Source organism: Nostoc sp., assembly GCF_036917535.1.
In the GTDB taxonomy this organism is placed as follows: Bacteria; Cyanobacteriota; Cyanobacteriia; order Cyanobacteriales; family Nostocaceae; genus Nostoc.
In genome coordinates this window covers 115,344-173,014 of sequence record NZ_JBALDA010000018.1, presented here as the reverse complement: position 1 = coordinate 173,014, position 57,671 = coordinate 115,344, and the positions used below count along the sequence as shown (strand labels likewise).

The following is a 57,671-nucleotide window of genomic DNA, read 5'->3' as shown; positions in this document are numbered from 1 at the left end:
ATACTACAGCAATTGCTTGGGGCGATCGCTCTACTTGGATCTCAAACATTTGATGAATGCACAGATCCTGATGATGAATTACTTGGGTGTCATTCCATTCCTGTAAAACTTGAGTGCCGATGATGTGAGTTAAGGTATCTAACGGAATATTTTTCTTATATTCTGAAGTTTGGCTATTTATCTGCATTTTTTATGTATAGGCTCCATCAGGAAACCCAATTTTTTAAATTATTATTTATTGTAATATGTGTTTATACAAATCCTATATGAGACTACAAATTAATGCCTTAATACTAGGAGTATGTGAATACAAAAACAAAGCCTCTTTAGCTGTAAGGTTGGAAAAATGCTATTAGCTTAAAGGGTTGTAGCTTTTGCTCCTAGTTTGTCGGCTAGTTATGATATAATATTTATGTATAAAAAAAGGTTTTTAAATATCTAGCTAATCGATTTATTATCCGTACAATAGCCTATTTCTCAATTTTACTTAATCTCTGTCTTAACTATTAACTAAAAATGAAAAATGTAGGCAATTATTATGATTTGCCGACTATATCTTTAACTAAAAAATAATATTTGCATTAGTGTGTATAATTGATAGTAATACAATATCTAAAAATACTCTATCCTTTTTTACGAAAGTTTGCTTAATGGAAAAATCATTATTACCGAATCTTCATTGTGTTTATTGATATGTAAAAATAGTGTAAAGCTACAATCGGATTTGCTAAAAGACTTAAGTAACCTCAACTCGGTGTAAAAAATTGTCATTAGAATCAAGAAGGGGCAAAGAGAAGTTTAATCGTTGACTTCCGGTGTTGGGGCACTCCACCTCTGACAGGTGTAGGTTTTTTACATTTGTGTGAAAATAGAGTATGAAACTAGGGTGCATACAAAACTAAAAATGCTGAAAAATAGGCATTTGAGAGATTGATCATCTATAATGTCAAAGCAAATGAATCACTTGTCGAGAAAAAAGAGGGTTTTAGCCTAATTTATCTTTTTATACTTATTATTCTTCCATCAGTTTAGGTTGAAGGGTTGATTTTTCATTAGCTGAGACGATAAAAAATCATTGATTTTTACCAAGACTGACGAAAGAGCGTTATGTAGATTTAGTGAAACCATTATCAGCACGATTTTATCTTACTATATAAAGTATACATAAAGTGAAAATCTTGCAAATAGAATTAACACTTGAATGAGTGTAATATAAAATACATTAAAAGCACTGCTTTTTCTTAGAGCAAAACTTATTCAAGTTTTTTGGCTATAAATAATGACTCGCAGCAAGTCCAATGTTGATTTTTTGACGGTGATATGAGCATGCCTAAGTCCTCAATTTTTAATAGACAAGAATTTAGAGCGGTCTAAAATCCAAATCTAGGACACAAAAAGGCTATGAAGCTAACCCAAGTTAAATTACATAATATTATTTATTTATGTAAAGTTTTGTAACAATAATCAAATTTTTGATGCATTTCGTTATATGTTTATTGTGTAAGTTTTGTTAATAAGTAATTATGCGTAAAAAAACAAAGAAGCTTTTAATTAAAACTAAAATAGCATAAGCAAACATGCTAAGGTAATTTATAAAGAGTTACGTGTAGCATATATCTGTTAGAGAAAGTACCTCTGCAATGCTATTCCTGTTTTGTAACTTTGGAGAGAAAAGTACATTATTTATCATTATTTATTATGTATATCTCCTAAATCTTAAGCAAAATTATGGTTTATGCAATCGCTATCTATGAGTTGTCTATTTAAATGGCTTTGATGCTAAAGTCCATAAAAGTTAGAGATTATTCTCTGGTAAATTGCCAAAAGAGGATCAAATCTGCTAAAAAAGGCTAATTATTTTGTACACGTACATTAAAAATACTAATATTGTCTACCTGACAAAGTTGATTGTTAATGTCAGGAATGTTATTCAAACATAGTAAGTTAATTTACCAACAAATCCTTTCCTTTAGCATCAAAGCTAAAAATTTACGGGCAAAACAGGATGGGTGCTACCATGTCAATAAAAGTTAAGTACTAAGGTAGTAGTTACACTGAAATAAATCCTGGGATATGCTTTTAATAAGAACTTATTAAGTTACTCTGAAAAAAGTTCAATAGTAGACTATAAAAAGCAAGTTTATTTGAAAAAGCAAGTTTATTTGAAATAAAAACGTGAGTTAAGATGTCCCGATGATATATATTATGTTTTCATAACCTTTTTAAGGATACCAGGCATTACTAAACTATGAGTAATCAAAGCATTGCAACAAATAAATTGAGTGAAGTATCTTCAGATTTACGTGCATCTGCATTTGTCAGGGTACGCAAGGGTTCGTGGTGGTTAAGATTAACAACATTGTTTTTAGTAGATTGTACTTTGTTGTCCTTAGCTTGGATTTTTGCTGGATATCAATCTTCTTATGAGCATCTTTCTTGGTATGTAACGAGTCAATATTTACCGATTTTAACAACTATTGGAATTCAAATCGGATCGCTAGCTATCCAAGGTCTTTATCGAGAAGGTCAAAAACGCTATGACTATTGGAATATTATCAAATCGTTAACTTTTGCTCATGGATTAATACTGCTTGTTTGTTCTTTATATAAGCCAGTTGTTGATATCACAAGCCCAAGATTGATATTATTATCTTGGTTGCTAAGTATATTATTTATTTGTACTGGTAGATATGCTGTAAATGTTACTCTTGAATATTTGCGTAAGCAGAAAAAAATCGTTCGTTCTTCTGTATTCATTATTTGCGATCCTCAAGATCGCGAGCAGATTGCTAGCTTTATAAAAAAAGAAAAGCATTATATTGTCTCTGGAACAGCAAATGCTAACTCATTAGACAGATATAAACGCCAACAAACACTAAGTCAACTCAATGAATTAGGTGTAACAGAAGTTTTTATATCTTGGGATGCTCTAAAAAATAGAATGTTTTTGTGCTGGTTATTTCAAGCATCTGGGATTCAAGTACATATCCTACCGATGGAATTAAAACCGATTTATAAAAACATAGAATTTAATAAGATAGGGGGAATGCCTTGTCTTAGTTTGGATTGTCCGATAATTACAGGTAAAGATTTTTGGATAAAACGTATTTGTGATTTTTGTTTGGCGACTTTATTTGTAATGTTATTATTACCGATTTATATAGCTATAGCTATAGCTATAAAACTTGACTCTTCTGGGACAGTATTTTACAAGCAAACTCGTATAGGTTTACATGGACAACAGTTTAAAGTATGGAAATTCAGAACTATGAGGTCTGATGCAGAAACACTACAGAAGGAATTAGAAGCTTTAAATGAAACAAAAGATGGAATTATCTTTAAAATAAAAGACGATCCTCGTATTACCCGTGTTGGAAAATTTCTCCGTCGTTACAGCTTAGATGAATTGCCCCAACTTTTTAATGTTGTCCTTGGAGAAATGAGTATAGTAGGTCCTCGCCCTCTACCTACTAGAGACGTTGATAAGTTTTCTGAACATCATTTTATTCGACATGAAGTTTTGCCTGGTATTACAGGTCTTTGGCAAGTGTCAGGTCGATCTGATATTTTAGATTTTGAACAAGTGATTCATCTGGATATGAGTTACATCGAAAATTGGTCACTTGCTTTAGACTTTGAGATTCTCCTTAAAACAGTTATGGTGGTTTTGAAAAAAGATGGTGCTTACTAAAAATCATAACCGTACAGGTTCATGATTATATAATTTAGGTTAAGTATCGATAAAAGTATTGCAGTTTACAGTTTAGTTGATAGTGGATTAAATTTGGATTTTTCTATCTTGCTGATTAGTTACCTGTTTTAAGAGGATCAAAAGAATCTTTTATTTATAATGATCTATCTGAAAAAATTATGGTGACTCAAAATGAACGAATTAAGCTGAATCAAGAATTATAAGAATGGTAGAAAAGTACAAATTAATAAGTAATTCCCTTTCAATGCTACTCAATCGGTTAGCACAAAGCATTACAGCATTTGTATTAACCGCTTATATTGCTCGTATTTTAGGAGCTGAGGCTTTAGGGCAGTATTTACTAGGATATAGCTACTATTTTATCTTTGTGGGCATTGCTTCACAAGGGCTGAAGACATTGTTTACTAGAGAACTAGCTCGTGAGCCACAAAAAACACCAGTCTATCTAATGAGTGGTACGTGGCTACAGTTAATATTTAGTTTTTTTAGTTATGCAGCATTGGTAATTTTAGTGTTCTTGCTTCCCTATAGTTCCAAGACCTCGACTGTTTGTTACATAATGGGCTTAACAATCGTTCCTTTTGCGCTTTCTAATATAACAGAGGCGATTTTTCAAGCTAAAGAAAAGATGCATCTGATAGCGATCGCTACAGTGCCGATCTATATCCTACGCCTAATAATAATGATTTGGGCGATGCAACAAAAATATGGAATTGAATATTTGGGGGCGATCCTATTTTTTTCAGAAACGCTAATTCTGATAATTGAATGGATTTTTATCATCCCTTTAGTAAAAATACAATGGCAAATTGATCGAAGTTTTGTCTTTAAGACAATTAAAGAAGCACGGACATTTTTTGCTATTGAAGCAATGGCTGTAGTTAGTGGCAGAATTCAAATATTAATTCTTTCATTATTAGGAAGTGAATTTTTAGTAGGTCTATTTGGCGGAATAACACAATTACTACAACCCTTTTTGATTGTTGCTAATAGTATAACTTTAGCAATATTTCCAAGATTTTCAAAGGCAGTAGAGCAAGGACGGGACAAGCAAAGACAGATAGCTGAAAATATTATTGAAATTTTATTAATTATTGCATTGCCGTTATACATTGGAATTTTATTTTTTGGTAAAGATTTATTAGTTTTTCTCTATAATACTAGCTTTGCTCAAGCAAATATAGCGCTTAATTTAGCCGCTGCATCACTCCTTTTCTTGCCGTTTACACGCTCACTGAGTTATTTACTTGTAGCCAATGGTTTCGAGATAGTGAACCTACGTGAAGTAGTTATTACCACTACATTAGGGAGCTTAGTAGGTGTGGTATTAGTTTCGCACTATCATTTACTAGGTGCAGCTTTAATAGCACTATTAATGACTATTTTTGGTTTTATCCAGTATATTTATTTCACTTATACTCGCTTATTTTCATTAAAATTATGGCGAATATTCCGGCGTCCATTAATAATTACTATTCTAATGCTACCTATATTAATCTTATTACAAAAAATTAACTTAGACTTTATATTTACTTTACTCATTGCAACTTGTGCCTATTCTTTATTTGTGATTTATTTAGGTATTCGTGTGTTTGGGGGGTTTCGTTTCTTATGGCTAAAATTTTTAAAATAGTAGTAATTGTTCAAGATAAATTTTTACCATTAACTCATCAAAATTGAGCAAGAGTATAATAATAAATTATGATTAAAGTTGCCTTATTACATTTTTGCTTTGAAGACTACACTATTGAATTAGCAAACAGTTTGGTTAAATATGTTGATTTAACGCTTATTCACCCGGAAAAGGTCTCAAATGTATGCAGCAATGTTATTGATCCTAGTATCCGCGTGATTACCTTTAAAAAACCACGGATTCGCGACCCGCGCAACCTACTGTCTATGTATGCGATGATACGTATTATCAAAGATATAAAGCCAGATATTTTGCATGTGCAGGAAACTAACGATCCTTGGTATGATTGGACACTGTTACTCAACAAAATGCCACCACTGGTGACAACTATCCATGATCTATTCCGTCACCCAGGGGATAGTATGTCTGTATTCGGTTCAGAGTATACCAGGCGTATTGCCTTCTTCCGTTCTCAACAATTGATTGTTCATACTCATCAACTAAAAAAGATTCTAATTGAACAATTCCGTATATCTGAAGAACGAGTCAATGTTTTACCACATGGGGAACTTGGTAGTTTGTATAAGCGTCGGGGTAATCATAATAGTCAGACTCGCGAGCCAAATACATTATTATTTTTTGGACGCATCTGGCCTTATAAAGGATTGAAATATTTGCTTCAGGCTATGCCTTTAATTGTTGAACGTATACCTGAAGTCAAGTTGATTATCGCTGGACGGGGAGAAAACATAAAACAATATTTCCCTAATGGTTATGATGAGAAACGCTACGAAATTATCAATGACTTTATTCCCCTTGAAGAAGTAAGTAAGCTATTTCAACGCAGTACGATAACAGTTTTACCATACATAGAAGCTTCTCAAAGTGGTGTAGCAGCCTTATCTTACGGAATGGGAACACTGGTTGTAGCCTCTGAAGTAGGAGGATTAAGTGAGATAATTCAGCATAAAAAAGATGGGTTGTTAGTTCCACCTTGTGATGCCCAATCTTTAGCTGATGCCATTATTTATTTGTTAAGCGATCGCAACTTGCGACAACGCATGCAAACTGCGGCACTAGCTCGTTGTCAGGAAGATTTAAATTGGTCAAATATTGCTGCTCAAACAGCTCAAATTTATTATAAAAAAATGAATATGCAAAATAAATATTAGTTAATTTATGAGAAAAATACTAATTTTTGCTGAACAGGGATTCACAATTGTAAGCTTACTGATGTTTTCAGGAGCAATCTTCACTCTCCTTCTGTCAGGAGGAGCTGGACAGAATGATTTAGTAGAATATGATAGCTCTGTAGTTAGGATTATTTTTTTTGTAATATATGCAATTACATTCTCACTACTAGTTTTGCGTTGGAAGAAAACTGTTTATTTCTTGGTCATAAGTAAAGACATTTGGCTTTATTGTTTACTCCTATTGGCAGCTATTTCTATTATTTGGTCTTTTGCACCATCAACAACATTAAAAAATAGTTTTACCCTAATTAATTCCAGTTTATTTGGGCTGTATTTTGCTTCGCGATATAGCTTAAAACAGCAGTTACATTTACTGGCTTGGAATTTTGGAATTATTATAGTATTGAGTATCATTTTTGCTGTAGCTTTGCCTCAATACGGCATACAGCACGACCTTGGTAGCCCAAAGTTGCGTGGAGTATTCACGCATAAAAACGGTCTGGGAGGCAGGATGGTAATTAGTAGTATGGTTTTTTTTATCCTTGGTTATCAAGCTAAAAGACATCGTTGGTTTTTCTGGGTGGGTTTTAGCTTGTCAATATTACTCTTACTGCTTGCTTTTTCCACTTCAGCTCTATTTAATCTATTAATTATAATGTTGGCATTTTTTGCTTTTCTAATTTGGCGTTGGCCATACCATGTCATGGTACCAACCCTAATAATGATGGCAACAATCAGCCAAAGTTTCTATTTTTGGTTCTCTGAGAACGCTAATGTCTTATTCAGTTCAGTTGGTAAAGATACAACACTAACGGGTCGAACAGACATTTGGCCATTAGTGTTTGATATGATTTGGAAACATCCTTGGCTTGGTTATGGTTATGGCGGATTTTGGCAAGGATGGGATGGCGAATCTGCTTATATTTGGCGCATAGTTGGATGGATGCCAAACCATCCCCACAATGGTTATCTGGCTCTTTGGTTGGATTTGGGTGTTTTAGGGTTAGGATTGTTCTTTTTAGGATTTTGGCGCAGTTATCTTCAAGGATTCGCTTGGGTGCGTAGTAGTAAAACAGCATTCGATATTTGGCCACTTATACATATGACATATATAGCCTTAGCTAGCCTTACTGAATCTGCCTTGCTGGAATCTAATAGTTTGAATTGGATGCTTTATGTGGCGGTATCTTTTTCAGTGAGAGGTTGTTTGAAAAGTAGATCGTCGCTATAAGTGTTTTCTGAGGCGTACATTATTTGAAAAAAGTCTTTTCAGCTGAGAAGATTGGAAAGTAATCACATTTTGAGAATATTTTCAGATAGTATGCGATGATTAAATTTATGGGAAAAATATTAAAATGAGTAACTCTAATTCTATTGTTGATACATCAACCAAGGATAGACAAATTACTGAAAAAGTGCAACCTATATTGTATCAAGGTAAAAGTCTCAAAATTGTCCTGTTAGGACCTAGCTTACTCCAACAAGGTGGCATTTCCAATTACGAAAAGCTTTTTTTGGAGTATGCTCCTTCTGATGTCCACATATGTCATATAATTACTCACGAAGAAGGAGCTATAGCAATAAAAATTATAGTATTTTTGAAAGCTATATGGAAATTTGTGTGGATGTTACTGATGGAAGAAGTTGATATTGTTCAACTTGAAATTTCACAGCGTGGCAGTGTTTTACGACAAGGGATTATGACATTTTTAGCTTGGGTATTTCACAAGCCGATAATTATACATGCTCATGGTAGTCAATTTCATGTTTTCTACACTGAACTGGCAAAATGGATACAGCAATTGCTAAGTTGGGTATTTTGCAAATGTCAACGCTTAATTGTGTTATCAGAAAGTTGGAGAAGCTTCTACATAGAAAACCTTGGTCTGAAACCCGAACAAGTTGTAGTTTTTTATAATCCAGTAAAACTTCCTGATGAAGTTCCACAGCGTTCAGTCACTCAAAAAGTGAAATTACTTTTTTTAGGACGAATTGGTCAACGTAAAGGAGCATTTGATTTGATCGAAGCCTTTTCTCTTTTGCCTATTGAACATCAAACTAGATCAAGTCTGATTATGGCGGGAGACGGAGACATAGAACAAGCAGGCAATTTAATTAAAACTCTCAATCTAGAGAATTACATAAAATTGCCTGGCTGGATAGGATCAGATGAACGTGATATTCTTTTAACTCAAGCAGATGTTTTTGTGTTGCCCTCTTACAATGAAGGTCTTCCACTAGCAATGCTGGAAGCAATGGCTTGGGAGTTACCAGTCATAGTTACACCAGTGGGAGGCATACCTGAGATAGTTACTCAATATGAAAATGGATTAATCGTTAATCCAGGTAATATTGAACAGTTATCAGATGCTATTAAGTCTTTGATTGAAAATGAGGCTCTGAGGCTTTCTATAGGAGCGAAGGCGAGAACAAGTGTTTTTCCTCTAGATATAAAAAAACATTGGGTTTATTTTATGGATTTATATAGCTCAGTATTAAATTTAAAATACTAGATGAAGATTGCCTCATGGGCTTGATTATTTTGTACTTCATGAAAGAATAACAATTGGACTGCATAAAAAATATGAAAATTAGCATTTTTGGTTTGGGATATGTCGGTGCCGTAACAGCAGCTTGTCTGGCACGAGATGGACACGAAGTAATTGGGGTAGATGTAAATCCTGAAAAAGTGGATTTGATCGCCAAGGGAGAGTCGCCCATTATAGAGCCACAGCTGAGTCAGTTGTTAGTTGACGGAGTAGCAGCTAACTTAATCAAAGCTACTACAGATGCTGAAGCAGCTGTGTTAGCATCAGATGTTTCACTCATTAGCGTCGGCACACCTCCAAGAGAGAGGGGAGAACCGGATCTTACCTACGTTTGGAATGTCTGCAAGCAGATTGGAAAAGCTGCCATCCATAAGACTGAAAGCCATGTGGTTGTGTTGCGTAGCACTGTTCCTCCAGGAACATTGGAAAAGTGTCAAAACCTGCTAGATAGTCTTATAGGTGATAAGTCTATTCATCTAGCATTCAACCCAGAGTTTTTACGCGAAGGTTCGGCTATCAAAGATTACGATCAACCACCTTACACCATTATCGGTACTGAATCTCCTGTGGCAGAAGCTGCAGTACGGCAGATGTATGCCACAGTAGATGCACCGTTTACCGTAGTCCAACCTTCTGTGGCGGAAATGGTTAAATATGTGGCCAATTGCTGGCACGCTGCCAAGGTGGGGTTTGCTAATGAAATCGGACGAGTGGCCAAAGCCTTTGGCGTAGATGGACGGGAAGTAATGAATATCATTGTGCAGGACACAAAGTTAAATATTTCCCCTGTTTACATGCGTCCTGGATTTGCCTATGGTGGTTCCTGTCTGCCCAAAGATTTAAGTGCTTTGCTTTACCACGCAAAGAATATGGATGTACCAGTCCCCCTACTAAATGCCCTCCCAACTACTAATAGCCTTCAAGTTGATTTGGCTGCCCAACAGGTGTTACGCCTTGGAGTCAGACAGATTGCTTTCTTGGGATTGGCATTCAAACCAGGTACAGATGATTTAAGAGAAAGTCCAGCGGTACTGCTAGTCAAGCGGTTGATTGGAGAAGGCTGTCAGGTGAAAATTTACGACCCCGCCGTATATGAGGCCCGACTAATGGGAACCAACCTTGACTATATCCAGAGTAACCTGCCTCATTTTGAGGCATTGCTAGTACCAAATTCCCAGCAAGCTTTGGAGGGAGTAGATCTGGCAGTGGTTACTCATGCTACACCAGAGTTTCGCCAAGTACTACTCGAGACCCCCAAAGAAATACAAATTTTGGATCTAGCCGGGGTCTTGAATCAAACAACTAAGGAGTTAGGTTATCATGGCATTGCGTGGTAGGGTACTGATTATTGTCGAAAACCTCCCGCTTCCCTTTGATCGGCGCGTATGGATGGAAGCCACTACTCTAACAAAAGCTGGGTATGAAGTTTCGGTGATTTGCCCCAAAGGTAAAGGCTTTGAACAAGAATATGAGGTAATCGATCAAGTTCATATTTATCGCCACCAAATGCCACCTGATATCAGTTCGGTCTCAGGATATTTAAGGGAGTATGGTACAGCTATTTTTTGGGAGTTTCGCCTTGCTCATCGGGTGTGGCGAGAGCGAGGGTTTGATATCGTTCACATTTGCAATCCTCCAGATTTACTGTTTTTGGTGGCAGGATGGTTCAAGTTGTTCAAGGGTGTAAGAGTCATATTTGACCACCATGATATCAATCTGGAGATGTACGAAGCTAAGTATGGACGACGAGACATTTTTTATTATGGACTCTCGTTGGTAGAGCGATTGACCTTTGCGACAGCAGACGTAGTTATCTCAACTAATGAATCTTACCTCTCGGTAGCACTTACCCGTGGAGGCAAGAGTCCAAAGGATGTCTTCGTTGTTCGCAGTGGACCTGACCTTTCCCGTTTTCAACCCGTACCGCCCAACCCAGTCTACCGTAAAGGTCGAAAATATTTGGTGGGGTATGTTGGTGTTATGGGAGAACCGGAGGGAATCGATTACCTGCTGCAATCGGTGCGCTACATTGTCTATGAAAAAAAACGCCAGGACATTCAGTTTATGCTCATTGGTAGTGGACCGATGTTTGAGAAGCTTCAGGCACTATCTGAAGAGTTAGAAGTTAAGGAGTTTGTAGAATTTACTGGGCGTATTCCTGATAATGAACTTTTGGCACGACTTTCTAGCTGTGATATATGTGCTAATCCCGATAAAAAAATGCCCTACAATGATCGTTCTACTATGAACAAGATCATGGAGTACATGGCAATGCGAAAACCCATTGTTCAGTTTGACCTTTTGGAAGGAAGGCGATCGGCAGAGGGAGCATCTGTTTATGCCAAAGGCAACGATGTGGTGGATTTTGCCGAGAACATTCTTGAACTTTTAGAGGACACTGAGCGGCGACAAAAGATGGGAGAGCTAGGTAGAAAAAGAATGGAGGAGAAACTAGAGTGGCGACATCAAGTACCTAAGCTGTTAGAGGCTTATGAGAAAGCTTGGCAACGTAAGTAGCAACACGGCAGATGGAAATGCCGTGAGAATATATTTGTAATTTGATCAGGTTAAGCAATCAGAAGTTAAGCAATCAGAAGGAAATTTTGATCTTCAAAAACCTCAAATTGACTAACCCTCTTTTATGGCTTTGGGCAAAAAATAATCAAGGCTAAATGATGAAAGCCCTCAACGGATGAGGCTGTGTCCGATATAGATGAATAAACCAAAGTAAAGCTATGAAAAAAGTCCAAAGCTCTCAGACTCGTCCAGTTGTTAATCGTGCAACCAATGCTTTGCGTATGGTCGCGTAAATCGCAGGAAAGAACCATTTGCATTGGGCACATTTACGTTCTCGAATTGGCACTCCTAAAGCCATTACTGCTACTGCTTATAAGATAGCGTGGATTTTCTACCAAATTTAGACAATAGGAAGAAATTACACCGATCTTGGTATGGATTATTATGAGCAGTGTTATCAAGAGCGAACGGTTAATAACCTCCACAAAAAACATTAGGGTTTTGGTTTTAAACTTATTCCTTAACCTGAAGCAAATACAGTTTTTTAAAAGAGGGTTAATTGAACCATAAATCAGCATGTTCTGGTGTCGCATATACTTTTAATAATGCTCCTCGACCTCCTAAGTATTGGCTCTTAGATTGCTGAAACCAAAGCCTGTAAATGATTTTAGTTTTTTAACTTAAATAGTCTATACTATATATCATATTGTAAAATAGTATCACTCTTAGTTAATAGGTATGCTTTGTAGCTACTTAGAGTAGATCAATATTGAGTTTCTTTCTTAAGACCTGTACTTTAGAAGATTTATGTCAGAAAAATCTATGGAATCTAGAGAATCTATTGATTTAGACCTTAAGCGTTACTTATTGATATTGAAACGATGGTGGCTACCTGCTACTGCGGTATTTACAGTTACAGTTATGCTCAGTGGTATAGCTGTACTATTAATGAGACCAGAATATGAAGCAGAAGGAGAACTGTTATTCAGGGTTCCCAGTTTTAAAGTAGCAGGCAATAATCTTTACCCTGATACCTCTGAAGGAGGAGATCCAGGAGATTTGAAACCATTGGTAGCAACTCAAAATCCCATCAGTAGTCAGATAGAAGTTATTTCTTCCCCAACTTTATTACAACGGACAATAGACAAATTACAACTTAAAGACAACGATGGTGATCCTCTAGAGGTAAAAGAACTACTAAAACTCCTGAACCTAAAAATCGTTGGTGGGGCGGATGTATTGCGTATTACTTATAAAAGTCACGATCCTGAAGAAGCAGCGGCAGTAGTCAACACAATTATGAGGTTTTATTTAGAAAATGATATTCTGACAAATCGCTCTGAGGCAGGAGCAACTCGTCAGTTTATGGCCAAGCAACTTCCTACAACTCAAGCTGCTGTTAATAATGCAGAAGTAGCGCTACGTATATTTAAACAAAAGCATCAGATTGCAGATTTATCAGAGGAGACAAAGTCAGCTGTTGCGACTATTGGAAATCTAGACAATGAGATAGATACTGTCAAGGCTCAACTGAATGAAGTAAATGCCCAAACCAATGAACTGCGGCAGAAAGTAGAGCTAAATTCTCAGGAAGCGATCGCTGTGAGTGCCCTTAGTCAGTCACCAGCAGTACAGGGAATTCTTACACAACTCCAAGATACTGATCGGCAGTTAGCGGTTGAGCGCAGCCGTTTTCTAGATGACAATCCTATAATTATTAACCTAGAAGCAAGAAAAGCTAATTTAAAATCTCTCCTGCAACAGCAAGTTGGTCAGACTATTGGCAATCAAACACAAGTTCCTCAGAACTTATTGCAGATTGGAGAACTTAGACAAAGCTTGATACAAAACTTTTTGCAATCAGAAATACAACGTTTTGGCTTAACTCAAAGACTCTCTTCTCTATATAATTCTCGTGCCAGCTACGAACAGCGGGTGAAAGTCATACCCCAGTTGGCACAAAACCAACGAGAGTTAGAACGGAAAGTTGAAGTTGCAGAATCAACTTATCAAAGTCTATTGAAAAAGGTTCAAGAGCTACAGTTAGTTGAAAACACAAATACACCTAATTCCCGGATTATTGCTCAGGCTTTAGTGCCCGAAGATCCTACATTAATCAAACCAATAATTGTTTTGGTTCTAGGAGTGATGTTCGGTTTGTTTTTTGCTAGCACAACTGTACTTTTTCTCGCAATGAGAGATAGATCTCTAAAAACACTTAAAGAAATCAGAGATGTATTTGGATATACTTTGCTAGGAATTGTACCTTTGTCTGTTAAAAAGCTTCGTTCTCGTTATTCAAATGCAGAATCAATATCTCAAACAATTGCCGTCAGGGATACTCCCCACTCTTTAACGAGTGAAATGTACCGGATGATTCAAGCAAATCTGAAATTCTTAAGTTCAGATAATTTGCTCAAAACCATTGTGATTACTAGCGCAGTTCCTAAAGAAGGCAAGTCTACAGTTTCAGCTAATTTGGCAACAGCGATCGCTCAATTAGGACGTCAAGTTTTACTAATTGATGCAGATATGCGAGTTCCTTCTCAGCATCATCTCTGGCAACTAACCAATGAAGTTGGTTTAAGTGAGATTCTTGTTGGTCAGGCTGAATTTGACATTGCAGTATCTAAAGTAATGGACAACCTTGATGTTTTAACTGCTGGAGTTAGACCTCCCAATCCACTTGCTTTGCTTGACTCAAAACGGATGGCATCACTCATTGAGAATTTCTCATCTCAGTATAAATATGACTTTGTAATTATTGATGCCCCTCCACTACTTTTGGCAGCCGATGCTTTGACATTAAGCCAAATGACTGATGGTATTTTGTTAGTAGCCCGACCCGGAGTGATTGATTCCAACAGTGCTAATGCTGCTCAAGAGACATTAGAGAGATCCAATTACAACGTTTTAGGTTTAGTAGTCAATGGAGTCATTGATAAAAATGAATCTAGTAGTTATCGATATCGTTCTCACGAATATTTTAAACCGAGAGAATTGACAAAAGAGTTTAAGGGACTGGCAAAGAAATAAAGTTTCCAAAAAATTATTTTAGGAGTTACATCAAGTTCGGATAAATATTTATTAATAAAGACTGATGCCAAGACGCAAGAAGTTTTAAATAATAAGTAATTAACCAGACTTAGAATTATATAGCGCTCCTATATCTGATAAGGTATATCTTCATCAGTATAGGAAACGCTATATTAAGAACTATAAATAATTTTTAGGATGGTAGTCCGATTTCTTTAGGTATTGCAACTTCAGTTTAATTGGGTTTATTAGGGTTTGACACTAGCCTCGAAAGTAATATGTGTAACTCAGTTCGGTCCGTGCACAAAACCTTATTCATCCAAATATCTCCTATAGCCGCACATAATTTCAGCATCTCTATTCTTCTTGTTTGTACAGTTGTTCTATTGGGTCTTGTTTTGCCTTGTGGCTCTTCCTAGTCCTTTTCCAATTGGGTTGTAGACAAAAGCTTTGTATAAATAAAAACTTTATCTTACAACCCAATGCTATATTTTTAACTACTACCTATTTTCTTTCAATTGCTCCTCTATCGGTTGCATAACCGGACACACGAGGATTGCCTAGAAAATCGGTTGTCAAACTACCCCACTTTAAACCACTATTAATTGCTGGACTTGTTGATTTTAACCTAAAGTCACGAGCCGAAGCATTAACAAACTGTGGATTTGCAATCATATCGTGGGATCCTGTAATCTTGATCGTCGAATTATTATCGGAATAAACATTGTAGTCATAAGTGACGTTGACATTCTTCATGTTGCTATTCACAGCATTACCTGGAGAAGCATACATAATGTTATTGAAAATTCTGACATCAGAGGAATAACCCGCATAAATTTCGCCCTTTGCTATTTTTTGAATTTCTGGACTTTGCTGATTCAAATATGCCGTGTTGTTGATAATATCGATATGCTGACTATCATGGGCATGAATACCTGAACCGCCATTCTTGTAGGTGATATTGTTGGCAATTAAAATCCGTCCTCTATATCCTTTTGAAAGATCAACAATAATGCCATTACCATCTGTAATCTTTCCGGCTTCAATCCAAGGAACGTACATTCGATTGTTGTAGCTCTTGTTATTGGTAATAAATATTTTGTATCCCTGCTTGTTGTCAGAACTCCAATTATTAAGCATGGAAATGCCACTACAACCATTAACTGTGTACCAAGAGTTATTGAAAACAGTGTTATTATCCACTTTCACATAATCAGCTTGGATTGCTGAGATACCTGCTCCTCCACAATCATGCACTTTGTTGTTCAGAATATTTATGTGATGAGAATGGCCTTCGTTTTTTCCTCCAATGCTTATGCAATTTCCGTTAGTAAACTGATTTTTTTTGTTATACTTCTGACTCATCGCATATTTAAGCTTGATTTTAGCATTGTTCCCTACGACCTCCAGCCCGTTAATCTCGATATATGAAGCTCCATTTGAAATCGAGATACCATTCCATGTATTGTGCTGAATTTTTGGAAAATGCCCAGGATATGCTTTATATGTAATCCATGCATTTGCTGTTCCAGAACGTTTAATATTTAGTACAGCCCCATCTTGAGGTCTATTATTGTATTCCCCGTTCATAATAAGTACCGTGTCGCCAGGATTAGTAAGGTCTGCTGCCCTTTTAAGCGTCCTAAAAGCGGATGAGGTAGAAAGCCCGCTATTTCTGTCGTTTCCGTTACCACTAACATAGTATGTTGTTGCAGTCGAAATACGACTGATCAGCTTGCGGTTAGGTAGTGGTATTTCCTGAACAGTGGATGACTGCGGAACATCTTTAAATAAAGACTCTGTTATTCTCTGTCCTTGAACCAGACCTGTTAATGCCCAGGGAAGTACAAGAGATGCGCTCAAACTGAGAAAACCGAAACCATGAATCATCATAGGGAAAAATAGGGTATGTTGCAAAAACTCAATTGTTAACGGTCAGTAACTCTAGCCTTAGTTAATAACCCAGTATTGGATACGGTCGTATCACTGCCACTTGTAAGTTTATACACGGTTTTATAAGTTTAAACCTGGGCATTTTCGCGTAAATGTGGCTGAACCACCTTTTGAGCTTGTGTTCCAAAAAATCGCAAACATCTGATAAAATCACTGAATAAAAATATCAGTATCCAGAGTTACCCTATTCATGAACACCAAGCAACCGTACAAATGGCGTCATTTCCAATTCGACATCATTCTACTGTGTATACGCGGTGTCTGTAGTTAAAATAGTATATCTGTCATCAATTAGTTAATTTACTTAAATAATTCTTATGATAATAAGAATCACTAAATGACCAAAATAAGTTATGGAATAGTACTTAACGAATCTGCTTTCTAAAATATTCTCATTATCATAAGAAATTCGAGTACCTACAATAAAGATTGCAAAAGCCTATTAATGCACATTAAGAATTTACAGTATTTCTCTATGAGTAATATTACTTGAAATTATTATAATGACAAATATGTAGAAGTGGTGAGATAGCTTAAAACATTGGCAAATCAGAAGAGAGCATCTGTCAGATATTTATCGCAGACTTGTCCTAACCAGGATGACAGCCCCTATAAAACGCAATTTGGAAGAAGCGATGCCTTTTGGAGCGTTTGTTATGTGCATCGGTGAGAGGTTAGAATGATTGCACATTTGTCAAGAGGGCACGGGAAAAGGGGATAAATCCAGCTTGGAGACTGCTTTTCGCAGGGCTTTGACAACTCCTAAATCTTGATTCTCTTTTGCAGCAAAGTACTTAATGGGGTCATCGGCGTTACCTTTATCGTAGGCAACGCTGAAATGGTACAAACCTCGAAAAATCATTTCCAAAGAAATGCGGTCAAATGGCAAAGATAATTCATCAGCTACCGCATCTCCCAAGTCAACTAATACGGCATAAAAGAACTTGCCGCCATAACAGTGTATAACAGTGTTAAAACTACTGCTACCATTAACGATAAATTTAGAATTCTATCTCGTAATCCTAACTGCTTATAATATTTTTGTTGAGCAAAAACTGATGGGGTTAGTAAAGCTTCTAAATGATTAGCGATCGCTTCATTATCTATCGTGGGAGTATTATGTCGGTGCGGGTGGTCAGAGTTTTGTTTTGGTCGCTTGGGCATGGTGGTAAACCAAACTTTTCATTACCTCATTTAATAATTGAATTTACCTAACAATGTTGCCCGCTTCTTGCTTTAGTTTTTTGTCGTTACAATACTTTTTCTTACTTTATTTAAGTTGTCAACTCCCTTTAAGATAATGATAATCAAATAGAGGGGGAGGAGGCAAGCAACCCTTGCCTCCTCCCCCTCTCACCATATACGATTATCATTCTTACTAAAACTATTTTGAGTATTTTAGCTGATTGACAAAAAGTGCTTTATTTTAACCTCTCACGGATGGTTATGTGTAACTTGCTTTTGATTAAGGATAGTGCAATTTTAGGGACGAAGAGGGTTAGCCAACGCCCCCAATTTGCATCTATCTCTTAAATTAGAGTCCGAATAAGTTCAGAAGATTAAGGAGAATACCTAGAGGTCCAGTTACAGTGTTGACGGTATCGCCAGTCTTAGCTGCACCAGATCGGTTTACTACTACAACGTCATTATTGCGAAGTATAGGATTAGTTTGCTCATTAATCCCAGCGGAGAAATCCACTTTTACTATACGTTTAGTGACAGAACCATTAGGGTTAAGGCGAATCAAATCAACAGCTTTACTACTAGCTCTAGCATCATTAAATCCGCCAGCAGCGAGTATAGCTTGATTTAAAGAGCTATTTGGCTGAACATCTGTTAGACCTGGTTTTTTAACTTCGCCGACCACACCAACCTGAATTCGTGTAGGAGACAAAGTAGTGGTAGCTAATTGAGTAGCTTCTGCGGGGTTAATTTCAGTTGCCGTCGGAATAACAATCGTATCTCCGTCTTGCACAATGATGTCTTGATTGGCATCACCACTCTGTAATAGTTGCCAAAGATTAATATTTATAGATTGTTCTGAGCCAGTTCTTGTAGGTCGGCGTAGCTTGAGATTACGAACATCAGCTTGTGCTGTAATTCCGCCAGCTAATTGAATTACCCGTGTCACATTTGGTAAACCAGTGGGACTAGCAGTGCCACTGTTAGGGGTTGCGCCCACTTGGCTATCTGTATTACCTGGGGTGACAAGATACGAACCAGGACGGTTAACTTCACCAATAATTGTTACTGTGCGGGGTGTGGTTTGGCTAGCAGCAAAGTTAGATGCAAATATATTGCGTGATTCTGCGACGTTGAAGTTAGTTGCAGTTGGCACAACTATAGTGTCTCCATCCCGCAAGGTAATATCCTGCGATAAGTTGCCTGTTTGAATGAGTTCCTTCAAATTGAGAGTGACAGTTTGCTCTGAAGAACGTCCTATCTTACGCCGTAATTGAACTTGACTCACATCCGCAGCTAAAGTCACCCCCTGCGCTGTTGTTAATGCAGCTAATACAGTTGGGTATTGTACGCCTGGATTGTTCCCAGCGCCACCGCTTAAGTTTAGAGTGTAAGCTCCAGGACGTGTCACCTCTCCGGCAACGAAAATATTGATAGGACGAGGCGATAACAGATTGACTGAGATCAAGGGACGTTTGAGGAAGCGAGCATATCTTCTAGCTATTTCGTCAGAAGCTTGTTCAGTTGTTAGCCCTAGTACTGACACACTGCCAATTAAAGGCAGATTGATTGCTCCACCTGGGGGAATTTGATATTCACCTGTATATTCAGGTACTTCAAATACATTTACACGGATGAGATCGCCGCCTCCTAATGAGTAATCAGTATCTAATTGTGTTTGTATAATTGGTGGTTGTGTAGTTGGTGGTAATGGTTGTCCCTGAGCTAGACTGGCAGATGACACAGCGGCATTGACAGCAGTTAACAAAGCCATACCGACAGCTGGCTGAATTAAAAATTTAGACAAACTTTTGTTAAGCATATTTACCTGAGACTCTGAAACTACAATCAATAAAGTACTGTCTAAACATTTTTATTTTGACTATACCTAAATATTCAAGTTCCCCGACACTCTTATTTTCCTAGAAAAGTGTGAATTTCCGGAGTAAATTTGTTTATTGAACTTAAATTTTTAGTGAAGTTAGCTTAAGTTTATTAAACTTAAATTTTTAGTGAAGTTAGCTGAAAGTTAATATTGCTTGAATAGAACAATATCAAAAAATATAGGATTTACGCAACTAAACCCAGTTTATACAAAAAATTGTCTGTTAGCTAACAATCAAGTAGTCACGAATAAAGTTTTCTTGTCAAAGTTAATTTGATGACGTTTAAAATCTGAGATGAGTAGTAAAGGACTACTAAAATTAGGAACAAGTTCATTAAATAAATACAAATAACCTTGAAAAGATATCGAAATTTTATTTTTATGGGTGGCGTTGGCAAAGATAACTTAAAAAGGCAGAAGTTGGGTTTTGTTCTTTAAACCAGTCGACAATTTACTATTTGGTAACAAGATTAATTCAATGAGTTGTTTTTTTTTGGATCTGTTGAATAAAAAATTCTTCTAGGGAGTGACGTGACAAGTTAATAGCGATAATTTTACCTCCCATCAGACGAAGACTGGCAAGAAAATCATAGTAATCATCTTGTAGTGTACCGTGCCAGGAACCATCAGGCTCAAATATGAGAGTGGGTATCCATTTTTTGAGAATTTCCCAGTCCCCACCTTCACCTTTGACGTAATATGTGTTTTTTCCGCCTAAGAGTTCATTAAGGGAACCAGAGCAAATTAGTTCACCTTGAGCGAGGATGGCAATGCGATCGCAAATCTGTTCTACTTCACTCAGAATGTGGCTGTTGAAAAAAATCGTCTTACCAGCGGCTTTGAGCGCTAAAATAATTTCCCGCATTTGGTAGCGTCCCACAGGATCAAGACCAGACATAGGTTCATCTAAAAAAACTAAATCTGGCTCATTTATTAATGCCTGTGCCATACCAACACGCTGTAGCATTCCTTTGGAATAACGACGCAGCAGCTTTTTACGAGCATCAGCTTGCGATAAACCCACTAATTCTAGCAGTTGGGGAATGCGTTGGCGTTGGACACTTTGGGGAATTTGGAATAGCCCAGCAGCTAGCTGCAAAAATTCCCAACCAGTGAGATAGTCATACAAATAAGGATTTTCTGGTAGATAACCGATATGTTGCTTAACACTGCGATCGCCTATTGGTTTACCCAACAACGATCCCCGTCCAGAGGTGGGATGAATAATTCCCAGCAACAATTTTAAAAGGGTGGTTTTCCCAGCACCATTAGGCCCTAGCAAACCAAAGGTTTCGCCTTTGTAAACCATTAAAGAACAGTTTTTGAGAGATACAACTTTTTGATTTAGCCAAAAACCAGTGCGATAGACTTTTCGCAACTCAGAAGTTAGGACTACTGGCGGAATGTCTGTCGTATTAAGTTGAAAATTAGGGTCATTTGCAACAGACTTCATCTCGGTTAAATCACTATTTATCAGCTTGGTATTAATTAAAAATTACCCGGTAGGCTGATAATAACCATCACCAAGCTGTGTGTCAATTATCGTGAACTGGGGATTGGGGACTGGGAAGACAAGGGTAGAGTTTTCCCGATGCCCAATGCCCAATGCCCAATATCCAATTTGACTCCTTTCATAGAACTCCCTTAGAACTGGGAATTACGCCAGCACGTCGGGGGTCAATTTCTACCGCCAGCCGTGTTGCTCTTGCAAAAGCTTTAAATGTCGCTTCAATGATGTGATGGGAATTAATGCCATCCAGTTGCCGAATGTGCAGTGTCATCTGGCTATGGTTCACCAGTGCTACAAAAAATTCTCGCACCAGTTGGGTGTCATAGGTTCCTACCCTCTGAGTAGGAATTTGCAAGCCATAGCTGAGGTGAGGCCGTCCAGAAAAGTCTAGCACTACCTGAACTAAGGCTTCATCCAGTGGTGCAAGAAAACTACCAAAGCGGACAATGCCTTTTCTGTTGCTTAATGCTTGGTTCAAAGCTTGCCCCAAGGTAATACCTACATCTTCGTTGGTGTGATGGTCATCAATTTCCCAGTCTCCCTTGGCTTGGACATCTATATCAATCAGCCCGTGGGAGGCAATTTGATGCAACATGTGATCCAAAAACGGAATGCCTGTTGCTGCTGTGCAAGTTCCTCTACCATCCAGGTTGATGGTAACTTGCACATTAGTTTCACTAGTGGTGCGGTGAACAGTGGCAATCCGAGGGGTTTGAGTTAAGCGATCATAGTTTGAATTAACTTGGTGATTAGTTATTTGCATGGGAAATAGGGCATGGGAAACAGGGCATAGGGCATAGGGAATGAAAAATGGACAAGAATTTTACTAATACTCAATTCTCAATGCCCCATGCCCAAATTATCTTACATTCCCATAATTTCATATCCTGCATCTACATATAGAATTTGTCCGGTAATCCCACTGGACAAATCACTACATAAGAAAGCCGCAGCGTTACCCACTTCTAACTGAGTGACGGTGCGTCGTAGGGGAGCTACTTCTTCTACGTGATGAATCATATCCAAAATCCCACCCACTGCTGAAGATGCCAAAGTACGGATAGGACCTGCTGAGATGGCATTCACACGAATATTTTGCGGCCCTAGTTCAGCAGCCAGATAACGCACACTCATTTCTAACCCCGCCTTGGCAATTCCCATAACGTTGTAGTTGGGGATTGCCCTAACACCACCTAAATATGTCAGGGTGACGATGCTACCTCCCTCTGTCATCAAAGGTTTAGCTGCACCACTTAACTGCACCAGCGAGTAGGTACTAATTTCTAAGGCGGTGTTGAACCCAGAGCGAGAGGTTTGGCTAAAATCTCCACTTAAATCATCTTTGCTGGCAAAAGCCAGACAATGGATCAGGATATCTAGCTTTCCCCACTGTTCGCGGATTGTCTCAAAAGTAGATTTAATTTGTTCGTCATCTTGGACATTACAGGGAAGAAATAAGCTGGGTTTAAGAGATTCTACCAATTCTGCAACTTTTTTTTCCATCTTGCCGCGTTCATCCTGCAGGTAGGTAATACCCAAGTTTGCTCCGGCTTTATGCAGTTGTTGGGCGATGCCCCAAGCGATCGAGCGGTTATTGGCAATACCTGTAACAAGGGCATTTTTTCCAGTCAAATTTAGCATATAAATTGTTAATGCGATCGATCATTAGGAGCATACTAGAATCTGAGGCTAGTTTGTCTTTGTTTTATACAGTATTGACAAAAATGAATATTGCTAAGGCTGTTTGCTGTGAGAAAAATCTTGATTTTTTATAAAGATATTCTCAAGATATCTTTATTTATTCTTCAAAAAACCTTTTGAATATAGCTATTGGAACTACTTATCAACAATTAGTAGCTGAAAGGATCAACAATTATGTATCATTATAAACAAAGAGTTATGAAGAGATTAGTTTGAGTATAGGAAAGTACAGAAAGGTTGACGGTGCTTTATTCATTTTTCGGGTGTATTCTTAGGTAATCAGTTTTTGTTTTTCCGGCATTGGGTAGGGGAAGGGAGATGATCGTGACACAAGATAAAGCCCTAGCAAATGTTTTTCGTCAGATGGCGACCGGGGCGTTTCCGCCAGTTGTGGAAACGTTTGAACGCAATAAAACGATCTTTTTTCCTGGCGATCCTGCCGAACGAGTTTATTTTCTTTTGAAAGGTGCTGTTAAACTTTCCAGGGTGTATGAGGCAGGAGAGGAAATAACGGTAGCGTTGCTGCGGGAAAATAGTGTTTTTGGTGTATTGTCATTGCTGACAGGAAATAAGTCGGATCGGTTTTACCATGCGGTTGCATTTACTCCAGTGGAATTACTGTCAGCACCAATTGAACAGGTGGAGCTAGCACTCAAGGAAAATCCAGAATTATCAATGTTAATGCTGCGAGGTCTGTCTTCGCGAATTCTACAAACGGAGATGATGATTGAAACTCTTGCCCACCGCGATATGGGTTCTAGGTTAGTGAGTTTTTTGTTAATTCTTTGTCGGGATTTTGGCGTTCCTTGTGCAGATGGGATCACTATTGATTTGAAGTTATCTCATCAAGCGATCGCAGAGGCAATTGGTTCAACTCGTGTTACCGTTACTAGGCTACTGGGAGATTTGCGTGAGAAAAAGATGATTTCTATCCACAAAAAGAAGATTACTGTGCATAAACCTGTTACCTTAAGTAGGCAGTTCACATAAAAACAATTGGAGAAAGGGGAATCGGCGCGTGTTGTATTTTGAAAAATGACACTAATAGCTAGAAGTAAATCTAAAATTGAATAATTTCAGCTATTGCCAATTTCCGCTTCTCCACAGACAATGCTTAAAAGTAGTAGGCTGTATCTGAAAGGATTTCGGTAGCTAAAGATGACCACCGGATACATCCTCATCGCAGCAATTTTGATTCTGGGAGGCGTAATTGCCACTGTCGGCGATCGCATCGGCACACGAGTTGGCAAAGCCCGCCTCTCACTTTTTAAGCTTCGTCCGAAAAATACTGCTGTACTAGTAACAATTTTTACTGGTGGTTTGATTTCAGCATCAACTTTAGGGATTTTATTCGCTGCCGACGAAGGCTTGCGAAAAGGAGTTTTTGAGTTAGAGGATATTCAAACAGACCTCAGACAGAAGCGGGAACAGCTAAAAACCGCAGAAACTCAGAAAAGTCAGGTAGAGGGGGAGCTAAACCAAGCAAAAATTGCTCAAGCGAAGGCACAACAAGACTTGCAGGCAATTAATCAATCCTTGCAGGCGGCAAATGCCAAACAGAGGGAAACGCAAGCTCAGCTGAACCGCACCATTAGTCAACAAGCCCAAACTCAAACTCAACTCCAACGCACTCGAGGTCAGCTAGATCAGGTGGTAACTCAATACCAAAAAGCCATAGCTGAATTGCAAAGTGTTTACAACCAGAGAAAAGAACTACAGGCGGCAGTTGAACTACTGAAGACAGAACGTCAACGACTTTATGCAGAAGCGAAAAAAGCCATTGACGAAGCCAAAACAGCAATTGAAAAACGTGATCGCGAACTTGCCAACCGTCAAGAAGCCATAGAACAGCGCGATCAAAAAATTGCCCAACTGGATCAACTAATTCAAAAGCGTAATGTCGAAATTACAGCGCGAGAGCAAGTGATTGCCAAACGAGAATCGCGCCTCAAAGAATTAGAAGCACAACAGGAGGAACTAGAACAGGAAGTTGCCAGACTGGAAAAATATTATCAGTCTTACCGCGACCTGCGTTTGGGTAAGCTGGCCTTAGTTCGTGGTCAAGTTCTGTCCGCTGCTGTAATTCGTGTTACTCAACCTGCTGCTGCTCGTCAGGCAGTGGTACAACTTTTACAAGAAGCCAATCGTAACGCTAACCTTGAGTTAAGCGAGCCTGGTGCAAATTCTGCCAATGTAGAGCTGCTGCGCGTGACCGAAGATAGAGTCGATCAATTAAGCAAGCAGATTGGCGATGGTAAAGAATACGTCGTGCGAATTTTCTCTGCTGGTAATTACGTCAGGGGAGAAAAGCAGATAGAATTTTTCGCGGATACAGCCCAGAATCAACTGGTTTTTTCGGGAGGCGCGGTGCTAGCCACGACTACTGCTGATTCCAAAATCATGACATCTTATCAGTTACAGCAACGGCTAGAAATACTGATTTCTGCTTCCCAATTTCGGGCCCGTAATGCCGGAATTGTCGAAAATGTGCAAGTAGAGGGGACTTTTCTGCGGTTTGTCAGTCAACTAAGACTGTATAATCAACCCTTGGAGATCAAAGCGATCGCAGCAGAGGATACTTATACAGCCGGGCCATTGAGAGTAAAATTGGTGGCAATAGTTAACGGAAAAATTATTTTTAGTACTTAAAAAATTATTTGCACACTGTTATTAGTAAGATTTAAACATATTGAACAGCAGCCAGAATAGTTGCTGTAGCTGCATTTTTATTTAGCAGACACTACGCGTAGCAAGATCCCTGTAAGGGTACATTTCTAATTTTTAATTTTTAATTTATTATGAATTTCCGGCAATTTTCACCAACGCAACCAGTCATTTTGGGGTTTGATCCAGGTCGAGATAAGTGTGGTTTAGCGGTGATGGGGCTGGATCGGCAACTGTATTATCATCAAGTCATGCTAGCAAAAGAGGCGATCACTACCATTGAGACACTGCGTCAAAGGTTTCCGATTTCTTTGATGGTCATGGGCGACCAAACTACAGCCAAACAGTGGAGACAGAAATTATATCAAGAATTGACAGAACCGTTGAGTATTATTTTAGTAGATGAGCGCTACACAACCTTAGAAGCACGCGATCGCTATTGGCAAATGTTTCCGCCCAAAGGGCTAATCAAGCTATTACCACAGGGTCTACGACAGCCTCCAAGACCCATAGATGACATTGTTGCCATCCTTTTAATCGAAAGATACTTAAATCGCCTCACTGAATCAGCAACCAGTCAAGAATAACTCCCTAACTTTTAAAGTTCCGCTCGAATCGTAAAAGCATAGTCTCCTCCAGGCTCTAGCTGGTAATCTTGTTGCTCTAAGAATCGACCAAGAGGTTCTTTGATTAAGGCGCGACCTTGGGAAGGCTTGACGGCAAGTTCCCCCCGGCGAAAATGCCACTGGAAATGCCACTCAAACTCACCCGCACTCACTTCACCCTCAAGGAAGCCGTGTTGCCAGGATTGGCGGGTAATTCTGACATGGGCAATGGTTTCTGGCAGACGTTTTGCACTCACAATGCTTTATGTCAAGTGTGGAATAACAGCCAATGATCTAGGCTACTTATTTTATTTACCAAACATATCTTAATTAGACAAACTGACAAAGTGGGTATTTGTAGTTGACTAGGTTGTGTTTATAAGCAAGACGACTTCAGTATCCTGAAGCCGCGCCACCGATAGCGTAAGTAAGCTGTCTTTTAGAGAAGCGTTAGCGAGTCTTCCTTCGAGGGTCACAGCTAGTCGTAGAGATTAAAAGATAAATCAAACGAGAAATGCTAATTTTTTCGTTGCTTCTAGCGATCGCACTTCCACTAATAGCACATTTGAGTAATCGTTTCCATTTGCAACGTGAAGCAGTCTCTACCGTCAATACCCAAATTAGCAGCGTCCAACACTCATACCATAATTGCGTCACTGAAGGTCTTTGTTGCAAAGTCCACAGTATATCTATGCCGCAAGATAGCTGTTTTTTGAATCTATATGTACTTTAAAAATTGGGTAAAAGTATCTAAAGTATACAATCAATTAAAAACTATAGATAAAAAAGTTTCGTAATTTACGTATAGACGTTTGTACAATTGAGCAGGGCTGTGAGAACAATTATGTTGAACACCAACGCTTAGAAAAGCAGGAGGAACGTCTCATGGAGTCTTCAGAAGAAACAAAAAAAGCGGCTTTTTATAAGTTAGCAGTACTAAGTGTATTTTCATAAATTACTTTATATACTTTGGCATTTTATTTTGTTTTACTGCTTAAGCAATTTGTCAATAATGATTTAGGTATAACTATTATTTGTTACTATTTCTGTCATGCCTAATTCCCTAACTCCAGTAAGATGTCGCTCATTCTTAAAATCGATATTATATTGATTAAATGTAAATTCCAGTTGGCGTAATGAGGTAAGTAATGGCAATTAAATTGAAAGTTCCGGATATTAAAGGTGAAGAATGCGCCAAGAAAATAACTAAATCTATTCTGACTATGGAATCTGATGCCAAAGTAGACGTGAACGTAGATACTAAAACTGTAACTGTAGATACTGAGGCTTCTGAAGAGTCAATTAAACAGATGATTCAATCTGCTGGTTTTACTATAGAGGGCTATTAATTACTTCATCTAAATTTCTTAAGAAATTTAAATGAAGTAATTAGCCAACACAATTGTATAATGATATTTACGTCCGTTTAACGGGCGTAAATATTAACAAGTTACTCTAATCAAACGCGAATTTTTTTTCTTTAATAGCACGGCAAACTTAGTTAAATATCAATAAACTTGAATAAAAGTGAAATTTAATAAGACTGCCATCAAAGACGACTTTCAAAAAATTAAGTTTTAACTTTACTTTAATAATTATTAAAACTTTTGCATGAGTCAGAAGTCTTCACCATAAATCCTTCTTCCATGCTTAGAAAAAGACTTTTGAATTAGCTCACTTTTTCCTAATTTTAGGAAAAGGGTTGGGGGATATAGCAAGATTGTGTAGGGTGAGTAAATTTTGTATTTTGAGGTTTATTCTTAAGTAGAGGTTAAAGGGAATCGACGATTATTTATGAAATAATATGATATCCCCACGCCTAGTAGAAAAAAAAATTATATTCAGTTATCGTTAAGTCTAAGTACTAGGGAGGATTTATGAGGAATAGCTAACTGATAGATAATTGTGGCAGAAAGCTATAGCTAGAAAGATGAAAACCAAACAGCTAGGAAAAACTGATATCTTTGTGAGTGCAATCGGTTTGGGTGGTATGCCAATGTCAATTTCTAATCGCCCTCCCGAATCGCAATCAATCCAAGTTATTCATCGGGCTTTGGATCTGGGTATTACATTTATTGACACTGCCGATTCTTACTGCAAAGATGAGTCAGATAAGCACCACAATGAGCGCTTAATTCACAAAGCACTTAGTAGTTATAAAGGCGATGTTAGCCAAGTGATTGTAGCAACTAAGGGCGGGTTGATGCGTCCCAATGGCAACTGGACAAACAACGGCGACCCAGAACATTTGCGCCAAACAATTCGAGTCAGTTTTGAGGCATTGGGTAATGCTAAACCCATTGATGTTTGGCAATACCATTCTCCTGATACTAATTACACGATTGAAGAATCCCTGGCGCCAGTTAAAGAAGCAGTAGAAGCAGGTTTGATTCGGTTTGTGGGAGTTTCTAACTTTTCCGTTGAACAAATTAAGCGGGCGCGGGATGTAGTGGATATTGTCTCGGTGCAAAATCAATACAGCCCTTGGCAACGACAGCCAGAAAATGACGGCGTATTAAAATATTGCGAACAGCAGGAATTGACCTTTTTACCTTGGAGTCCCTTTGGTGGTAGGCGTCGCCATCAGGATTTGCAGGATATTTCTGCGATCGCTAAGTTAGCTAAAGAAAAAGGCGTGTCGGTGTATAATATCGTTCTAGCGTGGTTGCGTTCCAAGTCGCCTGCTATTTTGCCTATTCCGGGTGCTAGCAAGGTTTCCAGCATTGAAGACTCAACACGTGCTATCAACGTGAAATTATCTGACGAAGAAGTGCAAAAAATTGATCGGGCAACTTAATTATTCGGCGTTGCTAGTTAAATGTATGAATCTGGGTGTAAAGACGTTGTAATGTAACGTTTTTATAAAAATTTTGAAATCATGCAAAATCATTTTCATAGCTGAATTTAGCAACGCCAATTATTCCACTGACTAACGTAAATGTGGTAGAAGTTGCCTATAGAAAAAGACATGATGTTAGAAACACACCACTTGCTAATGCGTGATTTTGTAGAGACAGACTGGCAGGCAGTTTTCACCTATCAATCCGATCCTTTGTATTTGCGTTATAGCTACTGGACACAACGTACACAGAAGGATGTTTGCGAGTTTATCCAAATGTTTATCGATCAGCAAAAAGAGCAACCTCGGACTAAGTTTCAGTTAGCTGTTGTCCTCAAAGAAGAAAATCAGCTGATTGGCAATTGTGGTATCCGTGTAAATGACCCAGAAATGCGGGAAGCAAATATCGGCTATGAACTAAATACTCAATATTGGGGACAAGGTTATGCAATAGAAGCAGCACAGGCAATTTTAAAGTTTGGCTTTGAAGAACTGGGAATGCATCGTATCTGGTCTTGGTGTGTTTCAGAGAATGTTGCTTCTGTAAAGGTGTTAGAAAAAATTCGTATGCGTTGTGAAGGTCATTTGCGGGAAAAAGAGTTAATTAAAGGCAGATGGTGCGATAACTTTCTTTACGCGATCCTTGAGCATGAGTGGAAAGCGAACTAATATTGCTTCTATGAGCTACCTCAGAGACAATATCTTAACAATTCAAAATTCAAAATTCAAAATTCAAAATTCAAGACACTAAAAAAATGCGATCGCTACTTTTAACTTTTGCTCAAAATTTAAATTTATCTGAAACTCAGTTGTAAGAAATAATATCACAACCTTTAACTTAAGTTCCTAATTTGCATGGATTGCAACAATAAATAATTAAACAGCTTAGATACCAATTTGCTTAAGAAAACCTTGCCCCCACAGCAGGAGGATTTTTAGCTAAGGAATTATCACATTTTTATAACTAGCTAAAAAATGAGTTAGGAGTAAAGCGGGTTACTGATAGCGAGATTAAACAAAACTAAAGAATAAAAAAGGGTATAACCCTTATTTAAGATAGCTTTCACATCGAAATAACCTGATGAAAGAAACCACTCCCCATAAGGTGCGCGGATGGTTTAAAAATACCATTGTCCTCAAAGTCTTGTATAAATAGAGTGTACAGCCTTTTTTGCTCCTTCTCATTTTGTACATCTACCCATCCGCGCATTTAGCAAGAAAATTAGTCTGATTGGCGATCGCTACGACCACTAAAATAAACGATTGCCAAATCCTTGCACACCTTAATTTACCAGATCAGGGAATACCTCTTGCACAGCAGGATGCACTAAGCGATGATTCTGTACATTCACACCCTTAGCTAATGCTGGGTTAACTTCCAGTGCCATAATTCCAAAATTCGCCAACTGGACAACATAAGGTAATGTACTATTATTAAGTGCCTGAGTTGCTGTCCAAGGTACTGCTCCTGGCATATTAGGAACGCCATAATGCACCACACCCTCTTCAAGGTATACCGGATTTGTGTGAGATGTAGGGTGTAAGGTTTCTATGCAACCGCCTTGGTCAACAGCAACATCAACTATTACCGAACCAGGACGCATTTGTTTGACCAATTCGCGAGATACTAGTATTGGTGCTCTACGTCCTAACACTAAAACTGCACCAATAAGCAAATCGGCTTCAATGACTGCGGCTTCAATATGAGCAGAGTTGCTATAAAGCAATTCCACTCTAGAGCCAAAGAGTGTTTCTAAATAAGATAAGCGCTCGACACTTACATCTAAAATCTGGACGCTAGCACCCATGCCTACGGCAATTTTAGCTGCTTCTGTGCCGACAACGCCGCCACCTAAAATTACTACTTTGCCAGGTTTAACTCCAGGGACACCGCCCAAAAGTACACCTCTACCACCTTGCTGACGTTCTAAGAATCTCGCCCCAAATTGTACTGCTAGCCGACCAGCAATTATGCTCATGGGAGTGAGCAAGGGTAATCTGTTAGCACCAGGTTGTTCTACAGTTTCGTAAGCGATCGCACAAGTGCCACAATCTATTAAATGCTCTGTCAATTTGCGATCGGCTGCTAAATGTAAATAAGTAAATAATATCTGCCCTTTTTGCAAAAATTTATACTCAGAGGTCAGCGGCTCTTTGACTTTAACAACCAACTCCCGATTCCAAGCCATTTCTGATGTAGGGACAATCTCGGCGCCAGCAATTCTGTAATCATCATCAGAAAATCCAGCACCATTACCTGCTTGCGTCTCGACAAAGATGCTATGACCATTTTCTTGCAGCACCCGCACGCTAGAAGGACTTAACCCTACCCGAAACTCTTGATCTTTATTTTCCTTGGGAACGCCAATTTCCATATATTGCCTCAGATAATTTTTTTGTTTTAACTGTAGCCTTCCAATTTCAAGCTTGCTACTTCCGTCTTGCTAGTTCCGTATTAGAGATAGCTGGATTAGAGATACCTAACTTCTGTTCTAACTTTCTCGATTCAATCTGAGTAGCCCAAACTCTTACCCTTGACTATTGCCCCAGTATTTATACAATATATAAAGAATAGTAACAATTTATTAAAAAAACGATTGTATACAGCTCCCTACTAGTATTTTATCAAGCCAACTTTGCGGAATTTGTAGCGAGGGCTTTAGCCCTTACTACGAACTTATTCATCCACCAAAGTTGATGTGATGGATTAGTGGGAGGCTTTTGCTGAATTTATCAAGTCATCTTGGCATTCAAGCACTGCAATCAGCTTTTAAGCTATCCTGACTTTTCACGTCATCTGTAAAAATTCAAAGTCTCTCTCTTTTTGAAAGAGAGATTTAAAGAGAAGTTTTCAAGATACCATGAGAAGTAAGTAGCGATTATACATACATTCTCTGACTTCTACTAGAAGTCTGATATCAAGTCCCGTTTGCCAAAAAAAGGTTTCTTAAAAAATGACACAAACACAACCAACAATTTCACCTAAACTAGAAGAGCCTAAGTTTGGCTTTAACGAATATGCCGAACGCTTGAATGGTCGAGCTGCAATGATTGGCTTTGGTTTGATGCTGCTGATTGAATATGTTACCAATCAAGGAGTACTATCATGGCTGGGTTTGAAGTAGTGCTATCAACAAGCATGATCTTGAAGTTGTAAGCTAGTAATTAAAAGAGTTTCAACCAGCTGGAACAACCAGTTGGTTTTGACTTCAATATCAATATATTGATAGCGGAGAACTTCGCCTTAGATAGATTAATTAGATTTATTTATAAATAACTGCCCTAGAATGTAAGCAAGAGAGAAATCAAAATACCTATTAGCGATCAAAATATCATAGACTTGCAACTAGTATGTACAAGGCGATTAATGAGTAAATTTCCTCCCCCTACTAAAAAAATCATAAATTAGTGTCTGCCTTGAATGAGAAAGGCAAATTATGGGTGAGGTATTCTTGGTAAATATACACAAAAGGTGAACTGGAACCAACCAAGCTGTGATGAATGCTGTATTACCTCGTTTTTTGAAGTCAACCTACCGAAAAGAGCCACTAATCAGTGTATTGATGACGATAGGTGTTATGGATGCTATGATTGGCGGATTGAATGATAGCTGGTCGTTGTTTGCTTTTGGTTTGGGCACGGCAGGGATAGCGCTAGGCTTTAAGTTGTGGCGTTTTCAGCAGCGTCGTCCTTTACCACAGGAACCTGTAGTGCAACATTATTTGCCCTCTCGTTCTTCTACTGCGCCTTTACCAATGTTAAGCGTTTCTAAGAAAAAACCACCTCTTTAAAATGTGCAGAGTTATTACTTAAATAACTCTGCAAAATTTATTGGGTTTAACTGTATCTATAAAAGTGAGGAAAAAGAGTGAGTAGTGAGGGAAGAGGTGGCAGTAAATTTCTGCGGCCGGATATTATCCTGGCATTTATGGCAGCTATAGCCCTTCCAGTGATTACTTGGAAAGGGTTTTATATTCATCAAGCTCATGCTGCCATTGAAGTAACGCCAAACTTCCCAGCTAATACCAACTTTGCTAATGCTCAACTGCTTTACACACTCATCGGACATAACGGAACCATTAAATCTCTTGCTTTCACTCCAGATAGCAGAATTCTTGTGAGTGGAGGTGCAGAAAACGAGGGTATAATTCGCCTGTGGAATTTAGCAAAGGGTAAAAAGTTAGCGACTATTAATAAAGCACACAAAGCAGCCGTAGAATCTTTAGTGATTTCACCAGATGGGCAAACCCTGATTAGTTGTAGCGATGATGATACAATTAACCTCTGGAGCTTGAAAAATTTAAAATTTAGCCGCTCTTTTGTTGGACATACCAGTAACGTATTATCTTTAGCGGTGTCTCCTGATAGTAAAGTTCTTGTCAGTGGAGCTTTAGATGGGATTCGTCTCTGGGATTTGCTACAGCAGCGTCCTTTAGGGACTATAGTACGCTTTGATAATTTGATTTATACTCTAGCTATTAGTCCTGATGGACAGACCTTGGCTAGCGGTGATAATAAGGGTGTAATTAAGCTGTGGAATTTGAGTACTGGTAAATTAATCAGTCAATTAGCAGCTCATTCCGATGTTGTTAGCGCTGTGATCTTTACACCAGATGGACAAACATTAGTTAGTGCTAGCCACGATCGCACTATAAAATTGTGGAATATTAATACTGGAGAATTAGTCCGCACTCTTACAGGACATAATAACTGGGTAAATGCGATCGCTCTTAATCCCGATGGACAAACTCTTGCTAGTGCAGGCAGAGATGGAATTAAATTGTGGGATTTACCTACAGGTGAGTTAATAAATACACTGAATGGACATTCAGACTGGGTAAGCGCGATCGCTTTTAGTCCAAATGGTAAAATTCTTGCCAGTGGTGGATTTGATCGACAAATCAAGATTTGGGGCATTCCAACAAAACGTAATTAACAGCGATCTCAGAAAATAATCGTCAAAGAGTAGACTATATTCCCGACTTCTGAAAATAAATCGGGGATATCATGTTGACGGTCCTTTCAAAGCTGAATGACTCACCATAGCTCAACTTTTCATGTCATGTAGAAAGTCAGGCTATCGCTAACGCCGAAAGATTCCCCCAATCATTTCCTGTATCTGCTAAACTTTGATCTTGCCTTTTTAGAGTTTTTGTAGTAAAAAATCAACCAAAGCTCAGATCAAATTTTGCTATAACTAGTCAAAATCAATGATGGTAGCAACCAATAGCGATGTCTACAACGGGCTACGCCTACCCCAAATTTTGAAGAACTGTGAATACTTGATGAAAATACAGCCGAACTAATATCTTATCCAGAAAATTACTGTAAGTATAAACATAGGTAATTTAAAATCATCTGTGCAGTTACTTGCCCTCTAGCTCGGAACAATTTCTGAACTTAGACAATCTTGAAAATGGTCATCGTCAGTAAATGCGCTCAGTTAAAAGTCACGAACTCGTGTGAAGCCAAGGTTTGTAGCGCTTAACCGCTATTTTGAAGTAGGATAACTTGCTACTTAAATAATGTTTAATTTTTCCGAACTGCTTTTGATCCCCATTTCGATAGAATGACTAGGCAGAACCCTAAAACTAAAAACCGCTTTTGACTGCGACGCTCATGAATCAACTGAACAATGGTTTTACGCTATTTTTAAGTCTGCTAGTCGAGGCGATGCCTTTTTTGCTTCTTGGGGTTTTATTCTCTAGTTTGCTGCTGTTTTTTGTTGATGAGCGCAAACTAGTAGAAAAAATGCCCAAAAATCCGCTGTTAGGTGCTCTAGTTGGTAGTATGATCGGCTTTTTGTTTCCGGTGTGTGAGTGCGGGAATGTACCGGTAGCGCGGCGATTCCTGATTCAAGGAGTACCCACACCAGTCGCGATTGGTTTTTTGCTAGCAGCACCAACAATTAACCCAGTTGTAATTTGGGCCACTTGGACAGCATTTCGAGATCAGCCAGAAATAGTAATCTTACGAGTCGTATTTTCCCTAACGATTGCCACAATTATCGGGTTTGTTTTCAGTTTTCAAAAGGACTTAAATCCCATAGTCCAACCTGCGATCGCTCGCTATGTGAAGTTTAATCCACCCGCTCAGCCTGAAACCAAACGCCGTGGTAAGCGTCACCAAGCACAAGATGAAGCAACAATACCAAATATCTTGCAATCTGGGACTTACATCTTAGGAGGAAAAGCAGGTATACCTCTACGGATAGATGCTAATTTTGTAGTCCCACCTACATCAGTCTCTACTTCCAATAAACCGCTGGCAGCGAAACTGCGTCTAGTTGTAGATAATAGCATTCAAGAATTCCGAGAGCTCGGCGGAGTCATGGTTGTTGGAAGTGCGATCGCTGCTGCTATTCAAGTCTTAGCTCCCCGTGAATTAATTCTTAGTTTGGGTGCTGGGCCGATTACCTCAATTGTGGTCATGCTGATATTAGCGGTAGTCGTGTCTATTTGTTCTACAGTTGATTCTTTCTTTGCCCTATCTTTTGCCTCAACCTTTAGCAGCGGTTCATTGTTGGCATTTCTAGTCTTTGGCCCAATGATTGACATCAAAGGCATTGGTTTGATGTTATCCATTTTTAAACCCAAAACAGTTTTTTACTTATTTGCCTTAGCAGCACAATTAACATTTGTGTTTACCCTTTTCCTGAACTTGCACGTCTTTTAAAAAATTATTTGTCATTTGTCCATTGTTAATAACCAATGACCAATGACTAATGACCGATGACTAATGACTAACAAAAATCCCAAATCTAGAATCCCAAATTTATTACTCCCTTGGCTCGATGCTCTAGCAATTACAGCTTGGGGGACTTTGATGCTGAGATATTGGTTAACTAATAAGCTGAACCTGTTGATTCATCCAAATTACATTTGGTTCGTAGTTGTAACTGGTATTAGCTTGATTGTTATTGGTTTCTTCAAAATGCAGGAACTTTGGCAACGTCGTCGCCGTGATGTGACACCAAGCGCTCCGCATAGTAGTTTATTTCCCCCTGGTTGGGGCAGCGGTTTATTGTTGACTACAGCGATTTTAGGTTTTATCATTACACCGCAAGTTTTTGCCAGTGATAAAGCACTCCAAAGGGGGGTAACGGCTGATTTATTGGGAAGCACACGTGTCAAACCTCAAGCCTTTCGGGCTACTGTTCGTCCAGAGGAGCGATCGCTTGTAGACTGGGTACGCACTGTCAATGTCTATCCAGAGCCAGATACATATACAGGACAAAAAGTCAAGGTGCAGGGATTTGTGATTCACCCGCCGGATATAGGAAAAGAATATTTGTTTTTAGCTCGATTTGTCTTAACTTGCTGTGCAGCAGATGCTTACCCAGTGGGATTGCCAGTTAAACTCCCAAATAATCAAGAGCCTTATTCCGCTGATACCTGGCTAGAAGTAGAAGGACAAATGGTGACAGAAAATTTGGCAGGTAAACGCCAACTTACCATTGCCGCTACCTCTCTCAAAAAGATTCCTCAACCCCAAAATCCTTATAGTTATTAGTTATTTGTTGATCACAAATGACTAATGACAAATGACAAATAACCAATGACTAAATCTAAAGCATTTATCCAACCACTGGATCGTATAGCGATCGCACTAATGCTACTGCTGAGTGTGTTGATTGGGTTAATCATCTTGCAAGGTGATGTGGTAACTGCTCGTGTCCGGGAATTTACTTGGCAAAATCAACAAATTGGGGCAGAAGATAATTCCTTCACCCTCACCTTCAGCCGCCCAATGGAAGCAAAAAGCGTCGAGGATAACTTGAAAATCGATCCACCCCTAGCAGGTAAATTCAGTTGGGCGGGGCGGCGGATGGTTTATACACTGGTGACACCAGCACCCTATGGTACAAATTATAAAGTGCAGTTACAGGGAGCTAAAGATAAATTTGCAGAGCAAGAAGGCAAAAATCGGGTCATACAGCCCTTCACAGGTAGCTTCCGTACACGCGATCGCGTTATCCTTTACATCGGAACCGAGCAAGAAGAACAGGGACGGTTAGTTCTTTACAATTTGACCCAAGAGCAAAAAAGGGTACTTACCCCCAAAGACCTGATAGTAATCGACTTTGAGTCATTTCCTGATGGGGAGAAAATTTTATTTTCTGCTCGTGCCGCAAACAATCAAGACTTACTTTCAGCCCAACTGTATACGGTGACAACAGGCGTTTCTGCTAAATCTGGACAAAAAGCAGAACCAGAAGGCAAAGTTGACCTGACTTTAGATAGTAAAGATTATCAAAACCTGAAATTTGACTTATCACCTGATGGGCAAACTATTGTCATCCAGCGGGGAAATAAAACTAATCCTGGTGATTTTGGACTATGGTTTATGCCAGCAACCAGTGATGGTTCAGCAGAAAAACCCACCCCAAAACGCCTAAAAAGTCAACCAGGGGGAGATTTTATGGTGACACCAGATAGTAAAGCCGTAGCGGTTGCCCAAGGACAGGGAGCAGCGATTTTACCACTGCAAGGTGATGCCAGTAAACCTCTAGATTTTCTGCCGCAGTTTGGTTTGGTACAGGCTTTCTCCAAGGATGGCTCTCAAGCAGCGATGGTAAAGTTTAATACAGATTACACGCGGGATTTGTTTTTGGTGACAAACCAAGGTGTGCAGAAACAACTATTAAAAACAACAGGTTCAATTCTCAGTTGCCAATTTGACATTGCCTCACCTACCCTCTACTGCTTGCTAACACAGCTAGTATCCAAAGAACAATACATAGAACAGCCTTATGTGGTAGCAATTGATTTGAAAACCGGGCAACAGAAACCACTGTTAGTACTGCCTCCCGCTCAACGAAATGTGCAAATGAGTTTATCTGCCGACGGTTTGGGCTTGTTATTTGACCAAGTAGTACCGCAGACAAACACAACAGCATCATTACCCACAAACACTTTGAAAACTGATGATGGAGATGTTATTGCTACCAGTAGCCTGTGGTTAATGCCTCTGTTACCCATCGCTGATGCTGCGACTGTTGAAATTAGACCAGAACAACTCCCCTTAGCCGGGTTTCATCCCCGTTGGCTACCTTAAAAAAGCTTAGATTCCCGACTTCTTAGAGAAGTTGGAAATCTTGTTGATACCAAGCTGACAATTCCTCATTTATTGGATTTGAAACTATGAATTGATAATTTGTCCAAGCTTCCCAAAAAATATAAATTGATAGTATTCCTAAGAAAATACGAAGTACTAAACTCACAGTAGAATCTGGTAGTTTTGGCAATGTACGAGTACTCATTTGAACACCTAAAAGACCGCCACATCCCAAAACTATACCTTGAACAAACAGAATATTTCCCTCTAATGTGTGTCCTGTGCAGGCAGCTAAAGCAGTGATGACAATCACACCTAAACTAGTTTGAATTGCTACTTTAATTTCTTCTTTTAGTAGTAACATTTGTAGTGGCACCATAATTGTACCGCCACCTAAGCCGAATAAACCTGCTAAAATTCCTGCTGCTCCCCCAGTGCCAATTTTAGAAACTAATGGGTTGAATACTGGGGCTATATGTTCTTTTTCCTGTAAGGACAGTTGCTTGCGAAGCTCAATCAGGTAGATATTAGCAAGTAGTATGATGCCAAATGTAAAGAGTATTATATAAGATGGAATTTTATTGGCGAAATATACACCTATTCCAGTAGTTAAAAAAGCTGGAATTCCTAAATAAATTACTCGTTTAAAGTCAAAGTAGCCCATCCACCAATTCTGTAAACTTCCAGAAATTGAAGTAATTACAATAGCAAGGCTACTAGTAGCGATCGCCTGAACGGGAGTATAACCTAGTGTGACTAAAAGAGGAATTGTGATAATACCGCCACCGATTCCTAAAAGTCCAGCTATGATTCCAGATATTAAACCTCCACTCACTAAAATCAACCAACTAAAATCAATCATAAATAATTATTTTTCTAGAGAACTGATAGTACTGCATGGGCATTGGGCATTGGGCATTGGGCATAGATTATTCTTCTTGTACCCCTAATTTCCCTTATTTTCCTCATGCCTGTACTGTTACCGGATGGCTAACAACACCTCCATAGAGCAATCCAGAGTCATTCCACGGAACAGTACTCGGTTGTGTATTACCTAAATTGTCAGTAGCACAAGCCTGGAGAAAATATTCCCCAGGAAGTGGGTTCCATTCAATGTCCCAGCGTACCCACGCAAATGGAAAATTTGGTTCTCTCAGTCGTGCAAATTGCCAAGTTTTACCGCCATCTAGACTGATTTCTACACGGATAATTTTTCCTTTCCCAGACCAAGAACGTCCACGTAGTAAATGGGTTCCAGCCGAAAGCGTAGCGGGCCAAGCCAACTCAAAAGCGCTCTTAACATTTTGATAGGTAATCAGCTTACCTTTATATGGTGCGATCGCTGGGTAATCTGGACCAATCAGCACCATCTGCTCCGTTACCCACTGCGTATATATCGGTGTTTGGGAAACCTCAATTCGCTCAATCCATTTAACGTTGGCGTTTCCTCCCCAACCAGGGAATAACACACGGCACGGCTGGCCATGATCTGGAGGTAATGGTTCTCCGTTCATAGCGTAGACGACGAGCGAGTTATCTGCTAATGCTTTGCTAATTGGAACTACACTGTTGAACTTGGATTTATTTGTCTGTTTTGAGTCCAGCGAATCTACATCTGCACCCTCAACGAGTACGTCTTTTGCAGTGGATTTCAGTCCAGCTCGCTCTAATAACATACTAAGTGGTACACCAGTCCACTCAGCCACACCAATAGCCCCAAGTCTCCACCGTGTTCCAGGGAGTGGTATGTTGTAAGCCTCTTCAAAGAAGCGCCGACCATTAGCAGCACACTCAATGGCACAAGTGACTGAGATGGATGGCATAGCAATGATTTCATCGTAAGTAAACTCGCAAGGTGCAGAAACGCCAGTTCCATGAATTTGTAAACGCCATGTAGACGGGTCAAACAAAGGAGGTGTACTGCGGTTGTGAACATAGAACCAGTCATTTGGTACTAAATAGCCACGCCCATACATCGCTTCCCAGTTCATCTCTAATGTGCCCTTGCTATGAGAGATATACCCTGGTGGCAATGGCTTAAGTATTTTGCTGCCTTTAGTTTTAATAGCTGTCCGACTGTGAGCAGGCGCAGGTTTCGCTAACCCCGCAATGGCTGTGGCACCAACCATAGTAGCTAGGATTTTCAGAAAGCGCTGGCGCGAAATACCCGCATCTGTGCTTTTTTGCCAGATGCATTGATCAACCCGTGCCTGTAAATAATCCTCTTGGTCAAAGAGATTTTCATCGCTCAAGCTATTACCCCTTTTTAATTCGTAATTTTAAGTCACACTGGCGTGGGAACCCCCTCTGAGCGACTGCCTCACCATTCCAAATCAATAGAACGCTTATGCTGTATACCTGTTTGACTTTTGACTTTTGAACGCCAGTTGCTTCAAGTCGGCAGAGCCGCCCAACGCACTGGCTCCTTTTGACTTTCGCCTTGCGGCACTAGCTGTTTATCGCTGTCCAAACACCAGTTATCCGATCTTGTGTGTAGTTGGGCAAATAGTGAGACAATCCGTTTTTAGCTATTTGAGCGATCGCATCTATAAAGCGATCGCAATCTTCTAATGTATTATATACAGCAAAGCTGGCTCGGATAATACTAGGAATATTACGCGTAATTCCTCTGTCTACTTCCTGAGCAATCTCGCAGTCTTGCTCGTCTGAAATATTCTTGAGTTTGCGAATGTATTCATAAGTGCAAAAAGCCCCAGCCCGAACGCCAATGCCATATTCTTGTGCTAAAATCTCTGCTACTAAGCGTCCATCAAATCCATCAATATCAAAGGGAATAACATGGGCTAAATTATCTCCAGGAATATGTATTTTGACACCAGGAATCAGCCCAAGTCGTGTATATGTAAATTTAACTAGAGAGTGTTCGTACTGAGCAATGCGCGAGCGCCCTACTGCTTCGATAATTTCAATCGCTTTGGCAATGGCGATCGCACCCATTGCGTTTGGTGTTCCGGGGTCATGGGCCCGTTCTGTATAAAAACGCTTTATCTCTAGGTTTCTGGTGATATAAGGCAGGTTTCCACCGCCAATTTGATAAGGGTAGGAGCTATCAAAAAATTCCTTTGGCCCTAGCAAAACTCCGGTTCCATAAGGGGCATACATCTTGTGTCCAGAGAAAGCCACAAAATCTAAATGACATGGATCATCATCAGCACGCATATCGACTTGTTCATGCTGAATTAACTGACACACGTCGGCAAAAATCTTAGCACCATACCGATGTGCTAAAGCTGCGATTTCGTAAATTGGGGGTCTATAGCCTGTAATTGTGGAAGCACCTGTAATAGTTACTAACTTAATTTGCTCGGCTTCAGGGAGATTTTGGTGTGCCTTGAAGATATCTTCAATTTCTGCAATACTTACACTTCCATCTGGTTGCGTTCTGTACTGCACAACTTCGTCTCTAGTAACCCAAGGCAGCAGGTTAGATGAATGCTCGATATCAGAAACTAGAATTTTTCCAGGTTTTTTTGCCCAAAGTGTGGCAGCTCCATTAATTGCTTCTGTTGTATTCTTCGCAAAGATTACATAGTTGTCTGAAGATGATCCCACAAAGTTGCGAATGATGTTTCGACTGGCGTCATATTCTCGTGTAGTGATAATGGATTTTTGTCCAGAACCTCGATGTACGCTGCCATAGGTGTCAAGCATTTCGTCCACGTACTGCTTGAGAGTTGCAAGGGGTGTGGTTGTAGCTCCATTATCCAAGTTCACGTACTTGACATAGTTTCCGTTAAGAGTTTTCACCTTGAAAGATAGAGACTCATCTGTAAATAACGGTCTGATTTCTTTGTCCCAAAAGCTGTTACAATTCTCTACAAACAGCGGTAATTTAGCAGTCTCTTGCTTGATATTTGCGCCCATTGCAAGTACATCAGTCATTTTTAGCACTCTTATTTTAAATTTTGATTTTTTTGAAAAAGCCTAACTGCCACAACACTCTATTTCGCGCTGCAATCAGATTAATCGCCAGAAATGATGGTCTTTATAATTACTTTATTTCTAGTAGAAAACGCGGTTAATACAATTATTCTTTAATAAAATAATTAAAAATACTATCCGTGTTAATACTTGATTTAAATATAGCTGTTGTAAATTAACTTACAATGTAGATAATATTATTAAGTAGTTAAGTATACTTTAAACAATTTTATTCTAATCATTAAACAAACTTGACGTATTGAGGATAAGTTGATCGAAAAGCTTATAACTAACACAACCTGCAATTGCTTACTGGCAACGTATTTATCGAGAAAAAAGCCCTCACTAAGTTGAGATTACTCTTTAAAAAAGTTTTATATTTTACTTAAGTAAATTGTTACTTATTTGCTAACACTTTATAAGTATTTACTCGTATTTAACAGGATCTCTTAACATTGCAGTTATAGCGGAAGCTCTTAGTTGTTTGCTGACATTAAATAGCGATCGCTTAGGATTAGAGAATTATCATTGAAAAGTAGATACTTGTACGGACATCTATATCTAAGTACTCAATAAGGCATTACAAAATGTATTTCAGGAGACAATCATAATTTATCTCTTAAGAAAGATGCGATTATAAAAAATAAAGTATAATGTGAGACAGTTTTTTCATGTAAAAAACTTCATCAGCCAGCCAATACAATTTAATTTTTAATGTATCGGGTTTCTCCTCTCTCTCGCCTATCTTCAAAGGCGACCAAAGTTCCCCTTCTACCTCTTCTTGACGGGGCAGAGCATCATAGTGTTATAACGGCATCAGTCTAGATACAAAATGGGGAACACCAATTGATAATTAATTGCTGGTGCTTGGAGAAAGTTAAACTTAGCTTTTAGAGCAAACCCTGATTAGACACAGTTTATAAGCAATGCTAATGCCAGCACTGCTGAATATTTTTAAGCAGGTGAGTCAAAAGTGATGAATGAAGCTGACACCTCAAACAAGGGGGCTGTGATGGAATCCCTAAATTCTGCTAATTCGCCACAATTAGAGCAGGCGAGTTGTCCCTTTTACTCAGTAGTGCCTAATGACAATATGACAGTTAAAAAACTGCCACTCCTCATGCCCGCTGAAGATACACAATTTTTACAAGATACCCCCCAGCAGGACTGGGTTGCAGAGCCTGAAAGCGGCAAACAAGCACTTATTGACTCAGAATTTCAGAAACTGCTGGCATTGAACGAAGAATTACGTACGGCTAACAATAAATTGTATGAACAAGTAGAGCAGCTAAAAGACAACCTAGCTGAGTCAGAAAAGGTTTTGCAGTGGCAGAAAACGCGTTCTAGCGTTAGTGAGTCGATGCTCAACCAACATACTCAGGAACTAGCTGCGGCTCAAGAACAGATAAAATCTTTATTTCAACAATTAGAAACTGCTGTACAAACTGTTCAACGCCAGGAAATTTTCACTGATACTTATAAAGCACAGCTACAAATTAGCCAACAACGCCTTGCCCAGTTAGAGCGAGAATGTACGTTGCTACACACTAATAATAACGAACAATCTCAGCAGTTATTGCAGTCAGAAAATGTTTGTCGGGAGCTACGTACAAGACTGATGCGACAACAACGCCAGACGTTGCAATTCAAAGCAGCTTTGGAAAAATGTCTAGATACATCAGTTCCTAGCTATGACTCCTTAGAGGATGCTGCAAAACATCCTAAAGACATAACTAGTAGCCAAGGAAGATTTTCTAGAAAAGCTCGGTCTTTGTTTCCTAACGCCCAGCCAATTCAACCTTGGTCAGCAGAAGAAGAATCCTTAAGTAACGATTTAGATAATTCTTGGGGTGAACCCTCAGCACCAATCCCATTTCAAAGAAATGAAGCCCCTGCGACACCGCCATCATCTCCTTGGAACTGGACAGTTAAGAAAGACACGCCAACACCAACACAACCCGCGCCATCTCCAGAAGTTGATGATTCTCTAGATACACCAGATACAACTGAAGGAGTTTCACCTTCGGGTTCATCAAATTTAGATCGGCAATTAGATAGTTTAATCCAAATGTTTTTCACCTCCCAGCCTGCATCTACATCACCACCACCTGCTGCGAAAACGGATGTTAGTGATGCTCCAATTTGGGAGACTTTAGCAACAATCTTAGAAGACGATGAGGAATTAGAAAATCCACAGGAGGAACATTTGGAAGCAGAAATTAATCCTCCTGCAACTACCTCTACTTCTTGGAGGACGGATTCTGTGCTTTCACCAGCCAATGACTTACTGGTTTCCTCTACTCCATCTCACACTGAAACGCCAGTCGGAGATACTGAAGACTACTGGTCAGAAGTTTCACAATTGTCAGCAAGTAATTTGTCCTCAGAGTCATTAAGTGATAACACCAATGATGACAATTCACCTTCACCAGTAGTTTATCCTCAGCGTCCACCCAAAGGGCGTAAGTCATTGGCATCTGTAGAACTGCCGAATTTTCGCCCCAAGAGTCAGGAGAGACGCGATTAACCCTTGTCTGTACAAGAGTTGGAAATAGGGAGTCAAGTGATTTATGCCCCATACCCAATGATTAATTCAGAATCCTTGCTTCTGACTTTGGAATTATGGCTTCTGGGTTGGTTTTTGCAACCTGGCTGGGCGATCGCGGTTTGCCTGTGGCGATCGCATAATTAATCGCTAATAACCACAGCCACAAGCCTGGATTCCGGGGTTCTAGCCAAAAACCGACTCGGTTCAAGAAGCGCCCAAACCAGGGACTTAGTAAAGCACTAACCAGGGCATGACGACCGAAGTTGAAATAACTACCAAGCCATCGCACTAAATCTCTAGGGCCAGCAAGTTCCCAAATCCATAAAAGTAAGGCAGGATTTTTACTAGCGGCTTTCAGTGCTAAACGGTTAAAGGTTAACCAATCACACCGATCTTTGATGAAGTTATCTGCCACCTCTGGCGGTTCGTCTGCTAACAGCCCAAAAAAGGTATTCAGCATGGAGTTAATTCGTTGCGGCGGTAAAAATTTTCCTGTGGGTACCATCATGCCTTTGGAAAAAAGCCAAGTCACGGAAACGTTGGTTTGATAGGCGCGAATTTGGTTTAAGTGGCAAAAACTCAACAAGTCATGTTTGAGGGCAGTATCCAACAGCGTTGTTAACCGCTCTAAGTTGCGAACTAAGGAACCAAAACCTGTGAAAACGAGGGGAGATTGAAGTGATGCAGCATCACCGATCGCCATCAATCGATCAAAGGCAACTGTGCGATCGCGACTTCCCACACTAAAATGCCCTGGTATATACCCAAATGTCGGCTTCTTCCACACCAATTTATCCATATCGCACCTGCGATACTCTGGCAAAATCGTGAAAAAGTCCTCGTACATCTCTAGCAAGGAACCAGGATTTTCAGCGTTGACTTCGTGGTAGTGAAATAAATAAATCGTCAGTTCATCATCTGCTGCGGGAAACAATTCCCAAATCAACTGCCTTCCCCGCGAAATATCCCCATGACTGTAAAGAACGTCACCATATTGGGAATCCCATACTCCCGGCTCAAATCCGCTTTCAATTGCCGCTCCTACTGTCGGACAGACACTATCAAAGGCACGACCACCGTTTAATTGCCAAGCGATGGGGGATGCAGTTCCCATTGCATCTATTAGCAGTCGTCCACTTACTTGTTTCTCAATCTGACTGGACAAGTGCTTGACTTGCAAAACTACCTGTGATATATCAATATCTGCACGGATAAACTCTGTTTCATCCCAAATTTCACCGCCTGCCGCTTGCAGTTTTTGCCCACACATTTGGAGCCATTTTTCGGAATCTAAGCCTAAATTTAGGACTGTGGGTGTGTGGAGGACGGGCGATCGCAGTTTGGCTGGATTATTAGCATCAAAAAATTTATTGAATCCGTCTTTATATTCCCTGGCAATGATGGTTTCTAACTCAGCGGGGGTGACTAAACCCAAGTTAAGCAAGCTTTGAATTTCGTCGCGGGAAATATTCCATTCTCGGTTCATCCGCCCAAAGGGCATTCGTTCCACCAGCAAGACTTTATATCCCAGTTTTGCCATTACTGCTGCATGGATTACGCCTAGTGCGCCACCGATATAGATGATGTCGTACTGGGCATGGGACATGGGGCATGGGGCATTGGTTATTTTCCCTCTGCTCCCCTGCTCCTCTGCTCCTCTGCTCTGTTGCGAAAACACGACTTGACGCGGCTGTTGCGGATTCCGCACCCCTTCGCGCCATCGTTGTTCCCACCAATAGGCACGAGTTAGGTCATATTCACCGTTGGGCATTTTCTGAAAATACTTGACGGTAAGGGGATAAGTAAAGGCTAGTGCGGCAAATATTGATTGCTGGGATAAATCAATTGCTGGCGGTTCTGGGTAATCATGCGGAAAACGGCTTCTGATTTCCTTAGTCAAGCGTTGCAGAATTTGTCTTTCATTGGGAAAGGGTTGTTCTGACCAGCGAAACACTTTCAGATAGGTAGTTTGTTGCACCGACCAGACAAATACCGAAAGTTCTGTAGGCAAGTTTTCGGAAAAAGCCACTCCAGCAGGTGTAGTAGCACTGGGTATCTGAAGGCGAAAACCTTCCGAAGTAAGCTCTTTTTCTCCATTTCCAGGTTCAAAATCTGTTTGTAACCAACTACGCACAGTTTCTATATCTGGAGTTGGAACTTCTAAATAAAGTATTTCTTTCATTTTTTCCTGACATCTCCTCTCAATTTACTCACTAAGACAGATTTTCTTAAGACATAAAGTAAGGTACGCTCCGCCCTATTAGTTTCGTAAAGATTCAGTGAAGAAATTTTAAGAGTTTGTCAAAGTTATTGTTCATTTTGTATTTCTGTAAACCCACGCCATGAATTATCCCATTCCAGACAGTCCCCAAGAAATTGTTGCTCTGCGACAACAGCCAATTGACGAAGAATTAGTTGCCAGTGCGATCGCTGGAGTAATTAAAATTGTCCGCGCTCAGGGTCAATCTTTGGAAGAATTGACTGCTCAGTTGTTAGCAGACGATTCACTGTTGGATCAGCAACAACGCCGTTGGTTAAGCCAATTAGTTGCCCAATCCTGGGAAAAGTTCTCTTAAAATCTTGGATAAGATGAAGTTTTGGTCGCAGGATGAGATTTCTGGGTCTATACCTAAATGTTGGCGATGCCTGCGGCGGGCTGCGCCTACGCATTTTTGGTATAGGAGTAATAATAGTCAGTATGGAATTGGCAATTGGGTTGTTATTTTTGCGTTCATGGCACAGAAGCCACTAAATTAACCATATCAGCGTTTTACGTTGCTTATGAATTTTACAACGTTCTGAAACGGAAAGACCTCTGGCGCAAACCAGAGGTCTTTTTTGGGAGTAATTTTCATGCTGTTTGAGTAACACCTCGGTACATAAATACAGTTGAGCGATCGTTAACCAAGTGAGTAAAAATAAATACAATTATGCTAAAAATCCATTTGAAAGCCTTGACAAGGAATAATCGTAGTCAGCGGCTCTAGCCATTTAAAATCTTATGCAGAGCGATAAATCGCTGACTACGAACAAAAGTTTTATCTTAGATTTAATTATGTCTACCTACTTATCCACAGACGATCGCTTTCAACCCATTAACCTTTTTGAGTATGAAAAGCTAGCAAAAAAACATCTGTCTCAAACGACACTTGATTACTACAGCAGTGGTGCTTGGGACGAAATCACATTGCGAGATAATCGTGCTGCCTTTGAGCGAGTCAAGCTGCGACCTCGGATATTAGTCGATGTGAGCGATCGCAATCTGAGTACCTCTATTTTAGGACAACCCCTGCGATTACCTTTGTTAATTGCACCGATGGCTTTTCAATGTCTAGCTCATCCAGACGGAGAAGTTGCCACAGCCCTAGCTGCTGCATCAGCTGGTGTAGGTATGGTGTTAAGTACAATGGCAACAAAGAGCATTGAAGAAGTGGCGACTGCATGTAATCAGTTTCCAGATTCTCTACGATGGTTCCAGCTTTACATCCATAAAGACCGGGGATTAACTCATGCTTTGGTAGAAAAAGCTGATAAAGCAGGCTACAAAGCACTTTGTCTAACTGTAGATGCACCCGTTCTCGGACAGCGCGAGAGAGATAGACGTAATGAGTTTGCCTTACCCCAAGACTTACATCTGGCTAATCTTGCGAGCATCTCAGGGCTAGATATTTCCCATGAAAAAAGAGAATCGGGGTTATTTACCTACTTTGCCCAACAGCTAAGCCCAGCAGTCACTTGGGACGATTTGGAATGGTTACAGTCTTTATCTGGGCTACCTTTAGTCATCAAAGGAGTTTTACGCCCAGATGATGCTGTGCGGGCTGTAGAACATGGAGCCAAAGCAATTGTTGTTTCCAATCATGGTGGTAGACAACTCGATGGTGCGATCGCTTCTTTAGATGCCCTGACTGAAATAGTAGCCGCAGTCGATGGTAAAGTAGAAGTGGTATTGGATGGAGGCATTCGTAGAGGCACTGACATTCTCAAAGCTCTGGCATTAGGAGCAAAAGCAGTACTGATCGGACGACCCATATTGTGGGGACTAGCGGTAGCAGGACAAATCGGCGTATCTCATATCATCTCACTGCTGCAAGATGAGTTAAATGTAGGAATGGCCCTTAGCGGCTGTGCCAAAATACAGGATATTGACCCTAGTTTATTGAACCTGCCACGCCTTTAAGCTGGAGATTCTTAAAACTGTTATTCCAGCAAAACTTTGAGAAATAATTTTCAAACTTGTTACAAAATCTCTTAATCTAGAATATACTAGTTAAGATTACGATATAAGGGCGGGTGGCGGAATTGGTAGACGCACCACACTCAAAATGTGGCGGCCTTACGGTCATAGGAGTTCGATTCTCCTCCTGCCCACTGCCAAAAAAGTTGCTAAAGAGGTTAAAAACTTATGCGCCTGAAAAGATGGGAATCTCCCCGTAAAGAAGGCAGAAATGATAAAGGTAAAGGCGGTTCTGCTAGGAAGCGTCAACTGAAAAAACAAAGGCAAATGTTACGCCAAAAACTTAAAGAAAGTAACAAATCAGACAATAATCAAAACCAAAGAGCAGGGAAAGATAAATTTATCTTTCCCTTCTTTTTTGGGCTTTTATTTCAGAAACAATTGAAGAAGAATACATTCGTCAGAATTCAGGAGCGGAGACTTGGAAAGCTCTGCGGCTTGGCGTCAGAATCAAGACGCGACGCTCGAATACTCGCTACCGCTCCGCTATCGCGGACTCGAAGGAGCTTCGCTATCAGTGGGGGATTGGGACCCTTACAGGTGATTGTAGACCGCTAAATCGTACCCCTTTCCTACGGAACGCTCCGCGAACGGGGAAGCTTGCTACGCGTAGCGTCTGGAGAAAGAAAAGATTTAGCGAGGGTCTTAAACCCAGTTATTCATCCGCCCTTCGGGTGACGCTCGTACCTCGCTAACGCTACGCTAACGGCAGTCGCTCATGGGGGAAACCCCCTTTCTGCGCGCTGCCTCACCAGTCACACTCCAATTCAATTGGAGAATTCTGGCGACTGACGCCTTTATTCTGTTTTGATAAAATCTAGAGATTTTTCATCAATACAGAGACTAAATTAAATCTGTAATAAATTTGTAAATTATAATCAAAAGTTATTAGCTGTTCTTTAAAATATACTAATTTTCATTCAACCTCTTAAGCGCATATTCACGTATAAAATTGGCAGACTTAGTGGCTAGCATTTTACTTTTCTACTTAAAGACTTAAGTACTATATACTACTTAATATACAGCATTTATCTAGGAATTTATCGCAATTATAATGCTTGGATGAACTAATCAAAAATTAATTATGAAGGAAGTATGAATTTTGTCAAGCAGTATCTAAAATCCTTAACATAAAACAGTAAGCTAAGACACAGCAGCAAATAATTCTAGTATTACCGATTAAGCCAAAAGTATACTAAAAAGGCAATTGCACCTCCATATGTTAACTTCCAACAATGACACAAGCCGACAAAAAGTCAGGAGTCATCCAATCCGAAATATTAAATAATTTGGATTGGTCTAGGTAATCTATGAATTGTTTTCTTGTATACAGGAGTTATTGATGGTGGCTAGAGTGCTTCTACCTACTAAAAAAGTGCTTGATTTTCCTATTACTGCTTTACGGTTTGATGAGCAGATACAAACAATACTGAAGTGGGCGAGTAGGCGTGAGAGCAAAACTGTATATGTAGCCAATGTACACATGCTCATAGAAGCCCATTGGAATCCAGAGTTTGCCACCGTATTGCGAAATGCAGATATAGTTACTCCTGATGGTATGCCTCTGGTATGGATGATGCGAAAAATGGGAGCGCTTTACCAAGACCGTGTGGCAGGGATGGATATTTTTCTTGCATTGTGTCAGCTAACTCAAATACAAAATCTAAGCATTTTCTTTTTAGGTTCCCAAACAGAAATTCTGTCTAGGATGCAAAACAGATTAGAGAAGGAATTTCCACAAATAAAGATTGCGGCGATGGAACCTCTACCTTTTCGTCCTTTAACCGAAATTGAAGACGAAACCTTGGTTCAAAAGATTAACTCTAGTGGTGCTAGCGCTGTTTTAGTTTCTCTGGGATGTCCCAAACAAGAAAATTGGATAGCTCAACATAAGGGCAAAATACAAGCTGTAATGATTGGACTGGGTGGAGTTTTCCCAGTTTATGCCGGAATTCATAAGCGGGCACCCCGCATAGTTCGAGACTTAGGACTTGAATGGCTATATCGATGGATTCAAGAACCACGCCGACTTTGTGGTCGTTATGCCAAGACTATTCCACTCTTTATATGGCTAGCTACTAAACAACTATTATCATCAAGTCGGATTGCAGCGGTCTTCCTTCACGAGACTGGGGACTAAAGAAAAAGAAATAAGTGAGACTAACTCTAATGCGTTCACCATCAAAGGAACCAGATTTTAGATGCTAAGGAAAGAATTTTATGCCTGAAGCATCAAGATTCAAGGTATCAACCTCAAAATGATCAAAGATTCTAAGTCTAAGGATTCCAACTCATTAATGTCCTGCTGTAAAAACCCATTATCTGAAATCAACTATTAAAGTACTTGACATTAACCCAGGACTAAATGTTATACTAACCATAGTGAAATTATTGGGGCGTCGCCAAGTGGTAAGGCAGCGGGTTTTGGTCTCGCCATCCCTGGGTTCGAATCCTAGCGCCCCAGTTGATCTAGAACACAGGCTGAAAATTCTATGTTATAGATTTTTTGCGTTTTGATTAAAATGTATCTCAATGCATATAATTCTGTAAATGTTACTTGTCAGGGGATTTGAGAGCTTGATCTAGAGTCTGCCTAGCTAGTTCTGCTTTAGACCGCGCTTCTTGGTAACGCACATTAGCTTGAGCAAAATTTTTGAGAACTTTAAAACCTTCCTTGAGTCGAGTAATTTCCTCTTCTGTTACCAACTGATCGCTGAACAAAATATCAACAGCTTTGTGAATTTCCAACGCCTCAGTTCGTGACTCCTGAACTTTCAATTTGAGCGTGGCTAGGTTACTCAGAACCTGAACAGCTTGTGTAATTGTATCCTCACCACTAGCAGTATCAATAGTTGACTCTTTTACCTCAATTAATTGTTGAGGGCCAAATCCTTCTTCCAGTTCCGTGGGTAGCTTACCTGCATCCATCAGTTCCATTAGCTGATCCATTGCTTTATCACGGGCTTTAGCTGAATCTTTTCCAGAAACAGTAAGGATAATTTCTGGGCTTTGAGCGAGAGTGTATTGAACCATATTTGAGCAGAAAGTTTGCTGGTTAACCAGAGCTGAGGAAAACAATTATAACATATTATGTCTTAGGTCATTTATTGGTTTATCGACTTTAGTATCAGTTTGCTAAATTCATGTGATTTATTATCTTTTTTAATGATTTATAGCAGTCGCCAAAGCCGTTAGGACAGTTCGTGGGAAACGCGCCTTCAACAGGATACTATGTGATTTTATTGCTGTCCTAAGCTCCCTGTCCATTGCTATAATTGTTATTCCTACTTTTACCAAGTCCCTCAAAATAAAACTTTATACTTAAGAAAAGGGAATAATTTTTAATAGGAGGGGAGAGCAATGGCTCCCAGTCCCACCATCATGCAAGCTGTGGAACAATTGGGCTACCGTGTTACCGTTGGTGATGTGGCAACTCAGGCAGGATTGAACGTCGCTGAAGCTAATCAAAGCTTGTTAGCCCTGGCATCTGATGCTGGCGGACATTTACAGGTAGCGGATTCCGGTGATATAGTTTTCCTCTTTCCACAAAATTTTCGAGCAATTTTGCGTAATAAATACTTCCGGCTACGATTGCAGGAATGGTGGAAAAAGGTCTGGAGTGTTCTGTTTTACGTGATTCGCGCTTCTTTTTTAATTTTCTTAATTGTTTCTATCACCCTGATAATTATTGCTATCTACATTATTACTACCTCTACCAATTCAGACCGTAATGGGGACAATCGGGGCAGTAATTACGGCGGTGGGGGCTTCTTCTATTTTCCAAATTTATTTTGGTATCTTAGCCCAAATTATGACACCCACTACCAGGAACGGCGACGTGAAAGCCGGCAAGAAAGCAATCTGAATTTCTTTGAAGCTGTGTTTTCGTTTTTGTTTGGCGATGGTAATCCAAACGCTAACTTAGAAGAACGTCGCTGGCAAGAAATTGCTACGGTGATTCGGAGTAACCGTGGTGCAGTGGTGGCAGAACAAATTGCCCCATATTTGGATGACATTGGCCAAGGATACACAAGAGAGTACGAAGATTATATGCTGCCCGTTCTGACGCGATTTAATGGGCAACCAGGAGTAAGCCCAGAAGGTCAAATTGTTTATTACTTCCCAGAGTTGCAGGTGAGTGCAGTTAAAAAGCGCCGTCATGCAATATCAGATCACTTAGAGGAATTTCCCTGGCGTTTTAGCGCTGCAAGTTCAGGGCAAATTATGCTGAGTGCTGGGTTAGGGATACTAAATTTTGTTGGTGCTTTAGTACTGGGAAGTTTATTGAGAGATGGAACTGTTGCTGTGCAGTTAGGTGGACTGGTAGCTTTTGTACAAGGAATTTATTGGCTGCTATTGGCTTACGGAGCAGGTTTTTTAGGCATACCGCTATTGCGTTATTTCTGGATTCAGTGGCGTAATCGCAAAATAAACGATCGCAACCGCGATCGCCTTTCCAGAGCAAGGCTATTGACAAGTCCTGATGCACTTTTGCAACAAAAAATCAACTATGCCCAACAATTTGCAACAGAAAAAGTCATTGGCAACGAAGATTTAGTGTATTCTAGCGAAACTGACTTACTTGACCAAGAAGTTGAACGTTCTGCAAAAATTGATGCTGAATGGCAACGGCGCTTAGAACGTGGGAGTGGGGAATAGGAAGCAGGGGAGCAGGGGAGCAGGGGAGCAGGGGAGCAGAGGAGAAGTAGCAGTAAGTTTTACCCCTCTGCCTCTTGTGCCCAATGCCCAATACCCCATGCCCAATGCCTAATTACTTCGCCTGAATCGGTGTTAGAGCTACACCTTGATAATAATGTCCCAAAATTTGCAGATGGTTTACTCCTTGCCGAGCCAGATTGTACGCCCCCCACTGACTCATACCTAAAGCATGACCGTAGCCAAGCCCTTGCAGTACAAAACTACCATCGCCTCCTTTGGTGACGGTAAAGCGGGTACTTTTTAACTTGAGGGCTGTTCGTACTGCCTCGCCCTGTAGCATCTTTGTGCCCTTGTTGCCGACAATCTTTAAAACTTTAACACTGCCAAAAGGTGAGTATGTTTCTGGAATCATCGCCGTCACACTGCCCACCTCAGGAAATTTAACGCTAATTTCACTGGGTGAGAAGGTTTTCACCCAATTACACTCGCGAATATTTTGATCGTAGTCTTGAACAGCACGTAGATAAGGTTCGTTGCTTCCCCAAACATCTTCTACGTTTTCAGTGTGTCCCCCAGAACAAGCGTGGAAGACTGAGAGAATAATCCGATTTTTGTAAGTTAGTACCTGCCCTAGAGTAGAATCTACTGCGGTGTAAGTAGCAGGAGATTCACTAATGACACCTTTGTAAATTTGCCAGTGATCGGGGGTATTGCCTACATCATAAACAGGATTATTTCGTTGTTTTTCCCGTTCGTAGAGGGCATAAGTGCGGGCTGCGATCGCTTGGGCTTTTAAAGCTTCTTGGGGCCAGCTAGCATCCATTTCGCCACCAAGAACGCTGTAGAGATATTCTTGATCGTCAACCCAGTTAACAGCGGTTAAGCCCTTATCTGTGGGGACAACTAGAGTTCTGCCCCGATACCAGCGATCGCCAATATAAACAAATCCTTTGCCAGTTGGCTCAATCCAAAATAAACCAGACTGCCACTTATCTAAAGCAACTCCGCCAGGAACGGCTTGAGCATAATATGCACTCATTGCTGGCAACTGTCCAAGAGTCCGGCCAGTACTATCCTTAACGATCCCAGTAGTGGAACTACCCACTTTTACCTGATTAACGTCCCTCTCAATTGCCACACGTAGGATTACAGACGCTTGGGCTGGAGCAACCAAAGCTATCCACAAAAAGATACTTACCCACCAATAACGTATTTTAATCTGAGAAAATAAAGAGCCTAAGTAAAGTTGGAATTTCATACCGATCATCTAATTACACTAGTATCTAATCGACGCTCTAGATTTTGACGTCTACTACTTTAAGATGAGACAGTTCTCCAACGCTGGAGGTTGCCACCTCCTACTAATTATGCATTTTGCTTTAAATATAAGGTAGAAATCAGAAATTGGGGAAAGTGAATCGTTTAAATCTGACTGCCGTAGAAGAGAAACTTTTATTCTCCGATTTACGATGCCAATACCTTTTGAGAATTGCTCACTTCATTAGCGATAATTCCAATTAAATTCAACTTACTCAAAATTTCTGTTGCTTGAGTCAGTTCAGTTCGAGTCACTTTTCCCATGCGCTCTACCATTACAATACCACTGCAAAAAGATGCCACAATCCTGGCATCAACCGTGCCTAAAATAGATGGAGCATCTATTAGTACTAGGTCATAACTTTGCTCAAACACCTCTATTAGTTCTTTCATCCGTTGAGAACTGAGCAACTTCACTGTATCTTCTGGTTCTGGCCCAGCAGTCAAAATATCAATGGAGGGGTGAATCGGCTGGATATAATCTTGAAAATCAGTAGTTGTCTCATCAACTAATAACAGAGATAGTCCCCAGTCATTGGATAGTTCCAGGATTTTATGCAGGCTAGGATTATGTAGGTTAGCATCAATTACTAATACCCGTCGATGCATTCGGGTAGCACTAGTTACAAGGCCTAACACTAAGGTTGTCTTCCCTTCCCCTGGTAGTGCTGAAGTAAACATCAGCGACTTGAACGGTAAAGGATATTTTAATATTTGAATATTTTGGTAGATCATGTCCAAAGTTTCATGGACGGGCAATTTATTACTGGCTTCTATTACAGAATAATTTGAGTTTCTTCGACCATTCCAAGGCAGACCAAGCCGCCGTTTTTTGACACCACTTGATGGTAATTTGGGTACTGATCCCAGTACACGTAGGTTTGTCAATTTCTTTAAATCTCCGGCACAATAAATAGCGTCATTAAACTTTTCCAAAATTAGGGCTACTAAGATACCTAAAATCGGCCCAATTACCGCTCTTCCAAGCAAGAGTAATAATCTGTTGTTACCCATATAAGTACCGGGAGAAGGTTCTGCCAAAACTTGCCAGTTATATCCTTCCTGAGCAATTTTTAGTCCCAATGACTGTTGTGCCTGGAGTAGTTGTTCAAGGTTTTTGCGACTAGTTTGTACCTTTGATAGCAAACGATTATACTCTGCTATTAAACTTGGGTATTTGTTTAGCTCAGACCGTAGTTGCTGTTCTGACTCAATGAGATTTTTTTCATTAGCAGTCAGTCCTAAAACACTTGTCTGGACTAAAACAAACTCATCTACTAGCGTTGGATCAACTCCTAGCATTTGTCCTTTTGAGAAGGGTTTATCTTTATTGCTGTTAGTAATAGTTTTCACCTCTTCTCGTAATAAGGACAGTTGACTTTGGCGTTGCTGTTTTAATTTTTGTACCGATGGGTAATCATCTGTATAGCGGAGCCGCTCCTTAGCCAAAGCTAGTTCAGTTTTTTGAATTTCACTTAATAATGCTTGATAGCGGCTTGACTGATTTAATTGAGAAGAAATCAGTGTATTCTGCTGCGACGAAGACGCTATTAGTTGCTCTAGATTATTGTAGCGAGCGTTTACATCTTGAAGGTTGGCACGAGTGGTTTGTAGCTGTTGTTGAATATCGGCTAAAGATTCTAGCAGAATTTTACTTTGGACTTCGGGATCGAGTAATTTATGTTTTTTGCGAAACTGTTCTAAGTTTTTCTCAGCTTTACTCACCTCTTTTTTTATCTCAGGCAAGCGAGTGTTTACAAAAGCTAATCCTTGATTTAGACGTTCTTTTTGCTGCTGTTTGTTGTAGTTTTGGTAGACTTTCTGTAGAGCTTGAAGTACTCTTTGTGCTTTGACGGGATCTTCATCATTAAAAGAAACTTTAAATGCCTGATTAAAAACTTTATTTGTCCCTATGCCTCCCGCTTCTGGAGTTACTTCTAAAGGTGCTTTTTTGTTATGTTCTTTTTGACCATTGATGTCTTGTAAGGTAATATCAGGATAATCAGAATGGAGTAAATCTACAGCCTTCTGAAGCAACTTAGAACTCAGCATGAGTTTCATCTGAGTAGTGGAATCAACAACTTGAGAATTTAAATTGGTAACTTGAGTATTTGACTGTGCCCCTTCAGATAAATTGGAATTCACCAATATCTGCATATTGCTCTGGTAAGTAGGTTTGGCATTGATAGCCAAGAGGCTAGCAGCTGACATAACTACACAGGAAACCCCAAAGATCAAAAAGCGTCGGCGAAGCAAAATAGTAGATAGTTGTTTGATGTCAGCTGCACCTTGTGCTGAAGTAGTAACCTGTTGCTCTTGATTCAGACTAGTCTTAGCCACTATTAAACTCCTTTAATATCGAAACACTATATTTATTTGGAAGATTTATGAGAAATATGAAATGATATTTTACACCTAATAGCTGCGAGCGCATACTTAATTCTTCTTCCAACAATGACAAGCTAATTTGGCACAACATTATGCCAACTGGCGCTTTCATGTTCATCAATTCATGCATATAAATTCTTAATCAGTGTTTGAAGAATAAATTTTTAATAAATATTTTATTTCAGAAATAAAAATCTTGACAAAAAATTAATTATTTTTTCTAAGTATTTGAGTATAAAATTATCCAAATCACAATCTTACATATATATATTCAAGTTATTTTAATAACTTTTAATAGAAAAAACACATTGAGAAAAATATTTCAACCATACTATTTGTATATTATTGATACATCTAGTTAACCGTAAATTGTTGGTTAAATAGTTGACTTACGCGAAAAACGAAGTTACTGTTTATTTGCTTGATTTTATGATTGAGACTTTTAAAATCTAAGATAGAAACTGGTTAATTTTAGATTTTAGATTAGAAGCGTTTAATAGGAAATCTAAAATCTAAAATTGTTCGATTGAGCGTAGCCAAAGTC

General features: G+C 39.6%; 42 protein-coding genes, 2 tRNA genes and 1 pseudogene (1 of these 45 only partly in view). 28 read left to right on the top strand and 17 right to left on the bottom strand.

Annotation, left to right across the window (positions count from 1 at the left end; genetic code table 11):
• Positions 1–187: the 5' end (the start) of an amino acid adenylation domain-containing protein gene (locus V7K56_RS06900; protein ID WP_334908858.1), read on the bottom strand. 5,765 nt of this gene lie to the left of the window's left edge; the window shows 187 of its 5,952 coding nt (coding positions 1–187); the start codon lies at positions 185–187; the stop codon falls past the left edge of the window.
• Positions 188–2,248: 2,061 nt separating this feature from the next.
• On the opposite strand from V7K56_RS06900, the gene V7K56_RS06895 reads away from it, so the two are divergent.
• The 8 genes from V7K56_RS06895 to V7K56_RS06860 all read left to right on the top strand — a co-directional run bounded on the left by V7K56_RS06895 (position 2,249) and on the right by V7K56_RS06860 (position 14,640).
• The gene (locus tag V7K56_RS06895) at positions 2,249–3,691 is read left to right on the top strand and encodes a sugar transferase (protein ID WP_334908856.1); all 1,443 of its coding nucleotides are present in this window, start codon (positions 2,249–2,251) and stop codon (positions 3,689–3,691) included.
• 226 nt (positions 3,692–3,917) lie between these two features.
• The gene (locus V7K56_RS06890; protein ID WP_334908854.1) at positions 3,918–5,345 is read left to right on the top strand and encodes an oligosaccharide flippase family protein; all 1,428 of its coding nucleotides are present in this window, start codon (positions 3,918–3,920) and stop codon (positions 5,343–5,345) included.
• 68 nt (positions 5,346–5,413) lie between these two features.
• Positions 5,414–6,517, top strand: a complete 1,104-nt coding sequence (locus V7K56_RS06885; protein ID WP_334908852.1) for a glycosyltransferase family 4 protein — start codon at positions 5,414–5,416, stop codon at positions 6,515–6,517.
• Positions 6,518–6,524: 7 nt separating this feature from the next.
• Positions 6,525–7,769 (top strand): O-antigen ligase family protein, encoded by a 1,245-nt coding sequence (locus V7K56_RS06880; RefSeq protein WP_334908850.1) that lies wholly within the window; start codon positions 6,525–6,527, stop codon positions 7,767–7,769.
• A 124-nt stretch (positions 7,770–7,893) separates the two neighbouring features.
• The gene (locus tag V7K56_RS06875) at positions 7,894–9,051 is read left to right on the top strand and encodes a glycosyltransferase family 4 protein (RefSeq protein ID WP_334908848.1); all 1,158 of its coding nucleotides are present in this window, start codon (positions 7,894–7,896) and stop codon (positions 9,049–9,051) included.
• A gap of 71 nt (positions 9,052–9,122) precedes the next feature.
• The gene (locus V7K56_RS06870; RefSeq protein WP_334908846.1) at positions 9,123–10,424 is read left to right on the top strand and encodes a UDP-glucose/GDP-mannose dehydrogenase family protein; all 1,302 of its coding nucleotides are present in this window, start codon (positions 9,123–9,125) and stop codon (positions 10,422–10,424) included.
• Positions 10,408–11,604, top strand: coding sequence for a glycosyltransferase family 4 protein (locus tag V7K56_RS06865; RefSeq protein WP_334908844.1), 1,197 nt, complete (start codon positions 10,408–10,410; stop codon positions 11,602–11,604). The genes V7K56_RS06870 and V7K56_RS06865 overlap by 17 nt, the downstream gene beginning before the upstream one ends.
• Before the next feature lie 807 nt (positions 11,605–12,411).
• The gene (locus V7K56_RS06860) at positions 12,412–14,640 is read left to right on the top strand and encodes a GumC family protein (protein WP_334908842.1); all 2,229 of its coding nucleotides are present in this window, start codon (positions 12,412–12,414) and stop codon (positions 14,638–14,640) included.
• Positions 14,641–15,144: 504 nt separating this feature from the next.
• Here the strand turns inward: V7K56_RS06860 and V7K56_RS06855 are convergent.
• From V7K56_RS06855 to fabI, 7 genes and pseudogenes are all read right to left on the bottom strand, one after another.
• Complete coding sequence (locus V7K56_RS06855) at positions 15,145–16,557, bottom strand: right-handed parallel beta-helix repeat-containing protein (protein WP_334908840.1); 1,413 nt, start codon at positions 16,555–16,557, stop codon at positions 15,145–15,147.
• A gap of 742 nt (positions 16,558–17,299) precedes the next feature.
• Positions 17,300–17,557: pseudogene (locus tag V7K56_RS06850) on the bottom strand (IS4 family transposase); the annotation flags it as partial.
• Positions 17,518–17,757 carry a hypothetical protein gene (locus V7K56_RS36975; RefSeq protein ID WP_442939932.1) on the bottom strand — a complete coding sequence of 80 codons (240 nt, stop codon included), beginning with the start codon at positions 17,755–17,757 and terminating at the stop codon, positions 17,518–17,520. The pseudogene V7K56_RS06850 and the gene V7K56_RS36975, both read right to left, overlap by 40 nt.
• A 370-nt stretch (positions 17,758–18,127) precedes the next feature.
• Positions 18,128–19,597 (bottom strand): SLBB domain-containing protein, encoded by a 1,470-nt coding sequence (locus V7K56_RS06845; protein WP_334908838.1) that lies wholly within the window; start codon positions 19,595–19,597, stop codon positions 18,128–18,130.
• 538 nt (positions 19,598–20,135) lie between these two features.
• Entirely contained in the window at positions 20,136–21,113 is a 978-nt protein-coding gene (locus V7K56_RS06840; RefSeq protein WP_334908836.1) for an ABC transporter ATP-binding protein, read from the bottom strand.
• A 178-nt stretch (positions 21,114–21,291) separates the two neighbouring features.
• A complete protein-coding gene (gene hisB / locus V7K56_RS06835; protein WP_334908834.1) occupies positions 21,292–21,933 on the bottom strand; it encodes an imidazoleglycerol-phosphate dehydratase HisB in 642 nt (213 codons plus the stop codon).
• 101 nt (positions 21,934–22,034) lie between these two features.
• The gene (fabI, locus tag V7K56_RS06830; protein ID WP_334908832.1) at positions 22,035–22,811 is read right to left on the bottom strand and encodes an enoyl-ACP reductase FabI; all 777 of its coding nucleotides are present in this window, start codon (positions 22,809–22,811) and stop codon (positions 22,035–22,037) included.
• Positions 22,812–23,189: 378 nt separating this feature from the next.
• On the opposite strand from fabI, the gene ntcA reads away from it, so the two are divergent.
• From ntcA to V7K56_RS06815, 3 genes are all read left to right on the top strand, one after another.
• The gene (gene ntcA / locus V7K56_RS06825; RefSeq protein ID WP_094347373.1) at positions 23,190–23,861 is read left to right on the top strand and encodes a global nitrogen regulator NtcA; all 672 of its coding nucleotides are present in this window, start codon (positions 23,190–23,192) and stop codon (positions 23,859–23,861) included.
• A 168-nt stretch (positions 23,862–24,029) separates the two neighbouring features.
• On the top strand, positions 24,030–25,520 hold the full coding sequence (locus V7K56_RS06820) for a DUF3084 domain-containing protein (RefSeq protein ID WP_334908830.1): 1,491 nt from the start codon (positions 24,030–24,032) through the stop codon (positions 25,518–25,520).
• Positions 25,521–25,669: 149 nt separating this feature from the next.
• Entirely contained in the window at positions 25,670–26,122 is a 453-nt protein-coding gene (locus V7K56_RS06815; RefSeq protein ID WP_334908828.1) for a resolvase, read from the top strand.
• Between the two features lie 11 nt (positions 26,123–26,133).
• Here V7K56_RS06815 and V7K56_RS06810 read toward each other — a convergent pair whose 3' ends face one another.
• Positions 26,134–26,397, bottom strand: coding sequence for a DUF3146 family protein (locus V7K56_RS06810; protein ID WP_069070640.1), 264 nt, complete (start codon positions 26,395–26,397; stop codon positions 26,134–26,136).
• A gap of 891 nt (positions 26,398–27,288) precedes the next feature.
• Here V7K56_RS06810 and V7K56_RS06805 point away from each other — a divergent pair.
• The 3 genes from V7K56_RS06805 to V7K56_RS06795 all read left to right on the top strand — a co-directional run bounded on the left by V7K56_RS06805 (position 27,289) and on the right by V7K56_RS06795 (position 29,648).
• The gene (locus tag V7K56_RS06805; protein WP_334908826.1) at positions 27,289–27,489 is read left to right on the top strand and encodes a heavy-metal-associated domain-containing protein; all 201 of its coding nucleotides are present in this window, start codon (positions 27,289–27,291) and stop codon (positions 27,487–27,489) included.
• A gap of 581 nt (positions 27,490–28,070) precedes the next feature.
• Positions 28,071–28,937, top strand: a complete 867-nt coding sequence (locus V7K56_RS06800; RefSeq protein ID WP_334908824.1) for an aldo/keto reductase — start codon at positions 28,071–28,073, stop codon at positions 28,935–28,937.
• Between the two features lie 171 nt (positions 28,938–29,108).
• Entirely contained in the window at positions 29,109–29,648 is a 540-nt protein-coding gene (locus V7K56_RS06795) for a GNAT family N-acetyltransferase (RefSeq protein ID WP_334908822.1), read from the top strand.
• Positions 29,649–30,262: 614 nt separating this feature from the next.
• On the opposite strand, the gene ald is transcribed toward V7K56_RS06795, so the two are convergent.
• Complete coding sequence (gene ald / locus V7K56_RS06790) at positions 30,263–31,354, bottom strand: alanine dehydrogenase (protein WP_334908820.1); 1,092 nt, start codon at positions 31,352–31,354, stop codon at positions 30,263–30,265.
• Positions 31,355–31,933: 579 nt separating this feature from the next.
• Between ald and V7K56_RS06785 the strand changes: the two genes are divergently transcribed.
• From V7K56_RS06785 to V7K56_RS06760, 6 genes are all read left to right on the top strand, one after another.
• A complete protein-coding gene (locus tag V7K56_RS06785) occupies positions 31,934–32,104 on the top strand; it encodes a hypothetical protein (protein ID WP_334908818.1) in 171 nt (56 codons plus the stop codon).
• Positions 32,105–32,476: 372 nt separating this feature from the next.
• A complete protein-coding gene (locus V7K56_RS06780; RefSeq protein WP_334908816.1) occupies positions 32,477–32,770 on the top strand; it encodes a hypothetical protein in 294 nt (97 codons plus the stop codon).
• A gap of 137 nt (positions 32,771–32,907) precedes the next feature.
• Positions 32,908–33,915 (top strand): WD40 repeat domain-containing protein, encoded by a 1,008-nt coding sequence (locus V7K56_RS06775; protein ID WP_334908937.1) that lies wholly within the window; start codon positions 32,908–32,910, stop codon positions 33,913–33,915.
• A gap of 683 nt (positions 33,916–34,598) precedes the next feature.
• The gene (locus V7K56_RS06770; RefSeq protein ID WP_334908814.1) at positions 34,599–35,654 is read left to right on the top strand and encodes a permease; all 1,056 of its coding nucleotides are present in this window, start codon (positions 34,599–34,601) and stop codon (positions 35,652–35,654) included.
• A gap of 63 nt (positions 35,655–35,717) precedes the next feature.
• Positions 35,718–36,491: a TIGR03943 family putative permease subunit gene (locus V7K56_RS06765; RefSeq protein WP_334908812.1), complete on the top strand. Its 774-nt coding sequence runs from the start codon at positions 35,718–35,720 to the stop codon at positions 36,489–36,491.
• 45 nt (positions 36,492–36,536) lie between these two features.
• Positions 36,537–38,036, top strand: coding sequence for an Ig-like domain-containing protein (locus V7K56_RS06760; protein ID WP_334908810.1), 1,500 nt, complete (start codon positions 36,537–36,539; stop codon positions 38,034–38,036).
• 22 nt (positions 38,037–38,058) lie between these two features.
• On the opposite strand, the gene V7K56_RS06755 is transcribed toward V7K56_RS06760, so the two are convergent.
• The 3 genes from V7K56_RS06755 to V7K56_RS06745 form a co-directional block, all read right to left on the bottom strand.
• Positions 38,059–38,898 (bottom strand): sulfite exporter TauE/SafE family protein, encoded by an 840-nt coding sequence (locus tag V7K56_RS06755; protein WP_334908808.1) that lies wholly within the window; start codon positions 38,896–38,898, stop codon positions 38,059–38,061.
• 103 nt (positions 38,899–39,001) lie between these two features.
• Positions 39,002–40,288 carry a sulfite oxidase gene (locus V7K56_RS06750; RefSeq protein WP_334908806.1) on the bottom strand — a complete coding sequence of 429 codons (1,287 nt, stop codon included), beginning with the start codon at positions 40,286–40,288 and terminating at the stop codon, positions 39,002–39,004.
• A gap of 196 nt (positions 40,289–40,484) precedes the next feature.
• A complete protein-coding gene (locus V7K56_RS06745) occupies positions 40,485–41,939 on the bottom strand; it encodes an aminotransferase class V-fold PLP-dependent enzyme (protein WP_334908804.1) in 1,455 nt (484 codons plus the stop codon).
• Positions 41,940–42,954: 1,015 nt separating this feature from the next.
• On the opposite strand from V7K56_RS06745, the gene V7K56_RS06740 reads away from it, so the two are divergent.
• On the top strand, positions 42,955–44,505 hold the full coding sequence (locus tag V7K56_RS06740; protein ID WP_334908802.1) for a hypothetical protein: 1,551 nt from the start codon (positions 42,955–42,957) through the stop codon (positions 44,503–44,505).
• Between the two features lie 61 nt (positions 44,506–44,566).
• Here the strand turns inward: V7K56_RS06740 and V7K56_RS06735 are convergent, their stop codons facing one another.
• Positions 44,567–46,708 carry an NAD(P)/FAD-dependent oxidoreductase gene (locus tag V7K56_RS06735; protein WP_334908800.1) on the bottom strand — a complete coding sequence of 714 codons (2,142 nt, stop codon included), beginning with the start codon at positions 46,706–46,708 and terminating at the stop codon, positions 44,567–44,569.
• 160 nt (positions 46,709–46,868) lie between these two features.
• Between V7K56_RS06735 and V7K56_RS06730 the strand changes: the two genes are divergently transcribed.
• The 6 genes from V7K56_RS06730 (at position 46,869) to V7K56_RS06705 (ending at position 51,227) form a co-directional block, all read left to right on the top strand.
• Positions 46,869–47,102, top strand: a complete 234-nt coding sequence (locus V7K56_RS06730; protein WP_334908799.1) for a hypothetical protein — start codon at positions 46,869–46,871, stop codon at positions 47,100–47,102.
• Between the two features lie 479 nt (positions 47,103–47,581).
• Entirely contained in the window at positions 47,582–48,706 is a 1,125-nt protein-coding gene (locus V7K56_RS06725; RefSeq protein WP_334908797.1) for an alpha-hydroxy acid oxidase, read from the top strand.
• Positions 48,707–48,813: 107 nt separating this feature from the next.
• Positions 48,814–48,897 (top strand) — tRNA-Leu (locus V7K56_RS06720).
• 34 nt (positions 48,898–48,931) lie between these two features.
• Positions 48,932–49,321 carry a hypothetical protein gene (locus V7K56_RS36970; RefSeq protein ID WP_442939931.1) on the top strand — a complete coding sequence of 130 codons (390 nt, stop codon included), beginning with the start codon at positions 48,932–48,934 and terminating at the stop codon, positions 49,319–49,321.
• Between the two features lie 784 nt (positions 49,322–50,105).
• Positions 50,106–50,903 carry a WecB/TagA/CpsF family glycosyltransferase gene (locus V7K56_RS06710; RefSeq protein ID WP_334908795.1) on the top strand — a complete coding sequence of 266 codons (798 nt, stop codon included), beginning with the start codon at positions 50,106–50,108 and terminating at the stop codon, positions 50,901–50,903.
• 252 nt (positions 50,904–51,155) lie between these two features.
• Positions 51,156–51,227 (top strand) — tRNA-Gln (locus V7K56_RS06705).
• A gap of 89 nt (positions 51,228–51,316) precedes the next feature.
• Here the strand turns inward: V7K56_RS06705 and V7K56_RS06700 are convergent.
• Complete coding sequence (locus V7K56_RS06700) at positions 51,317–51,796, bottom strand: hypothetical protein (RefSeq protein WP_334908794.1); 480 nt, start codon at positions 51,794–51,796, stop codon at positions 51,317–51,319.
• 327 nt (positions 51,797–52,123) lie between these two features.
• On the opposite strand from V7K56_RS06700, the gene V7K56_RS06695 reads away from it, so the two are divergent.
• Entirely contained in the window at positions 52,124–53,422 is a 1,299-nt protein-coding gene (locus V7K56_RS06695) for a hypothetical protein (RefSeq protein ID WP_334908792.1), read from the top strand.
• A 112-nt stretch (positions 53,423–53,534) separates the two neighbouring features.
• Here the strand turns inward: V7K56_RS06695 and V7K56_RS06690 are convergent, their stop codons facing one another.
• Together V7K56_RS06690 and V7K56_RS06685 are read right to left on the bottom strand one after the other, a co-directional pair.
• Positions 53,535–54,680 (bottom strand): SpoIID/LytB domain-containing protein, encoded by a 1,146-nt coding sequence (locus tag V7K56_RS06690; protein WP_334908791.1) that lies wholly within the window; start codon positions 54,678–54,680, stop codon positions 53,535–53,537.
• Between the two features lie 206 nt (positions 54,681–54,886).
• Positions 54,887–57,079 (bottom strand): GumC family protein, encoded by a 2,193-nt coding sequence (locus V7K56_RS06685; RefSeq protein ID WP_334908789.1) that lies wholly within the window; start codon positions 57,077–57,079, stop codon positions 54,887–54,889.
• Positions 57,080–57,671 lie beyond the last annotated feature (592 nt).

Bases quoted from the DNA above. Each gene is read 5' to 3' on its own strand.
- V7K56_RS06895 (WP_334908856.1), top strand. From the start codon at position 2,249: ATGAGTAATCAAAGCATTGCAACAAATAAATTGAGTGAAGTATCTTCA.
- V7K56_RS06890 (WP_334908854.1), top strand. From the start codon at position 3,918: ATGGTAGAAAAGTACAAATTAATAAGTAATTCCCTTTCAATGCTACTC.
- V7K56_RS06885 (WP_334908852.1), top strand. From the start codon at position 5,414: ATGATTAAAGTTGCCTTATTACATTTTTGCTTTGAAGACTACACTATT.
- V7K56_RS06880 (WP_334908850.1), top strand. From the start codon at position 6,525: ATGAGAAAAATACTAATTTTTGCTGAACAGGGATTCACAATTGTAAGC.
- V7K56_RS06875 (WP_334908848.1), top strand. From the start codon at position 7,894: ATGAGTAACTCTAATTCTATTGTTGATACATCAACCAAGGATAGACAA.
- V7K56_RS06870 (WP_334908846.1), top strand. From the start codon at position 9,123: ATGAAAATTAGCATTTTTGGTTTGGGATATGTCGGTGCCGTAACAGCA.
- V7K56_RS06865 (WP_334908844.1), top strand. From the start codon at position 10,408: ATGGCATTGCGTGGTAGGGTACTGATTATTGTCGAAAACCTCCCGCTT.
- V7K56_RS06860 (WP_334908842.1), top strand. From the start codon at position 12,412: ATGTCAGAAAAATCTATGGAATCTAGAGAATCTATTGATTTAGACCTT.
- V7K56_RS36975 (WP_442939932.1), bottom strand. From the start codon at position 17,757: ATGCCCAAGCGACCAAAACAAAACTCTGACCACCCGCACCGACATAAT.
- V7K56_RS06845 (WP_334908838.1), bottom strand. From the start codon at position 19,597: ATGCTTAACAAAAGTTTGTCTAAATTTTTAATTCAGCCAGCTGTCGGT.
- V7K56_RS06840 (WP_334908836.1), bottom strand. From the start codon at position 21,113: ATGAAGTCTGTTGCAAATGACCCTAATTTTCAACTTAATACGACAGAC.
- hisB (WP_334908834.1), bottom strand. From the start codon at position 21,933: ATGCAAATAACTAATCACCAAGTTAATTCAAACTATGATCGCTTAACT.
- fabI (WP_334908832.1), bottom strand. From the start codon at position 22,811: ATGCTAAATTTGACTGGAAAAAATGCCCTTGTTACAGGTATTGCCAAT.
- ntcA (WP_094347373.1), top strand. From the start codon at position 23,190: ATGATCGTGACACAAGATAAAGCCCTAGCAAATGTTTTTCGTCAGATG.
- V7K56_RS06820 (WP_334908830.1), top strand. From the start codon at position 24,030: ATGACCACCGGATACATCCTCATCGCAGCAATTTTGATTCTGGGAGGC.
- V7K56_RS06815 (WP_334908828.1), top strand. From the start codon at position 25,670: ATGAATTTCCGGCAATTTTCACCAACGCAACCAGTCATTTTGGGGTTT.
- V7K56_RS06805 (WP_334908826.1), top strand. From the start codon at position 27,289: ATGGCAATTAAATTGAAAGTTCCGGATATTAAAGGTGAAGAATGCGCC.
- V7K56_RS06800 (WP_334908824.1), top strand. From the start codon at position 28,071: ATGAAAACCAAACAGCTAGGAAAAACTGATATCTTTGTGAGTGCAATC.
- V7K56_RS06795 (WP_334908822.1), top strand. From the start codon at position 29,109: ATGATGTTAGAAACACACCACTTGCTAATGCGTGATTTTGTAGAGACA.
- ald (WP_334908820.1), bottom strand. From the start codon at position 31,354: ATGGAAATTGGCGTTCCCAAGGAAAATAAAGATCAAGAGTTTCGGGTA.
- V7K56_RS06785 (WP_334908818.1), top strand. From the start codon at position 31,934: ATGACACAAACACAACCAACAATTTCACCTAAACTAGAAGAGCCTAAG.
- V7K56_RS06780 (WP_334908816.1), top strand. From the start codon at position 32,477: ATGAATGCTGTATTACCTCGTTTTTTGAAGTCAACCTACCGAAAAGAG.
- V7K56_RS06775 (WP_334908937.1), top strand. From the start codon at position 32,908: ATGGCAGCTATAGCCCTTCCAGTGATTACTTGGAAAGGGTTTTATATT.
- V7K56_RS06770 (WP_334908814.1), top strand. From the start codon at position 34,599: ATGAATCAACTGAACAATGGTTTTACGCTATTTTTAAGTCTGCTAGTC.
- V7K56_RS06765 (WP_334908812.1), top strand. From the start codon at position 35,718: ATGACTAACAAAAATCCCAAATCTAGAATCCCAAATTTATTACTCCCT.
- V7K56_RS06760 (WP_334908810.1), top strand. From the start codon at position 36,537: ATGACTAAATCTAAAGCATTTATCCAACCACTGGATCGTATAGCGATC.
- V7K56_RS06755 (WP_334908808.1), bottom strand. From the start codon at position 38,898: ATGATTGATTTTAGTTGGTTGATTTTAGTGAGTGGAGGTTTAATATCT.
- V7K56_RS06745 (WP_334908804.1), bottom strand. From the start codon at position 41,939: ATGACTGATGTACTTGCAATGGGCGCAAATATCAAGCAAGAGACTGCT.
- V7K56_RS06740 (WP_334908802.1), top strand. From the start codon at position 42,955: ATGAATGAAGCTGACACCTCAAACAAGGGGGCTGTGATGGAATCCCTA.
- V7K56_RS06735 (WP_334908800.1), bottom strand. From the start codon at position 46,708: ATGAAAGAAATACTTTATTTAGAAGTTCCAACTCCAGATATAGAAACT.
- V7K56_RS06730 (WP_334908799.1), top strand. From the start codon at position 46,869: ATGAATTATCCCATTCCAGACAGTCCCCAAGAAATTGTTGCTCTGCGA.
- V7K56_RS06725 (WP_334908797.1), top strand. From the start codon at position 47,582: ATGTCTACCTACTTATCCACAGACGATCGCTTTCAACCCATTAACCTT.
- V7K56_RS36970 (WP_442939931.1), top strand. From the start codon at position 48,932: ATGCGCCTGAAAAGATGGGAATCTCCCCGTAAAGAAGGCAGAAATGAT.
- V7K56_RS06710 (WP_334908795.1), top strand. From the start codon at position 50,106: ATGGTGGCTAGAGTGCTTCTACCTACTAAAAAAGTGCTTGATTTTCCT.
- V7K56_RS06700 (WP_334908794.1), bottom strand. From the start codon at position 51,796: ATGGTTCAATACACTCTCGCTCAAAGCCCAGAAATTATCCTTACTGTT.
- V7K56_RS06695 (WP_334908792.1), top strand. From the start codon at position 52,124: ATGGCTCCCAGTCCCACCATCATGCAAGCTGTGGAACAATTGGGCTAC.
- V7K56_RS06690 (WP_334908791.1), bottom strand. From the start codon at position 54,680: ATGAAATTCCAACTTTACTTAGGCTCTTTATTTTCTCAGATTAAAATA.